Below are 49,726 nucleotides of genomic sequence, written 5' to 3'. Positions count from 1 at the left end.
GGCTTGCTCGCGAAGGCGGTGTATCAGCCAGACATATATCGACTGACCCACCGCCTTCGCGAGCAAGCCCGCTCCCACAGGGTTTTGTGTCAGCTGATTTCCAGCATCGACTGCTGATCACCCTCGAAGGTCAAGTACTCAACCAACTCCGGCAACGGCAACGGCTTGCTGATCAGGAAACCCTGCACCTGGTCACAACCGAAACCGCGTAGCAGGTCCAGTTGCTCCCGGGTTTCCACACCTTCGGCCACCACTTCCAGGTTGAGGTTGTGCGCCAGGTTGATCATGGCGTGTACCAGCTTGCGGTTCTCTTCGCGCTGCTCCATGCCACCGACGAAGCTCTTGTCGATCTTGAGCAAGGCGATCGGCAGGCTGTTGAGGTGCACGAACGAGGAGAAGCCGGTGCCGAAGTCGTCGAGGGAGAAGCGCACCCCCAGGCGGCCCAGGGCATCCATGGTCTGCTTGACCAGCTCGCTACGGCGCATGACGGCGGTTTCGGTGAGTTCGAACTCCAGCCATTGGGCCTCGACACCCCGCTCGGCGATCAACCGGCTCAGGGTCGGCAGCAACTGGCTGTCCTGGAACTGCCGGAACGACAGGTTGACCGCCATGTGCAACGGCGCCAGCCCCCGCTCGCGCAGGGCCTGCATGTCCCGCAGCGCGCGGGAAATCACCCAGTAGCCCAGCGGCACGATCAGGCCGCTCTGTTCGGCCAGCGGCACGAACTCACTGGGTGGCAGCAAGCCACGTTCGCCGTGACGCCAGCGCACCAGAGCTTCGAGACCGACGATGTGGCCGCCATCGAGGTTCAGCCGTGGCTGGTAATGCAGTTCCAACTCGTCACGGCGCAGTGCCCGGCGCAGCTCGCTTTCCAGGTCGGCGAGGCTGCGGGCATTGCGATTGATGCGCTCGTTGAAGATATGAAAGGTGCAGCCCTGGGTGCTCTTGGCCTGCTGCATGGCGATGTGGGCGTGCCACATCAGTGGATCAGCGCCGGCCTGGGCGCGGGCGTGGGCAACGCCCAGGCTGCAGCCGATCAGCAGGCTTTCACCGTCCACCCAGTAGGGCTCGGCCAAAGCTTCGGTAATACGCTCGGCCATCCACTCGGCCCGCTGAGGTGCGCGGCGGGTGTCGATCAACAGGGCGAATTCATCACTGCCCAATCGCGCCAATTGATCGCCGGCCTCGAGCGAGCTCTTGAGCCGCGACACCACTTGCAGGATCAAGCGGTCACCGGCCTGGTGGCCGAGGGCGTCGTTGGCGTGACGAAAGTTGTCCAGGTCCAGGTGACCGAGCGCCAGGCCACGGCCGTCGTTTTCCGCCAGACGCGCCGCCAGCAGCGTCTGGAAACCCTGGCGATTGGCAATGCCCGTCAACGGGTCCTGTTCGGCGAGGCGCTGCAAGGTGTTTTCCAGCACGCCGCGTTCGCGCACATGGCGCAGGCAACGACGCAGGGTCGCGCTGTCGAGCACGTCGCGCACCAGCCAGTCGCTGACGCCGTCGGGGGCAGCCGCCGGCTCGTGCTCGAGCAACAGGATGGTCGGCAGGCTGCAACGACCCGGCGCCGGTTGCAACGTCGCAACGGTCAGCAACACCGCGTTGCGATTGTCTTCGAACAGGCTGCTGACGGACTCCCAGCTCGGCGCGCTGATCAACACGACCGAGGGCCCCAAGGGCACCAGGCACTCGCGCAAAATTGCTGACCACGCAGGCTCTTCGGCCAATAACAGCAAACGCAAGGGTTCGACAGGCGTTGACAAGCTGACTCCCTAGACTCTGCAAGGTGGTAGGCGCCGGGCATTATGACCTGCCCATGGGCAATGACCAATGCCAATGGTTCTCAAACACGCGGTTTAGGTGGTTTTTTTCCACTCCAAATCCTGCGCGGGACGCGATTGGCCCCACATCCTGCGTGAAAGTAACAAAAGCGGCAAATGACAATGCGCTGTGCGTCACAAGTCGGAGAGAGCAGCACAATTCTCAGAGCCTGTTAAAATGCCGGCCCATTTCGCAAACGACTCCCTGACTCTGTCATGTCCCGACTCAATCCCCGGCAGCAAGAAGCCGTGAACTATGTCGGCGGCCCTCTTTTGGTGCTCGCCGGTGCAGGCTCCGGCAAGACCAGCGTAATCACCCGCAAGATCGCGCACCTGGTCCAGAATTGTGGCATCCGCGCCCAGTACATCGTCGCCATGACCTTCACCAACAAAGCCGCCCGGGAAATGAAGGAACGGGTCGGCGGCCTGCTGCGCGCCGGCGAAGGCCGCGGCCTGACGGTCTGCACCTTCCACAACCTGGGCTTGAACATCATCCGCAAGGAACACGCGCGGCTGGGCTACAAACCGGGCTTCTCGATTTTCGACGAGACCGACGTCAAGGCCCTGATGACCGACATCATGCAAAAGGAGTACTCGGGCGACGACGGCGTGGATGAGATCAAGAACATGATCGGCGCCTGGAAAAACGACCTGATCCTGCCGCCCGAGGCCCTGGAAAACGCCCGCAACCCCAAGGAGCAGACCGCCGCCATCGTCTACACCCACTACCAGCGCACGCTCAAGGCGTTCAACGCGGTGGACTTCGACGACCTGATCCTGTTGCCGGTCAAGCTGTTCCAGGACCACGCCGACATTCTCGAGAAATGGCAGAACAAGGTCCGCTACCTGCTCGTGGACGAATACCAGGACACCAACGCCAGCCAGTATTTGCTGGTGAAGCTGCTGATCGGTACGCGCAACCAGTTCACCGTGGTAGGCGACGACGACCAGTCGATCTATGCCTGGCGCGGCGCGCGGCCGGAAAACCTGATGTTGCTCAAGGAAGACTACCCGTCGCTCAAAGTGGTGATGCTGGAGCAGAACTACCGCTCCACCAGCCGCATCCTGCGCTGTGCCAACGTGTTGATTTCCAACAACCCCCACGAGTTCGAAAAGCAACTGTGGAGCGAGATGGGCCACGGCGACGAGATCCGCGTGATCCGTTGCCGCAACGAAGACGCCGAAGCCGAGCGCGTGGCCATGGAAATCCTCAGCCTGCACCTGCGCACCGACCGGCCGTACAGCGATTTTGCGATCCTGTACCGCGGCAACTACCAGGCCAAGCTGATCGAGCTGAAACTGCAGCATCACCAGATCCCTTATCGCCTGTCGGGGGGCAACAGCTTTTTCGGACGCCAGGAAGTGAAGGACCTGATGGCCTACTTCCGTCTGATCGTGAACCCGGACGACGACAACGCCTTCCTGCGGGTGATCAATGTGCCGCGCCGGGAAATCGGTTCCACCACCCTGGAAAAGCTCGGCAACTACGCCACCGAACGCAAGATCTCGATGTACGCCGCCACCGACGAAATCGGCCTGGGCGAACATCTGGACAGCCGCTTCACCGACCGCCTGGCGCGCTTCAAGCGCTTCATGGACAAGGTTCGCGAACAGTGCGCTGGGGAAGATCCGATTTCGGCGCTGCGCAGCATGGTGATGGACATCGACTACGAGAACTGGCTGCGCACCAACAGCTCCAGCGACAAGGCTGCCGACTACCGCATGAGCAACGTCTGGTTCCTGATCGAGGCGTTGAAGAACACCCTGGAAAAAGACGAAGACGGCGACATGACGGTCGAGGACGCCATCGGCAAACTCGTGCTGCGCGACATGCTCGAGCGCCAGCAGGAAGAGGAAGACGGCGCCGAAGGTGTGCAGATGATGACGCTGCACGCCTCCAAGGGCCTGGAATTCCCCTACGTGTTCATCATGGGCATGGAAGAAGAAATCCTGCCGCACCGCTCCAGCATCGAGGCCGACACCATCGAGGAAGAACGGCGCCTGGCCTACGTCGGGATTACCCGGGCCCGTCAGACGCTGGCCTTCACCTTCGCCGCCAAGCGCAAGCAATACGGCGAAGTGATCGACTGTGCCCCCAGCCGCTTTCTCGATGAACTGCCGCCGGACGACCTGGCCTGGGAAGGCAACGACGACACGCCGACGGAAGTCAAAGTCGTTCGCGGCAACAGCGCCCTGGCGGATATACGCGCGATGTTAAAGCGCTAGAATCGACTACTTTTTTACCGACTTCAGGCGCTCACGCGTCATCAGAGGAGGCTTCATGGAAGCCCTGCACCAGAAAATTCGTGAACAAGGCATCGTGCTTTCCGATCAGGTCCTGAAAGTCGACGCGTTCCTGAACCATCAGATCGACCCGCAGTTGATGAAGCTGATCGGCGACGAATTCGCTGCGCTGTTCAAGGATTCGGGCATCACCAAGATCGTCACCATCGAAGCCTCAGGGATTGCCCCGGCGATCATGACCGGGCTGAACCTGGGCGTACCGGTGATCTTCGCCCGCAAGCAACAGTCCCTGACCCTGACGGAAAACCTGTTGTCGGCCACCGTGTATTCGTTCACCAAGAAAACCGAAAGCACCGTCGCCATCAGCCCGCGTCACCTGACCAGCAGCGACCGGGTGCTGATCATCGACGACTTCCTGGCCAACGGCAAAGCCTCCCAGGCGCTGATCTCCATCATCAAGCAGGCCGGCGCCACCGTGGCAGGTTTGGGGATCGTGATCGAGAAGTCGTTCCAGGGCGGCCGCGCGGAACTGGATGCCCAGGGCTATCGGGTTGAATCGTTGGCCCGGGTCAAGTCACTGGCCGGTGGGGTCGTGACCTTCATCGAATAACCCCCTCATACCCCTGTGGGAGCGGGCTTGCTCGCGAAGGCGGTGTGTCAGCCACATCAATGCTAACTGATACACCGCCTTCGCGAGCAAGCCCGCTCCCACAGGGGAAGGTGCACGCCTTTATGGCGCAGTCGCCTTGAGCCCCGCCAGCAACAACCGCTGAAACAACTCCTCCTTCAGCCCTTCAGGGCTGGCCAACTGCATCCGCTCCAGATGCCCGGCAAACTCCCAGGGCTGCGGCGCATCGAGCGCGGCCTTGCCCAGCTCCAGGATCTCGGTGAGCTTGAATTTGCTCTTGAGCCAGTTCAGCGCCCGCAGCAGGTCCCGCTCGACCTCATCGAAATCACACCCCAGCGGGTATTCGGGAAACAGGTTCGGATGGCGTGCCTGGATCGCCTGCAAGCGTTCCGATGTGTTGTCGGCGAAGCGCGGGTCGAGGCGGAAATCCTTCGGCAACTTGCCGGCACTTTGCGCCTGCTCGATCAACCCGGGCTGGAAGCGTGAATCGCTGATATTCAGCAACGCCTCGATCACCGCAGCGTCGGTCTTGCCTCGCAGGTCGGCGATGCCGTACTCGGTCACCACGATGTCGCGCAGGTGCCGGGGAATCGTGCAATGACCGTATTCCCAGACGATGTTCGAGCTGATCTCGCCCCCGGCCTCACGCCAACTGCGCAGCAGCAGGATCGAACGTCCGCCCTCCAGCGCATGACCCTGGGCAACGAAGTTGTACTGCCCGCCCACGCCGCTGAGCACCCGCCCGTCTGCCAACTGATCGGCCACCCCGGCCCCCATCAGGGTCATGGTGAAGACCGTGTTGATGAAACGGGCGTCGAGGCGCTGCAGGCGCTTGAGCTGTTCCTGGCCGTACAGCTCGTTGATGTAGCTGATGCGCGTCATGTTGAATTCGAGAAGACGGCTTGGCGGCAACTCGCGCAGGCGTTCATAAAAACTGCGCGGCCCGAGGAAAAATCCACCGTGGATGCAGATGCCGTCAGGTTGCGCTGCCTCGTCGAGGGTGCCGGCGTTGGCCCGTTCCTGGGTCGGAACGTCGGGGTAGACCTTGCGCCGGACAATTCCGGCCTCGGCCAGCACCAACAAACCGTTGACGAACATTTCACTGCAACCGTACAGCCCTTTGGCAAACGGCTCGACTCCACCCTCGCGCTCGATCAGTTGCGTCCACTGGCTAAGGTTCAGGTCCGCCAGCAGCGTCTGGTAACCGGCATTATCGGCCTGGCGTGCGAGCAGCGCCGCCGTCAGCGCATCGCCCATGGCGCCGATGCCGATCTGCAGCGTCCCGCCGTCGCGCACCAGGGTACTGGCGTGCAGACCGATCAGATGATCCTGGAAACCCACCGGCATGTTCGGCGTGGAAAACAACGTGTGGCTGTCCTTCTCGTCGATCAACAGGTCGAAAGCGTCGATGCCGACTTCCGCGTCGCCCGGCATGTAGGGCAAATCGTTGTGCACCTGGCCGACCAGGAGGATGGTCTCTCCGGCCGCGCGCCGCTTGGCGATCATCGGCAGCAGGTCGAGGGTGATATCCGGGTTGCAGCTCAGGCTCAGGCGATCCGGGTGCTGGGGCTCGCTCGCCACCAACTGCGCCACCAGGTTCAAGCCGGCAGCGTTGATGTCCCGGGCCGCGTGGCTGTAGTTGCTGCTGACGTAGTTCTGCTGGGCCGACGCACTGTGCAGCAGGCTGCCGGGCTGCATGAAGAACTGCTCGACCCGTATGTTGGGCGGCAGGCTGTCCTGATGCAGGTCGGCCAGGTAATCCAGTTCGGGATAGTCGCCGAAGACCCGTTCGATAAAGGGTTCGAGGAAGCGCTTCTGCAGACCGTCGCCCAGGTTTGGCCGGCCCAGGCTCAAGGCCGTGTAGATGGTCAGCTGTCGCTCGGGCAGTTGTGCGATGCGCCGGTACAGCGCGTTGGCGAACAGGTTGGGTTTGCCCAACCCCAGGGGCATGCCGAGATGAATATGCGCGGGCAGACGCTCGAGCACGTCATCCACCGCCTGTTCGATTGAACACAACTGCACCATCGGACCCTCCTGGACATTCCATGAATGTGGGTTGGACCGAGCTTGCCGGGTCTTGGTTGCGATGAACAGCCCTGGAAAAACCCCAGGCACAAAAAAGCCGCTCGTAAGCGGCTTTTTTGCGCGGGATATCGGCGTATTACAGGCCGGACATCTCTTTGATGGCGCCCTTGAGGTCGTCATCCGAGCAATCGGCGCAGGTGCCTTTAGGCGGCATGGCGTTCACGCCAGTAATGGCCTTGGCCAGGATGCCATCGAGACCGCCCTGGTGGTCGGCGCGCTCTTTCCAGGCAGCCTTGTCACCGATTTTCGGTGCGCCCAGCAGGCCGGTGCCGTGGCAAGCGTTGCAGTGTTTTGCAATCACGTCTTTCGGCGTCTTGGCAGCCCCGCCGCCAGCCGAGGCCACGACTTCCATACCCTTGCATTCCTTGCCCTGGACGCAGACCTGGCCGACGGGTTCAAGGCGCTTGGCGATTTCGTCGTTGGGCGCAGCTTGAGCGCTCGCAGCCCATAGGGCCAATACGGTTGCTGGTGCAGCCAGCATTTTCATAATTAGGTTCACGCGTACACCCTCAATGGTGGCTAGTCACGCCTGCGGCCACGGTTTGCAGGCGGGCGCAAGTATAGCGGTAAGCCCGTCACACTGAAACAACCCCAAAGTCGCAAGGGTCTTGTTTGCGATGACGGTGCCTTCCCTGGGCGCCTTTGCCGTACGGGCCGGCGCCGCTTTTTCTAGAAATTGGCCGGTGTGGCTGCGCTGATCAGTCGCGCCGGCACGTCGAACGGATTACGGAAACGGTGGGGCTTGGTGCTTTCGAAATAGTAGCTGTCGCCGGCTTCGAGCACGAAGGTTTCGACACCCACCACCAGTTCCAGCCGCCCTTCCACCAGGATCCCGGTTTCCTCGCCCTCATGGGTGAGCATCTCTTCACCGGTGTCGGCGCCAGGCGGATAGATTTCGTTGAGGAAGGCGATCGCCCGGCTCGGATGTGCCCTGCCCACCAGCTTCATGGTCACGGCGCCGTCGGAGATGTCGATCAGTTCGTTGGCTTTATAGACGATCTGGGTCGGTTTCTCCTGAAGGATTTCTTCGGAGAAAAACTCGACCATGGACATGGGAATCCCGCCAAGGACCTTACGCAGCGAGCTGATCGAGGGGCTGACGCTGTTCTTCTCGATCATCGAAATAGTGCTGTTGGTGACACCCGCGCGCTTGGCGAGTTCACGCTGGGAAAGGCCTTTGAGTTTACGAATGGATTGCAGTCGTTCACCGACGTCCAATGCTGGAGCCTCCAGGGAATCAGGTTGTGAGGAAAGTGAGCGTTATCATGGCGACAGCGTTCAGTATTTACAACACTTTGACCCGAATCCTGTGCGGTGAAGCGACTTTCGGTAGCTGGCGCCGCGCGTCAATGCCCGGAATAGAGCCGTGGCACCCGTCGCAGGTTGCAGAAAATCTGATAGGGGATCATGTCGGCGGCCTTGGCAACATCGCTGGCCAGGATGTTCTTGCCCCACAACTCCACGGTCGAGCCGAGCCCGGCCAGGGGGACATCGGTCAAGTCGACACAGAGCATGTCCATCGACACCCGTCCGACCAGTTGGCTGCGCTGCCCATCCACCAGCACCGGTGTACCGGTGGGTGCCTGGCGTGGGTAGCCGTCGGCATACCCCATGGCGACCACGCCGACCCGGGTCGGTTGCGTGGTCACAAAACGGGCACCGTAGCCCACCGGTTCTCCAGCGGGCAATTCGCGCACGCTGATGATCTTCGACTCCAGGGTCATCACCGGTTGCAGGCGCGAGGCGACGGCGTTGGGTTCGTCAAAGGGCGTCGCCCCGTAGAGCATGATGCCCGGGCGCACCCAGTCGCTGGGTATCTGCGGCCAGCCCAGCACAGCCGGTGAGTTGCGCAGGCTGATCTGCGCCACCAGGCCCTGGCGGGCCTTGTCGAATATCGCCAGCTGCTCAGTGCTGCTGGGATCGTGCAGTTCATCGGCACGGGCGAAGTGGCTCATCAAGACAATCTTCGCCACCTTGCCGCTGGCGAGCAGGCGACGGTAGGCCGCCTGGTAATCCGCCGGATGCAGGCCGACCCGGTGCATGCCGGAATCGAGCTTGAGCCAGACCGTGATCGGCTGGCTCAGCGCGGCTTTTTCAATCGCTTCGAGCTGCCACAACGAATGCACCACGCACCAGAAATCGTGCTCGACGATCAACGGCAGCTCACTGGCCTCGAAAAAACCCTCCAGCAGCAGGATCGGTTCGCGGATCCCACCGGCCCGCAGTTCCAGGGCCTCTTCGATGCAGGCCACCGCGAACCCGTCAGCCGTGTCCTGCAGCGCCTCGGCACAACGCACCGCGCCATGCCCGTAGGCGTCGGCCTTGATCACCGCAAGGGCCTTGGCCCCCGTGACTTCGCGGGCCAATTGGTAGTTGTGACGCAGGGCTTGGAGATCAATCAGGGCACGGGCAGGACGCATGGCGGCAGGCTTCTAGGCGGTCATGAATAAAAAACCGGTGCTGGCTGACAGCATGAACCACCAACAGCACCGGGAGAGGGATCGTTTGGGCCGGTATTTAAGGCAACGCGGCCACGACGGACAGCTCCACCAGGATCTCCGGTTCGCACAGCTTGGCTTCCACCGTGGCGCGGGCCGGGGCGACGCCCTTGGGCAACCATTTGTCCCAGACGGCGTTCATGCCTTCGAAGTGGGCGTCGATGTCTTTCAGGTAAATCGTCACCGACAGCAAACGATTCTTGTCGGTTCCGGCCAGGTCCAGCAAGCGCTCGATATTGGCCAGGCTTTCGCGGGTCTGCTGTTCAATACCGGCGTTCATGTCGTCGCCGACCTGCCCGGCCAGGTAAACGGTGCCGTTGTGCACGACAACCTGGCTCATGCGGTCATTGGTGAGCTGGCGCTGGATTGACATGTTTTGCAGACTCCTGGTGTTTGCTGCCATAACGGGAAATATCGAGGCCTTCGGCGCTGATCTGCGGCTTTTTCTTCGCCATCAGGTCGGCCAACAGGCGACCGGAACCACAAGCCATGGTCCATCCGAGGGTGCCATGGCCGGTGTTCAGGAACAGATTCTTGAAGGGCGTAGCCCCCACGATTGGCGTGCCATCCGGGGTAGTCGGGCGCAAGCCGGTCCAGAAACTGGCCTGGGCCAGGTCGCCGCCCTGAGGATAAAGGTCGTTGACGATCATCTCCAGGGTTTCGCGCCGGCGCGGGTTGAGGGACAGGTCAAAACCGGCGATTTCCGCCATGCCGCCCACCCGAATGCGGTTGTCGAACCGGGTGATCGCGACCTTGTAGGTTTCGTCGAGAATGGTCGAAGTCGGCGCCATCGCCGGGTTGGTGATCGGCACGGTCAGGGAGTAGCCCTTGAGCGGATACACCGGTGCACGGATCCCGAGGGGCTTGAGCAGTTGCGGCGAATAGCTGCCCAGGGCGAGGACGTAGCGGTCGGCGGTTTCCAGCTTGCCGTCGATCCAGACGCCGTTGATGCGATCACCGGCGAAGTCCAGGCGCTGGATATCCTGGCCGAAGCGGAATTGCACACCGAGCTTCTCGGCCATTTCCGCCAGGCGCGCGGTAAACATCTGACAGTCGCCGGTCTGGTCGTTGGGCAGGCGCAGGGCGCCGGCCAGGATGTCGGTGACATTCGCCAGGGCCGGTTCAACCCGGGCAATGCCCTCGCGGTCGAGTACTTCGAACGGCACACCCGACTCTTTCAGCACGGCGATGTCTTTTGCCGCGCCATCGAGCTGGGCCTGGGTGCGGAACAGCTGGGTGGTCCCCAGGCTACGGCCCTCGTAGGCTATGCCGGTTTCGGCGCGCAGCTCGTCGAGGCAGTCACGGCTGTACTCGGACAGGCGCACCATGCGCTCCTTGTTGATGGCATAGCGGCTGGCGGTGCAGTTGCGCAGCATCTGTGCCATCCACAGGTATTGGTCAATGTCGGCAGTGGCCTTGATCGCCAGCGGCGCGTGGCGCTGCAGCAGCCACTTGATGGCCTTGAGCGGTACGCCCGGTGCGGCCCACGGCGAGGCATAACCCGGCGACACCTGGCCGGCGTTGGCGAAACTGGTTTCCATGGCTGGCGCCGGCTGACGGTCGACCACCACCACTTCAAACCCGGCACGGGCCAGATAATAAGCACTGACGGTGCCGATGACGCCGCTACCCAAGACCAGAACGCGCATGTTGATGCCCTCATCGCGGATAACCGCTGACGTTTGTTGTACATAGCTTTGATGGTCGCAGTGTAAAAAAGATCAGCCAGTGCTTTTCACTATATAAACGCCTATATTTGGCGAGAATTCTCGGCAAAAACCCTTTTCACGGAGGCGCATCACCTGTGCGTACCAACACCCAGACCAAACGTGAGCTGGACAAGATCGACCGCAATATCCTGCGCATTCTCCAGGCGGACGGGCGCATCTCCTTCACCGAGCTGGGGGAAAAGGTCGGCCTCTCCACCACGCCCTGCACCGAGCGGGTACGGCGCCTGGAGCGCGAAGGCATCATCATGGGCTACAACGCCCGGCTCAATCCGCAGCACTTGAAGGGTAGCCTGCTGGTGTTTGTCGAGATCAGCCTCGACTACAAATCCGGCGACACGTTCGAAGAGTTCCGACGCGCCGTGCTGAAACTGCCTCACGTGCTGGAATGTCACCTGGTGTCAGGAGACTTCGACTATCTGGTGAAAGCACGGATTTCCGAGATGGCTTCGTACCGCAAGCTGCTGGGGGACATCCTGCTCAAACTGCCCCATGTGCGCGAATCCAAGAGCTACATCGTGATGGAAGAGGTGAAGGAGAGCTTGAACCTGCCGATTCCGGATTGAGCCTGGCTCAAGGCAATGGTTGTCTGGACGGACGCTTTCGCGAGCAAGCTCGCGAAGGCCGCGACTCGGTATCCCTGCCTGCTAGACCAACACCTGGCGAGTGCTGGCCATGTATTCATGAATCTGCTTCTCGACCCGCGGATGAATCAGTTCCACCGGTCGCCGGCCATTGGGACAAGGCAAGGTCGCGGTGGTGCCGAACAGCCGGCAGATCAGCGGGCGCTCGTCGTAGACGGTGCAACCGTTGGGCCCCAGGTGCACGCAGTCGAGTGCGTCCATGGCCGCGTCCTGTTCAGCGCGGGTCTTGCGGGGCAAGCGGGCCATTTCCTCCGGCGAGGTGGTCACCGGACCACAGCAGTCATGGCAGCCCGGTACGCACTCGAACGAGGGAATCTGCTGGCGTAGCGTGCGGATTTTTTGACTGTTGCAGCTCATCGAGGCGGTTACCGAAGGAGACGGTCCAGGATTCTGCCTTAAAAGCCTCGCACCAGACAGCGCCAGCCGACCGGTGTTGCCCAGTAAGGAATCGCCAGCTTATGCTCCGTAAAATTTCTCAAACACAAAAATCAGGATTACGCACATGAACGCCCGTGTTCAGCAACCTGTCCCGAGCCACGCGCACGCCGCCTCTTATTACGCCGCCAGCAGCCTGCCGCAACCGGACCATCCGCTGCTGCAGGGTGAATTGCTGGCGGATGTCTGCGTGGTCGGCGGCGGGTTCTCCGGGTTGAACACGGCGATCGAACTGGCCGAGCGCGGCATGAGCGTGGTGCTGCTGGAAGCGCACCGGATCGGCTGGGGCGCCAGCGGGCGCAACGGCGGCCAATTGATTCGTGGCGTCGGCCATGGCCTCGATCAGTTTGCGCCGATCATCGGTGCCGACGGCGTACGCCAGATGAAGCTCATGGGCCTTGAGGCCGTGGAAATCGTTCGACAGCGCGTCGAGCGTTTCCAGATCCCGTGCGACCTCACCTGGGGTTACTGCGACCTCGCCAACAAGCCCAGCGACCTGGAAGGCTTCGCCGAAGACGCCGAAGAACTGCGCAGCCTGGGTTATCGCCACCCGACCCGACTGCTGCAAGCCAACGAAATGCACAGCGTCGTGGGTTCGGATCGTTACGTCGGTGGGTTGATCGACATGGGTTCGGGGCATCTGCATCCGCTGAACCTGGCCCTGGGCGAAGCCGCCGCCACACAGCAACTGGGTGTCAGGCTGTTCGAGCAATCGGCGGTCACACGTATCGACTACGGTCCTGAAGTGAGGGTGCACACCCGGCAGGGCTCAGTCCGCGCCAAGACGCTGGTGCTCGGTTGCAACGCTTACCTCAATGGACTCAATCCGCAACTGGGCGGCAAAGTGCTGCCCGCTGGCAGCTACATCATCGCCACCGAACCCTTGAGCCAGGCCCAGGCACAGGCGCTGTTGCCGCAGAACATGGCGGTCTGCGATCAACGCGTGGCGCTGGATTACTACCGGCTTTCAGCGGATCGACGCTTGCTGTTTGGTGGGGCCTGTCACTATTCCGGCCGCGACCCACAGGACATCGGCGCGTACATGCGACCGAAGATGCTCAAGGTCTTCCCGCAATTGGCGGATGTGAAAATCGATTATCAATGGGGTGGGATGATTGGTATCGGCGCCAACCGTTTGCCGCAGATCGGCCGGCTCAAGGACCAACCTAATGTGTATTACGCCCAGGCCTATTCCGGCCATGGAGTGAATGCCACGCACCTGGCCGGCAAATTGTTGGCCGAAGCGATCAGCGGGCAGCACAGCAGCGGCTTCGATCTGTTCGCCCAGGTCCCGCACATGACCTTCCCTGGCGGCAAGCACCTGCGCTCACCGCTGTTGGCGCTGGGGATGTTGTGGCATCGGTTGAAAGAGTTGGTCTAAAGAACTTCAGCACTACGGATGACGCTATCGCGGGCAAGCCTTGCTCCCACAGATCAATTTCAAATCTGTGGGAGCAAGCAAATCTGTGGGAGCAAGGCTTGCCCGCGATAGCAATCTCAGGACCCACACCGCGTCAAAGCCGCCAGAACGGCTTCAAGCCCTCCTCCCGCGCCTGCTCCCGACTCAGCCCGATGTCACGCAACTGTTCGGGTGTAAGTTCCAGCAAGGCTTGGCGTGTATGCAGACGATGCCAGAACAGGGCCCAACGGCTCAGGCCGGATGGCGGCTTGCGCAACATCGCACTACGCAGCCCCCTCTCCTGCCCTGCCGCCAGTTCCTGACTGTGTAACGTCAGCCGCACATCGCTCAAGCCGTTCATTTTGATCGCTCCTGTTTACTTGGGTAGCCAGAGGTTTCATGATGCGCGGACGGTCAAAAGCAATACAGATTCAACTCATTTTTTTTATAAGCATACAGATTCGGTATTTCCAGCACTGAATTGTCATTTTCCACCCCAACTGTATCGGTTGCAGTGGGCCATCTCATCGGGAGCGCACCATGACCCTCTACGTGAACCTCGCCGAATTGCTCGGTACCCGCATCGAACAGGGCTTCTACCGCCCCGGCGACCGGCTGCCGTCAGTGCGGGCATTGAGCACGGAACATGGGGTCAGCTTGAGTACGGTGCAGCAGGCCTATCGCGTGCTGGAAGACAGTGGGCTGGCGATGCCGAGACCCAAGTCCGGCTATTTCGTCCCCGTGGGCCGCGAACTGCCGGACCTGCCGGTGGTAGGCCGTCCGGCCCAGCGCCCAGTGGATATTTCCCAGTGGGACCAGGTGCTGGAGCTGATCCGCGCCGTGCCGCGCCCGGACGTGGTGCAACTGGGACGCGGCATGCCGGATATCAATTCGCCGACCATGAAACCGCTGGTGCGCAGCCTGGCGCAGATCAGCCGTCGACAAGACATGCCCGGCCTGTATTACGACAACATCTACGGCAACCTCGCGCTACGTGAACAGATCGCCCGGCTGTCGCTGGACTCCGGCTGCCAGCTGGGGCCCAACGATTTGATCGTCACCACTGGTTGCCATGAGGCCCTGTCGGTCAGCATCCGCGCCACCTGCGAACAAGGCGATATCGTCGCGGTGGACTCACCCAGTTTTCACGGGGCCATGCAAACCCTCAAGGGCCTGGGCATGAAGGCTTTGGAGATCCCCACCGACCCGCTCACCGGCATCAGCCTGGATGCCCTGGAACTGGCGCTGGAGCAATGGCCGATCAAGGCCATACAGTTGACCCCCAGCTGCAATAACCCGCTGGGCTACATCATGCCCGACGCTAATAAACGCGCGCTGCTGACCCTGGCACAACGCTTCGACGTGGCGATCATCGAAGATGATGTGTATGGCGAGTTGGCCTACACCTACCCTCGCCCGCGCACCATCAAGTCCTTCGATGAAGACGGCCGCGTCCTGCTCTGCAGTTCTTTTTCCAAGACCCTGGCGCCAGGCCTGCGCATTGGCTGGGTCGCGCCGGGCCGGTATCTGGAGCGAGCGCTGCACATGAAATACATCAGCACCGGCTCCACCGCGCCACAACCGCAGATCGCCATTGCCGAATTTCTCAAGGGTGGGCATTTCGAACCCCATTTGCGCCGGATGCGTACGCAATACCAGCGCAATCGCGACATGATGATCGATTGGGTCAGCCGTTATTTTCCACCGGGTACCCGGGCCAGTCGCCCGCGGGGCAGCTTCATGCTGTGGGTCGAATTGCCCGACGGTTTCGACACGCTGAAGCTCAATCGGGTCCTGCTCGACCAAGGCGTGCAGGTCGCCGTCGGCAGCATTTTTTCGGCATCGGGCAAGTACCGCAACTGCCTGCGGATGAACTACGCTGCCAAGCCAACGGCCCAGATCGAAGAGGCTGTACGCAAGGTAGGAACCGCCGCTATCGCGTTGTTGAACGAAACCCAGCGCGACGTCGTCTGAACTTTACCCAGGGAAGCAGCACCCAACAGCCGATCAACGTGAACAAGCGGAACGATCCTACGTGAGATCCAGACCGATCCTGACTGCTTTGCTGCTAGTCGCCTCGCTGCTGAGCGGCTGCGCCAGTCTTGATGTCACCCGCGAGCCCTCCCAGGCCTTACCGGCCGCCGAATCTTCGTTCGGCCGCTCGGTCCAGGCCCAGGCTGCCACCCATGAAGGGCGCTCGGGCTTTCGGCTGCTGTCGGACAGCACCGACGCGTTCATCGCCCGGGCCGAGTTGATTCGTCACGCCCAAGGCAGCCTGGATTTGCAGTACTACATCGTCCACGACGGCATCAGCACGCGGATGCTGGTGGATGAATTGCTCAAGGCCGCCGACCGGGGCGTGCGCGTGCGCATCCTGCTGGACGACACCACCAGCGATGGCCTCGATCAGATCATCGCGACCCTCGCCGCTCATCCGCAGATCCAGATTCGCCTGTTCAACCCGCTGCACCTGGGACGCGCCACCGGCGTGACCCGCAGCCTCGGGCGCCTGCTCAACCTGTCACAGCAACACCGCCGCATGCACAACAAGTTGTGGCTGGCGGACAACAGCATGGCCATCGTCGGCGGCCGCAACCTGGGCGACGAGTATTTCGACGCCGAACCCAACCTGAACTTCACCGACATCGACCTGCTCGGTGTCGGCCCGGTGGCCGAACAATTGGGGCACAGCTTCGACCAATACTGGAACAGCGCCCTGAGCAAACCCATCGAACAGTTCCTGTCCCATCGCCCCACGTCCGAGGACCTGGCCAATAGTCGCCTGCGCCTGCAAGAGTCCCTGGAGCAGACCCAACAGGAGAATCAAGCGCTCTACCAGCAGTTGACCGCCTACAAGACCCAACCGCGCCTGGACACTTGGCGCGACCAGTTGATCTGGGCGTGGAACAAGGCGCTGTGGGACGCGCCCAGCAAAGTGCTGGCCAAGGACGAGCCGGATCCGCAGCTATTGCTGACGACCCAACTGGCGCCGGAACTGACGGGGGTCAGCAAAGAACTGATCATGATTTCCGCCTACTTCGTCCCCGGTCAGCCAGGTTTGGTGTACCTGACCAGTCGCGCCGATGCCGGCGTGTCGGTGAGCCTGCTGACCAACTCCCTGGAAGCCACCGACGTGCCCGCCGTGCATGGCGGCTATGCGCCGTACCGCAAGGCTCTGCTGCAACACGGCGTACGTCTGTTCGAGCTGCGACGCCAACCGGGCGACACCGGCAGCAGCCCTCACCTGTTCTACAGTAAATCCTACGGCGAATCGGACTCCAGCCTGCACAGCAAGGCGATCATCTTCGACCAGCAGAAATCGTTCATCGGCTCGTTCAATTTCGACCCGCGCTCGGTGCTGTGGAACACCGAAGTCGGCGTGCTGGTGGACAGCCCTGAACTCGCCGGCCAAGTGCGCGATCTGGCCTTGCAGGGCATGGCGCCAGCCCTGAGCTATCAGGCCAGGCTGGAGGATGGAACGCTAGTATGGACCACCGAAGACAACGGCCAGACGCACGACCTGGACCGCGAACCGGGCAGCTGGTGGCGCCGGTTCAATGCTTGGTTCAGCACGACGATCGGGCTGGAGCGGATGCTTTAGGGGGCGACCGCGTTCATGACAACCCGCTTGTGGAGGCAGACCGCTTTTGTGGCGAGGGAGCTTGCTCCCGCTGGACTGCGAAGCGGTCCCGGCTTTTGCGGTTGCTGCGCAACCGAGCGGGAGCAAGCTCCCTCGCCACAGGGGTTTCGGGGTTTTCAAGCGGGTTCTGTTGCCCCGAACGCCCCTTGGCGCAACAGCAGGATCACCAGGCCAAACGCCCCTGCCGCCATGAACAAAGGCAGCGCATGCCCGCTGATCCACTGGCTGCCCGCTCCCGCCGCCAGCGGGCCGACCAGGCAACCAAGGCCCCACAGTTGCGCGACATGGGCGTTGGCCCGCACCAGCGCATCGTCGCGGTAACGCTCGCCGATCAGGATCAGCGACAAGGTGAACAAACCGCCGGCACTGGCGCCGAACAGCACCCACAGCGGCCAGATCAACAGGGTATCGATCAACAGCGGAACCGCCAGGCTCGATAACGTCAGCGCCACCGCACAGCCCGTCAACAGGGCCCGGCGAGACACGCGATCGGCCAGGGCACCGATGGGCAACTGCAACAGGGCATCACCGACCACCACGGTGCTGACCATCGCCAGCGCGATGTCGGCGGTGAAGCCCTGGCGCAGGCAATACACCGGCAGCAACGTGAGGATCATGGCCTCGAACGCGGCGAACAACGAGACCGCCCAGGCAATCGCCGGCAAGCCTCGGCAAAACGTCCACAAATCGCCAAACGTAACGCTGCCGGCCTCGCTGCTCGGCGCACCGCTACGGCCCAGCAACAGCAAGGGTGCGACCAACAGCAGGCCGACGCCCACCCAGAACCCGTAGTCATGATCGGTCCCCAGTGCGCCCAGCAGCAGCGGACCGGACAACTGGCTCAGGGCATAGCTGCTGCCGTACAGCGCCACCAGTCGCCCACGCCATTTCTCAATGACCAGTTGATTGATCCAGCTTTCACCCAGAATGAACACCAGGGTCAGGACCACGCCAATCACCAGGCGCAGCAGCAACCAGACCGAATAGCTCGGCAGCAGCGCCAGCAAGCCGATGGACAGCGCGCCGCCCCACAGGCACAGGCGCATCAACGCCGCCGTGCCAAACCGCGCCGCCAACCGGCTCGACACCTTGGCCCCGAGCAACACCCCCACGGCCGGCATGGCGGCCATCACACCAATGGCGAACGAGCCATAGCCCCAGCCCTCCAGGCGCAGCGACACCAACGGCATGCTCACGCCCAAGGCCAGGCCGACGCTCAGGACAGACGCCAACACGGCGAAATAGGTCGCCCAACGCATTTCCACGCTCCTGTGGAGGGTTATCAATCTCAGCCATCCCCCAAAACACTGTGGGAGCGAGCTTGCTCGCGATAGCGGCGCAACATTCAACAAAGTCGTCGACTGTCATACCGCTATCGCGAGCAAGCTCGCTCCCACAGGGGGGATCAGCGCTGTTTGAAGCCCCGGACAGGATCCGGGGCCATCATCCTCAGAGCTTGATCCAGGTCGACTTCAGCTCGGTGTATTTGTCGAACGCATGCAGCGACTTGTCGCGACCGTTGCCCGACTGCTTGAAGCCACCGAACGGCGCGGTCATGTCGCCGCCGTCGTACTGGTTGACCCAGACGCTGCCGGCACGCAAGGCCTTGGCGGTCAGGTGGGCCTTGGAGATGTCCTTGGTCCATACCGCAGCGGCCAGGCCGTACGGTGTGTCGTTGGCAATCTCGATGGCCTGCTCGGCAGTGTCGAAGGCAATGACCGACAACACCGGGCCGAAAATCTCTTCCTGAGCGATTTTCATCGCGTTGCTCACGCCATCGAAAATCGTCGGCTCGACGTATGTACCGCCCGTTTCCTCAAGGATGCGCTTGCCGCCGGCCACCAGTTTGGCGCCGTCGCTGTGCCCGGCCTCGATGTAGGACAGCACGGTGTTCATCTGCTGGGTATCGACCAGGGCGCCGACATTGGTGGCCGGGTCCAGGGGGTTGCCAGGCTTCCAACCCTTGAGGGCTTCGATCACCAGTGGCAGGAAGGTGTCCTTGATGGAACGCTCCACCAACAGCCGCGAGCCGGCGGTGCAGACTTCGCCCTGGTTGAAGGCGATGGCGCTGGCGGCGGATTCGGCGGCAGCTTGCAGGTCCGGGGCATCGGCGAACACGATGTTCGGGCTCTTGCCGCCGGCCTCCAGCCAGATGCGCTTCATGTTCGATTCGCCGGAGTAAATCATCAGTTGCTTGGCGATCTTGGTAGAGCCGGTGAACACCAGCGTATCGACGTCCATATGCAGGGCCAAAGCCTTGCCGACGGTGTGGCCGTAGCCTGGCAGCACGTTCAGCACGCCTTTCGGAATGCCGGCCTCGATCGCCAGTGCGGCGATGCGGATAGCGGTCAACGGGGATTTTTCCGACGGTTTTAGCACCACCGAGTTACCGGTGGACAGCGCCGGGCCTAGCTTCCAGCAGGCCATCATCAACGGGAAGTTCCAAGGCACGATAGCGCCCACGACCCCCACCGGCTCACGGGTTACCAGACCCAACTGGTCGTGCGGCGTGGCCGCCACTTCGTCGTAGAGCTTGTCGATGGCTTCGCCGCTCCAGCTCAAGGCTTGGGCCGCGCCGGGAACGTCGATGTTCAGGGAATCACTGATTGGCTTGCCCATGTCCAGGGTTTCGAGCAGGGCCAGCTCTTCGGCATGCTGCTTGAGCAGGCCGGCGAAACGAATCATGGTGGCTTTGCGCTTGCTCGGTGCCAGGCGCGACCAGACGCCGGAATGGAACGTGGCACGGGCGTTTTCGACCGCACGCTGGGCGTCGGCGACGTCACAGCTGGCGATCTTGCCCAACAGACGGCCATCAACCGGGCTGAGGCAATCGAAGGTTTCGCCGGACACCGCATCGGTGTACTCGCCATTGATGAAGGCGCGGCCTTCGATCTTCAGGTCGCGGGCGCGTTGTTCCCAATCGGCACGAGTCAGGGTGGTCATGCGTGTGTCCTCCTCTTATTGAGTACGAACGCCGCGCGGTGCGCAGCGCTTCAAAAGAATTCTGCCCGGCCAGCCTGCTTTCGGCGCTCTTTTCGGCATAGGGCACCCGCCACCCTAAACCAGCGGCTGGTCATGTTTCAATATATTTGACACAACGCTGGCAAACGGCCTTGCGATGTTCGTTTTAATAAACATAGACTCGAGGCCTTCCAAGCGATCACTGGGGATCACCCGCATGAGCATTCAGGACATCGTCGATTTCAGCCAGGCCAATACCACCGCCGAACGTTATCGCCCGGACCCGGCCAAGGTGTTCAAGGGCGATCCCGAGCAAACCGTGTTCAACCACTACAGCAGCCCCTGTGGGCAAATGAACGCGGGCGTATGGGAAGGCGCCGTCGGCCAGTGGACGGTCAATTACACCGAGCATGAGTATTGCGAGATCGTCCAGGGCGTTTCCGTGCTGCGGGACGACGATGGCAATGCCAAGACGTTGCGAGCCGGCGACCGTTTCGTGATTCCAGCGGGGTTCAAGGGTACTTGGGAAGTGCTGGAGCCGTGCCGCAAGATTTATGTGGTGTTCGAGCAGAAGGCTTGAGGATTTGTGCGGCCTGGGCCGGCCTCATCGCGAGCAAGCTCGCTCCCACAGGGATCTGAGGCGTCATAAGGTCCAGTGTGGGAGCGAGCTTGCTCGCGATGAGGTCCTGACAGGCAACAAAAAAGGCCCGTATCTCGCGATACGGGCCTTTTTCGTAAGAAGGGAAAAATCAATTACTTGATTTTGCCTTCCTTGTAGATCACGTGCTTGCGAACAACCGGATCATATTTCTTGATCTCGATTTTGTCCGGGGTAGTACGCTTGTTCTTGTCGGTAGTGTAGAAGTGACCAGTACCGGCGCTCGAGATCAAACGAATCAATTCACGCATGATTAGCTCCCTTAAACCTTGCCATCGCGACGAAGTTCGGCCAGCACGACACTGATGCCACGCTTGTCGATGATGCGCATGCCCTTGGCAGATACGCGCAGACGCACAAAACGTTTCTCTTCTTCAACCCAGAAGCGGTGATGCTGCAGGTTCGGCAGGAAACGACGACGGGTTTTGTTGTTTGCGTGGGAAATGTTATTCCCAGTCACCGGACCCTTACCGGTAACTTGACAGACTCTCGACATGCCTCAGCCCTCTAAAACCACATGCCCAACCCGGCATGGGTTGGCCGCTTAATCTCTCAGTCATTTGGCGCCAGGCGCCGCGTTTCTTTAAGGGTCTTACCGGCTACACCTACAGTGAAGGAACCGGGCCCCTAGAAAAGAGCGCTGCTTTATACCAGAAAGACCACAGTGCAACAACAGCCGATGTGATTTGTCTTCGTAGGATATCCTCGACCAACCGCCCCGAGCGGCGGGGGCAGAGGCTGGCGCAGCCCCTTACCGCTCGTCGCTGCACACAGGTTTTTTTCACTTGCGCCGGGTTTTGCGCCATCGATACGTCGCCGCAGAGTGCCGGAAAATGCAAAAAGGGGATAGTCATTTAGCAGCGAGCCCACTAGGGTAGGCCTTTTCCAGACTGCACTCGCAGATGGGCCTTCGACTTGCACAGGAAACCGACCATGCGCCTCGCTGCCCTACCATTGTTGCTCGCCCCTCTGCTGATCACCCCGCAGGCCTTGGCCGCCGCCCTGAGCGTCTGCACCGAAGCCAGCCCGGAAGGGTTCGATGTCGTCCAGTACAACTCCCTGACGACCACCAACGCCTCCGCCGACGTGCTGATGAACCGCCTGGTGGACTTCGACACCGCCAGCGGCAAAGTGGTCCCCAGCCTGGCCGAGCGCTGGGAAGTCTCCACCGATGGCCTGGCCTACGTGTTCAAGCTGCGGCCACAGGTCAAGTTCCACCGCACCGACTACTTCACACCGCGCCGCGACCTGACCGCCGAGGACGTGAAGTTCAGCTTCGAGCGCATGCTCGACCCGGCGAACCCCTGGCACAAGGTGGCGCAAAGCGGCTTCCCCCACGCCCAATCCATGCAATTGCCGGCGCTGATCAAGAAAGTCGACGCACTGGACCCGCTGACCGTGCGCTTCACCCTCGATCACGCCGACTCGACCTTCCTGGCGACGTTGAGCATGGGCTTTGCCTCCATTTATTCGGCCGAATACGCCGATCAGCTGATGCAGGCCGGCACGCCGGAAAAACTCAACAGCCAACCGGTCGGCACCGGCCCGTTCATTTTCAGCCGGTTCCAGAAGGACGCCTCGATTCGCTACAAGGCCAACGACGCCTACTTCGGCGGCAAGCCCCAAGTGGATCCGCTGGTCTTCGCCATCACGCCGGACGCCAACGTACGATTGCAGAAACTGCGCCGCAACGAATGCCAGATCGCCCTGTCGCCCAAGCCGCTGGACGTACAAGCCGCCAAGCAAGAACCCACGCTGAAGGTCGAGCAGACCGACGCCTTCATGACCGCGTTCGTGGCGATCAACAGCCAGCATCCGCCGCTGGACAAGCCTGAGGTGCGCCAAGCCATCAACCTGGCCTTCGACAAGCCCAGCTACCTAAAGACCGTCTTCGAAGGCACCGCCGAAGCCGCCAACGGCCCTTATCCACCGAACACCTGGAGCTATGCCAAGCACTTGCCGGGCTACGCCCATGACCCGGCCAAGGCCCGTGACCTGCTGGCCAAGGCCGGCTTGAAGGAAGGCTTCAAGACCACCATCTGGACTCGCCCCTCCGGCAGCCTGCTCAATCCCAACCCGAGCCTTGGCGCGCAGTTGCTGCAATCGGACCTGGCGGAAATCGGCATCCAGGCGGAAATCCGCGTGATCGAATGGGGCGAACTGATCCGGCGCGCCAAGGCCGGCGAACATGACCTGCTGTTCATGGGGTGGGCCGGCGACAACGGCGACCCGGACAACTTCCTCACGCCACAATTTTCCTGCGCGGCGGTCAAGTCCGGCACCAACTTCGCCCGCTACTGCAACCCCGACCTGGACAAACTGATCAGCGCCGGCAAAACCACCGGCGAACAAGGCGTGCGTGCCAAGCTCTACGAGCAGGCCCAGGCCCAGATCCAGCAACAAGCCTTGTGGCTGCCCCTGGCGCACCCGACCGCCTTCGCGCTCACCCGCAAGGATGTGCAGGGTTATGCGGTGAGCCCGTTTGGGCGCCAGGATTACTCCAAGGTCAACCTCAAGTAACCCCGGCCCCACAGCGCCCCTCCTGTGGGAGCCTGTGGAGCTGTGGAGCTGTGGAGCTGTGGAGCTGTGGAGTCTGTGGGAGCAAAGCTTGCTCGCGATAGCGGTTTTACAGCCAACAGAAGTGTTGTATGTGACGACGGCATCGCGAGCAAGCTTTGCTCCCACAAGGGATTACTCAAGCCTGATCGTGCCTACATCCACCCACTCTCCGCCATCGACAACGGCTCCCCATCGCCAACGATGAAATGGTCGAGCACCCGCACATCGATCAACTCCAGCGCCTCCTGAAGCCGCTCAGTGAGCACCCGGTCGGCCTGGCTGGGCTCGGTGTTGCCGGAGGGGTGGTTGTGGCACAGGATCAGCGCAGCGGCGTTGTGGGCCAGGGCCCTCTTGACCACCTGCCGGGGATGGACACTGGCGCTGTCGATAGAGCCCCGAAACAGCGCCTCGAAGGTCAGCACCTGGTGTTTGGAATTGAGAAACAGGCAACCGAACACCTCGTGGGGTTCGTGGCGCAGCATCGATTTCAGGTACTCACGCACCGCGAACGGGCTTTCCAGCGACGTTTTTTCCCGTGCCCGCTCAGCCAAATGCCGACGGCTCATTTCCTGAACCGCTTGCAGCTGGGCAAACTTCGCCGGCCCGAGCCCCATATGATTACTGAATGTGATCTGATCGGCTTCAAGCAGCGCGCGCAGGCTGCCAAATTGAATCAATAGTTGTCGCGCCAGATCCACCGCGCTTTTGCCCGACACGCCGGTTCGTAAAAAAATCGCCAGCAGCTCGGCGTCCGAAAGACTCCCAGCCCCCAGCGCCAATAACCTCTCCCGCGGCCGCTCGGCGGCGGGCCAATCGCGAATACTCATGGCATCTCCCTGATTGTGGGCGCCGCTGTTCCGTAGCGGTCGCTGTGATATCGTAGCCCATCTTTTTTGCAGGCGATTTGCACCCTGGCAGGCTGCTGCCAAGGGGTTCGCCCTGCACTGACCACTGAAATCGAAAGGCAGGCCTATGCAGCGGCTGTATCGGAAACGCATCGTTCTGGGCGTCGGCGGCGGTATTGCCGCCTACAAGAGCGCCGAGCTGGTTCGCAGGCTTATCGACCAGGGCGCGGAAGTTCGGGTCGTCATGACCCGCGGTGGCAGCGAGTTCATTACTCCGCTGACCATGCAAGCCCTGTCCGGGCACCCGGTCCACCTGGACTTGCTCGACCCGGCGGCCGAAGCCGCCATGGGTCATATCGAACTGGCCAAGTGGGCCGACCTGGTGCTGATCGCCCCGGCCACGGCCGACCTGATCGCCCGCTTGGCCCAAGGCATCGCCGACGACCTGCTGACCACCCTGGTGCTCGCCACCGACGCAGTGGTCGCCGTGGCGCCGGCCATGAACCAGGCCATGTGGCGCGACCCGGCCACCCAGGCCAACCTGCAACTGCTGGAAAGCCGCGCCCTGAAAGTCTTCGGCCCGGCCTCTGGCAGCCAGGCCTGCGGCGATGTCGGCATGGGCCGCATGCTCGAAGCCACCGACCTGGCCCAGTGCGCCGCCGACTGCTTCCAGCGCCAGGTCCTGACCGGCAAGCACGTGCTGATCACCGCCGGACCGACCCAGGAAAACATCGACCCGGTGCGCTACATCACCAACCACAGCTCCGGGAAAATGGGCTTCGCCCTGGCCGAAGCTGCCGTGGAAGCCGGCGCCCGGGTGACGCTGATCACCGGTCCCGTGCACTTGCCGACCCCGGACCGGGTCACGCGCATCGACGTGGTCAGCGCCCGGGACATGCTCGCGGCCTGCGAAGCGGCCATCCCGTGTGACCTGTTCATCGCCTCGGCGGCAGTGGCGGACTACCGCCCCGAAGTCGTTGCCCCGCAAAAATTGAAGAAAGACCCTACAAGCGGCGACGGCCTGCTACTGCAAATGGTGCGCAACCCGGACATCCTGGCCAGCATCGCCACCCGCCCCGACCGCCCGTTCAGTGTCGGCTTTGCCGCCGAGACCGAACACCTGCTCGATTACGCCGCCCGCAAGCTCAAGGACAAGAACCTCGACTTGATCGTCGCCAACGACGTGGCCAACCCGAGCATCGGCTTCAACAGCGAAGAAAACGCCTGCAGCGTGATCGACCGCCAGTTGCACGCCACACTTTTCGCCCAGACCAGCAAGAGCAAGATTGCCCGCCAGCTGATCACTTTTATCGCCGAACGTCTGAACCAGGTTTAATGTCATGCACGCCCTACAAGCCAAGATCCTCGACCCACGCATCGGCAACGAATTCCCGCTGCCGCAATACGCCACACCGGGCTCCGCCGGCCTCGACCTGCGGGCGATGCTCAAGCAGGACACGATCCTGGAACCGGGCCAGACCCTGCTGATTCCTACCGGCCTGTCGGTGTACATCGGCGATCCGGGCCTGGCCGCGCTGATCCTGCCGCGCTCGGGCCTGGGCCACAAGCACGGCATCGTGCTGGGCAACCTGGTGGGCCTGATCGACTCCGACTACCAGGGCGAACTGATGGTGTCGTGCTGGAACCGCGGCCAAACAGCCTTCAACATTGCCGTGGGCGAACGCATCGCGCAGTTGGTGCTGGTGCCGGTGGTCCAGGCCCACTTCGAACTGGTCGAAGAATTCGACGAAAGCCAGCGCGGCGCGGGTGGTTTCGGGCACTCCGGCAGCCATTGACCGGTGGTTTACAGGCCGGGCGTCCTGCCCGGCTCGTTTGTGAAGCTTGTGTTTCAGGACAAAAAATGCGCAATGGCTTTCTGCTAGGTTTCCCACCCGGAATCAATGTATTAGGCGAGCGAGGCCGGGGTAACGCTGTCTCATGGCACTTTCCCACCACGAACTCTCTGTCAAAAACGCCGTCATACCCTTCAGCTTGAGCCTGCCGACGCTAACCGTCGGCCTGTCCAGTCACTTTCCTGATAGAGCGCCCCGCCCATGAACACCCCAGCCGCAATCGCCCCGATCTTCCCTGACAGCATCTTCCGCGCCTACGACATCCGTGGCGTGGTACCGGAAACCCTCACCGCCGAAACCGCCTACTGGATCGGCCGCGCCATTGGCTCCCAGAGCCTGGCCCAGGGCGAACCGAATGTGAGCGTCGGCCGTGATGGCCGCTTGTCGGGCCCCGAGCTGGTCGAACAACTGATCAAAGGCGTTGCCGACAGTGGCTGCCACGTCAGCGACGTGGGCCTGGTGCCGACCCCGGCGCTGTACTACGCCGCCAACGTGTTGGCCGGCAAGTCCGGGGTGATGCTCACCGGCAGCCACAACCCATCGAACTACAACGGCTTCAAGATCGTCATCGCCGGCGACACCCTCGCCAACGAGCAGATCCAGGCCCTGCATACCCGCCTCAAGACCAACGACCTGAGCAGCGGCCAGGGCAGCGTGACCAAGGTCGATATCCTTCCTCGCTACAACGACGAGATCGTCAAGGACGTGAAACTCGCCCGTCGCCTGAAAGTGGTGGTCGATTGCGGCAACGGCGCGGCTGGCGTGATCGCCCCGCAACTGATCGAAGCCCTGAACTGCGAAGTCATCCCACTGTTTTGCGACGTGGACGGCAACTTCCCTAACCACCACCCGGACCCGGGCAAGCTGGAAAACCTCGAAGACCTGATCGCCAAGGTCAAGGAAACCAACGCCGACCTGGGCCTGGCCTTCGACGGCGACGGCGACCGCGTGGGCGTGGTGACCAATACCGGTAGCGTGGTGTTCCCGGACCGCCTGCTGATGCTGTTTGCCAAGGACGTGGTGGCGCGCAACCCGGATGCCGAGATCATTTTCGACGTCAAATGCACCCGTCGCCTGGTGCCGCTGATCAAGGAATATGGCGGTCGTCCATTGATGTGGAAAACTGGTCATTCGTTGATCAAGAAGAAAATGAAACAGAGCGGCGCCCTGCTGGCCGGCGAAATGAGCGGCCACATCTTCTTCAAGGAACGCTGGTTCGGTTTTGACGACGGCATCTACAGCGCCGCGCGCCTGCTGGAAATCCTCAGCAAGGAGAAATCCACGGCCGAAGAGCTGTTCGCAACCTTCCCGAACGATATTTCTACGCCAGAAATCAATATCCATGTGACCGAAGAGAGCAAATTCAGCATCATTGATGCACTGCACGACGCTCAATGGGGCGAAGGCGCCGAACTGACCACCATCGATGGTGTGCGGGTCGACTATCCCCACGGCTGGGGCCTGGTTCGCGCATCCAACACCACACCGGTGCTGGTACTGCGTTTCGAGGCCGACAACGAGGCTGAACTGCAGCGCATCAAGGATGTGTTCCACACCCAACTCAAACGTGTTGCACCTGATCTCCAACTACCGTTTTGATTTTTTGAAGCACTACCGGAGCCCTGAATGACCCTCGAACGCGAAGCCGCCGCCAACACCGCCAAGGTCCTGTCCGAAGCGTTGCCTTATATCCGACGCTACGTCGGCAAGACCCTGGTGATCAAATACGGCGGCAACGCGATGGAAAGCGAGGAGCTCAAGACCGGCTTCGCCCGCGACATCGTGCTGATGAAGGCCGTGGGCATCAACCCAGTGGTCGTACACGGTGGTGGCCCGCAAATCGGTGACCTGCTCAAGCGCCTGTCGATCGAAAGCCACTTCATCGATGGCATGCGCGTGACCGACGCGCAGACCATGGATGTGGTGGAGATGGTCCTGGGCGGCCAGGTCAACAAGGACATCGTCAACCTGATCAACCGTCATGGCGGCAGCGCCATCGGCCTGACAGGCAAGGACGCCGAGCTGATCCGGGCGAAGAAACTCACCGTCACCCGCCAGACACCGGAGATGACCCAGCCGGAAATCATCGACATCGGTCATGTGGGCGAAGTGGTCGGCATCAACACCGACCTGCTGAACCTGCTGGTCAAGGGCGACTTCATCCCGGTCATCGCGCCCATCGGCGTGGGTGCCAACGGTGAGTCGTACAACATCAACGCCGACCTGGTGGCGGGCAAGGTTGCCGAGGCACTGAAAGCCGAAAAGCTGATGCTGCTGACCAACATCGCCGGCCTGATGGACAAATCGGGCAAAGTCCTGACCGGACTGTCGACCCAGCAGGTCGATGACCTGATCGCCGACGGCACCATCTACGGCGGCATGCTGCCGAAGATTCGTTGCGCACTGGAAGCGGTACAGGGCGGCGTCGGCAGCTCGCTGATCATCGACGGCCGGGTACCGAATGCGATCCTGCTGGAGATCTTCACCGACACCGGCGTGGGTACGTTGATCAGCAATCGCAAGCGTCCTTAAGCGATACCGGTAAAAAAAGACCCCGCTCAACCTGGTTGAGCGGGGTCTTTTTTTACATCTCTTTTCCAGATGATGCTTTTGTGGCGAGGGAGCTTGCTCCCGCTCGGTCGCGCAGCGACCGCAAAAATGTTGGGGCCGCTGCGCAGCCCAGCGGGAGCAAGCTCCCTCGCCACAAGATCAAAATCAGCGGGCTTCTTAGACGCCGAACTGCGCCCGATAAGCCTCAACCGCCGGCAAATGCTGCTTGAGCTGCGGATCGTCGGCCAAAAACTCCAGCACCTGGTTCAGCGACACAATGCTGATCACCGGAATGCCGAAGTCGCGCTCCACTTCCTGGATCGCCGACAGCTCACCGTTGCCGCGCTCCTGACGGTTCAGGGCAATCAGCACGCCAGCGGCCTTCGCGCCTTCCTGGGAACCGATGATCTGCATCACTTCACGAATGGCAGTGCCGGCAGTGATGACGTCGTCGATGATCAACACGTCGCCGGTCAGCGCTGCACCCACCAGGCTGCCGCCTTCGCCGTGGGCCTTGGCTTCCTTGCGGTTGAAGCACCAAGGCAGGTCGCGGCCGTGGTGTTCGGCCAGGGCGACGGCAGTGGTGGCGGCCAGCGGGATGCCTTTGTAGGCCGGGCCGAACAGCACATCGAACGGGATACCGCTCTCAACGATGGCCGCCGCATAGAAACGACCCAGTTGCGCCAGGGCGGAACCGGTGTTGAACAGGCCGGCATTGAAGAAGTACGGGCTGGTACGCCCGGACTTGAGGGTGAACTCACCGAAGCGCAAAACGCCGCGATCGATGGCAAAGCGAATGAAATCGCGCTGATACGCCTGCATGAAAAAAAGCCTCAAATACCGCGGATTTAGCTAAATAGGTACACGCCGTGTATCATACACGCACGTGATTTTTGGGGCCATTTATGCGGATCATCAGTGTGAACGTCAATGGTATTCAGGCTGCAGTGGAGCGAGGTTTGCTCAGTTGGCTGCAAGCACAGAATGCCGACGTCATCTGCCTGCAGGACACCCGCGCCTCCGCCTTTGAACTGGACGATGCAGCCTTCCAACTGGACGGTTACTTCCTTTATGCCTGCGATGCCGAAGTCCCCGCCCAGGGTGGCGTGGCTTTGTACTCGCGGCTGCAACCGAAGGCTGTCATCAACGGTCTCGGTTTCGAGACGGCGGACCGCTACGGGCGCTACCTGCAAGCCGATTTCGACAAGGTCAGCATCGCGACCTTACTGCTTCCTTCGGGGCAGAACGGCGATGAAGATTTGAATCAGAAATTCAAGTTGATGGACGACTTCGCCCGCTATCTGGATAAACAGCGGCGCAAACGTCGCGAGTACATCTATTGTGGCTCGCTGTACGTGGCGCAACAGAAGCTGGATATCAAGAACTGGCGCGACAGCCAACAATCTCCTGGTTTCCTGGCGCCGGAGCGGGCCTGGATGGACGAGATCATTGGCAACATGGGTTATGTCGACGCCCTGCGCGAAGTCAGCCGTGAAGGCGACCAGTACAGCTGGTGGCCGGACAACGAACAGGCCGAGATGCTCAACCTTGGCTGGCGCTTCGACTACCAGTTGCTGACACCTGGGCTGCGCCGCTTCGTACGCAGCGCCCGCCTGCCGCGCCAGCCACGGTTCTCGCAGCATGCGCCGCTGATCGTGGATTACGACTGGACGCTGACCATCTAAGCGTATCGACGACCGCCTCAAGCCGGCCGAACAAAAAATGCCCGTATCGCAAGATACGGGCATTTTTTATGGCGAACGCTACTGCGCGGAACCTCAAGCCGTGGCAAAAAACGGCAGGGCAAGGTACAACTTGATGACGATGACGTTAATGATATCGATGAAGAACGCCCCCACCATCGGCACCACCAGAAACGCTATCTGCGAAGGTCCGTAGCGCTGCGTCACTGCCTGCATGTTGGCGATGGCCGTCGGCGTGGCACCCAATCCAAAACCGCAATGCCCTGCCGCCAAGACGGCTGCATCGTAATGACTGCCCATGAGCCTGAACGTCACGAAAATCGCAAACAACGCCATGACCAATGTCTGGGCCACCAGAATGATGAAGATCGGTAGGGCCAGTGACGCCAGGTCCCACAATTTGAGTGACATCAAGGCGATCGCCAGGAACAGTGACAGGCTCACATTACCGAGCACGGACACTTCTCGCTCGAAGACCTGATACAAGCCAAGCACCGAAAGCCCGTTGCGCAGGACCACCCCCACGAACAAGACGCAAACGAACGTCGGCAACTCGAAGGCGGTGTCGTGGAGCTGCCCATTCAAGAGCGTGCCGACCAACAGGCTGACCGCAATCAGCGCCAGCGTCTCGATAAACGAAAACGGCGTAATCGAGCGCTCTTTGTTCGGCTGTTCGAAACCCTTGGGTATCCGGGGCTTTTCTGCCTCAAGGCAGCCGGGTGCCTGGACACGCTTGATGAGCAGGCGCGCAACCGGCCCACCGATCAAGCCACCCAACACCAAGCCAAACGTCGCGGAAGCCATCGCAAGCTCGGAGGCGGAAGCCAGACCGTACTTCTCACTGAATACCGTCCCCCACGCCGCGCCTGTGCCGTGACCGCCTGCCAAGGTGATCGAGCCGGTCAGCAACCCCATCAACGGATCGAGCCCCAGCGCTTTTGCGAGCCCGATGCCCATGGCATTCTGGACCACCAGCAGGCCGACAACCGCCAGCAGGAAAACCCCAACTACGCGCCCGCCTTTCTTCAGGCTGGCGAAGTCTGCGCTCAGGCCAATCGTGGCAAAAAATGCCAGCATCAACGGGGTCTGCAATGAAGTATCAAATCGAACTTCAACTTCAAGCCCCCGCAAAGCCAGGAGAATCAAGGCAACTACCAACCCACCCGCCACGGGCTCGGGAATATTGTAGGCGCGTAGAAAACCGACACGTTTAACAAGTCCGCGCCCCAGCAAAAGCACTAAAGAGGCGGCGACAAGTGTTCCATAGAAATCGAGCTGCAACATAGGTGCTTAATCTTTGTATATCTTAGCCAGAGACGAACTTTTTACCTGGACACGCCTCTAGGACAGGTTGATTGCCTTAACACTTGATTGGCTTTGAATTCAAGAACCTTCAATGGTCTGAATATATCGAAATATTTCTGTGCGAATATTACGCAGGGCAACTCTATCAACCGACGCGCATTGTTGCCAAGCGTCTAACTCAGGGTAGAACTGCGCAGTTGTGACTAAACATTTAAGACCAATACCTGTACGCGCTCATTTACACCGCGCAATTGGATGCTGTACACGAAATGAAATGCGTACAACTTCAGAATAAAATGACCGATAAGCGAGACCACTGCCCTTCAAGGCGTCACGGAAGCGATGGAAGGAGGGCTTGCTCCCACTGGATTGCCGAGCGCCCACAAAAAGCGCGTTACGCAACCCAGAGGGGCAAGCCTGGCTCGAGGAGGTTTCAGCCGCCATGGGGATTAACGTGTTGATCCATCGCTCGAGGTCATTGCTACGCTAGAATCAAGACGCTGCTGGGACTGCCGGAGTCTTTTCGCCTGGCGCGCCACCTGGGGACTCCAGACCGGCATCCCCAGCCAGCGCTGGCTTGTATTTATCAATTGCATAATTTGCGCATTGAGCATCAATTCGACCGTCCGGGGCGCCGCCTACGCCAATGGCACCGATCACCTCGCTGCCAACCCTGATGGGAACGCCGCCGGCCAACGCCAAGATCCCAGGAAGGTTAGCTAGCTGGGGCGCCTGCACGGTGCGCGCCATGATATTGCTTGTTTCAGTTTTGAAGGACACCGCCGTATATGCCTTACGCTCGCTGCCAGCGAGGGCGATAGGCCCAGTGTTGTCAGATCGTAGCATCGCCAGCACCGCGCCTGAACGGTCCACCACCGTGGCGGCGACCGACTGGTTGTTGGCGGCACAAACGGCCACGGCTGTTTTGGCCAGTTGCAAGGCATGAATGTAGGACAGGTTTTTCTGTGGGATAACTGCTTGTGTGGCCGGAGCCTGGGACGCGAGTTCTTTCAAAGGCGCCAGTTGAGCATGGGCTAATGCAACGCCAAACGAGCAAACAACTGCGCAAATAACTTGTGGAATATACATGCTTAAATCCTTTTAATCCGAGTAATGAGAAGATCTTCCATCCGATGGAAAACTCATAATGGTGCCAAATCACAGCCCTGACACTAAATGTTTTCAGACAGGATGTAAGGAACCCACTCTCGATAAAGCTCGCCCCCCCTCTTATTAGTCGATTGCCCCACGATAATGTTTTGCCGTTATGCGAAAACGATAATGCCCCAATAAATCGGGGCATTTCTCTAGAGTCGCAGCATTGATCGTTATTTGACCAACCGCCACGTGAAAGGATACCGATACGGTTGCCCTTCATTAGCCTTTACGCCACCGATGATGGTCAATACCAGCGCACCGATGGCCACCAGGCCAAACAGGAAGAAGCCGATCACCACGACCATCAGCAGCAAGCTGATCGCCGAGGCAATCGCCACGGTGATCTGGAAGTTCAGCGCTTCCTTGCCCTGGGCATCAATGAACGGGTCGGACTCACGCTTGAGCTGCCAGAGCACCAACGGCCCGATCAGCGTACCGAACGGAATCCAGATCCCCAACAAGGCGGACAGGTGACAAAACATTGCCCATTGACGCGCCTCTTTGCTCGGCTGGGGCAGCAGGATTTGCTCATCACTCATGACGCTCTCCTTGTCTTGAAGCGGAAATCGATCAGTCAGCCAAGGCGGCCTTTTGCAGTTCGAAGATCTCGTTCATGCCTTTCTTCGCCAACTCCAGCATAGCGTTCAATTCTTCCGGCTGGAACGGTGCGCCCTCGGCAGTGCCCTGGACTTCGATGAAACCGCCGGCACTGGTCATGACCACGTTCAGGTCAGTCTCGGCAGCGGAGTCTTCCAGGTAATCCAGGTCCAGCACCGGCTCGCCCTGGTACATGCCCACGGACACAGCGGCGATCATTTGCTTGAGCGGGTCGCCGCCCTTGAGGCCGCCGCGCTTCTTGATCACTTTCAAGGCATCGACCAGGGCGACCATGGCCCCAGTGATGGAGGCAGTACGGGTACCGCCGTCGGCCTGGATCACGTCGCAATCGACATACAGCGTCACATCGCCCAACTTGGACATGTCCAGAGCAGCACGCAGCGAACGGCCGATCAGGCGTTGGATTTCCAGGGTACGGCCGCCCTGCTTGCCACGGCTGGCCTCACGCTGGTTCCGCTCACCGGTGGCACGCGGCAGCATGCCGTATTCGGCTGTCAGCCAGCCTTGGCCCTGGCCCTTGAGGAACCGTGGCACGCCGTTTTCGACACTGACAGTGCAGATGACTTTGGTATCACCGAATTCGACCAGTACAGATCCCTCGGCGTGTTTGGTGTAGTTGCGGGTAATGCGGATCGAGCGAAGCTGATCGGCAGCGCGACCACTTGGACGTTTCATAGGGAATACCTGTACGGAGGACGGAAAACTGCCGAGCATTATAGAGCCGTGAATCGTCATAGGGCAGTTAAACGTCGCTCGGTTCTAAAAGCCGGCGCGAGCGAAGCCGCGCAAAGGCCCGCCCGACGGGCTGCCACGCTTTGTCGCAAGCGCGGTTGGGGCATACGCGTCACTGCGCTACAATCCTGCGCCTTTGCTGCCCTTGGGCTTTTAATTTACAGATCCCAGGCCCACGACCACCGTCGTGCCGGCCTGCATTGCGAGGAACCTCCATGGTGCACAGCATGACCGCCTTCGCCCGCGTCGAAAAAGCCGGGGCCCAAGGCACGCTGAGCTGGGAACTGCGCTCGGTCAACAGCCGCTACCTGGAGCCGCACCTGCGCCTGCCCGAGTCTTTCCGCGACCTCGAAGGCGGCGTGCGCGAGGCTCTGCGCCAGGGCCTGTCCCGGGGCAAGCTGGAATGCACCCTGCGCTTCACCGAAGAAAGCACTGGCAAAGCCTTGCAGGTGGACCGCGAGCGCGCCGCGCAACTGGTCGCCGCGGCCGAAACCGTCGCCAGCCTGATCAAGCACCCTGCCGCCCTGAATCCACTGGAAGTCCTGGCCTGGCCCGGCGTACTGGTGGGTGACGCGAGCGACCCGCAGGCGCTGAACGCCGAGGCGATGGCACTGTTCAATGAAGGCCTCAAGGAACTCAAGGCCGGCCGCGAGCGCGAAGGCGCGGAGCTGGCCCGGCTGATCAACGAGCGCCTGACCTCCATTGAAGAAGACGTCAGCACCCTGCGCGAACTGGTCCCGCAGATGCTCGCCACCCAGCGCCAGAAAGTCCTCGACCGCTTCACCGACATGAAGGCCGAGCTGGATCCACAACGGCTGGAACAGGAAATGGTCATGCTCGCGCAAAAGAGCGACGTGGCCGAAGAACTGGATCGCCTGAGCACCCACATCATCGAAGTTCGCCGGGTGCTCAAGTCCGGCGGTGCGGCCGGTCGCCGCCTCGACTTCCTGATGCAGGAGCTCAACCGCGAAGCCAATACACTGGGCTCCAAGGCCTTCGACCCGCGCAGCACCCAGGCGGCGGTCAACCTCAAGGTGTTGATCGAACAAATGCGCGAACAAGTGCAGAACATTGAGTAAGGCAAACGACATGACCCACAGCACCGGCACCCTCTACATCATTTCCGCGCCCTCGGGCGCCGGCAAGACCAGCCTGGTCAAGGCCCTGATCGATGCCGAACCGCAGATCCGCGTCTCGGTCTCGCACACCACCCGCGCCATGCGTCCGGGCGAAGTGAATGGCGTGAACTATCACTTCGTCGACCGCGAAGAGTTCGTGAAGATGGCCGAACACGGCGACTTCCTGGAGCGCGCCGAAGTTTTCGGCAACCTTTATGGCACTTCGCAAAGCTACTTGCAGCAGACCCTGGACGAAGGTCACGACCTGATCCTGGAAATCGACTGGCAAGGCGCCGAGCAGGTGCGCAAGCTGATGCCCCAGGCGCGTTCGATCTTCATTCTGCCGCCAAGCCAGCAAGCCTTGCGCCAGCGCCTGACCAACCGCGGCCAGGACAGCGACGACATCATCGAAGGCCGGATGCGCGAAGCGGTCAGCGAAATGAGTCACTACGTCGACTATGATTACCTGATCATCAACGACGATTTCGCCCACGCGCTGGACGACCTGAAGGCGATTTTCCGCGCCAGCCAGCTGCAGCAGAAACGCCAGCAGCAACGTTTCGGCAAATTATTGGCCGAATTGTTGGGCTGAACAGCCCTTCCCAAAACCGCTGCGACGGCTTTACATTGGTAGTCGCAGCGCGCCGAGGGGTTTGGTTAAAAAATCAGCGCTTCCCTAAACGCTGGTGTTTTTTTAAACTGTCGAGTCCGCTCGCCCAACCGGGCAGCGCGCATATTGCATTCGCTCCGAGGAATACCATGGCCCGCGTAACCGTTGAAGACTGCCTAGAACACGTGGAAAACCGCTTTGAGCTGGTCATGCTCTCTACCAAGCGTGCCCGTCAACTGGCCACCGGTGGCAAAGAGCCGTTGGTCCAGTGGGAAAACGACAAGCCTACCGTAGTAGCGCTGCGTGAAATCGCCGAAGGCCTGATGAGCTACGAGTTCATCGCCAACGCTGAAATCGTCGAAGACGAACCGCTGTTCGCAGCGTTCGAGGACGAGTCCAACGAGGCGGTCTAAGCCTATGCCTGGTCGACGTAGCACGGCGCGGGGTCACAGCAAACGGCAGGAGTCATCATCATGCCGAGCATAGACGCCCTCGCCGATCGCTTATCGGCCTACCTCGGCACGGACCAGGTCAATCTGGTCCGCCGAGCCTATTTCTACGCCGAACAAGCCCACGACGGCCAGCGCCGCCGCAGCGGCGAGGCGTACGTCACGCATCCCCTTGCGGTGGCGAATATTCTTGCCGACATGCACATGGACCATCAGAGCCTGATGGCGGCGATGCTGCATGACGTGATCGAAGACACCGGCATTGCCAAGGAAGCGCTGCAAGCGCAGTTCGGCGAAACCGTGGCCGAACTGGTCGACGGGGTCAGCAAGCTGACCCAGATGAACTTCGAGACCAAGGCCGAGGCCCAGGCCGAAAACTTCCAGAAAATGGCCATGGCCATGGCCCGCGACATTCGCGTGATCCTGGTCAAGCTCGCCGACCGCCTGCACAACATGCGCACCCTGGAAGTGCTGTCCGGCGAAAAACGCCGGCGCATCGCCAAGGAAACCCTGGAAATCTACGCACCCATCGCCAATCGCCTGGGCATGCACGCGATCCGCATCGAGTTCGAAGACCTCGGCTTCAAGGCCATGCACCCGATGCGTTCGGCGCGGATCAACCAGGCCGTCAAGCGCGCCCGGGGCAACCGCAAGGAAATCGTCAACAAGATCGAAGAGTCCCTGAGCCACTGCCTGGCCATCGACGGCATCGAAGGCGAAGTCAGCGGGCGGCAGAAACACCTCTACGGCATCTACAAGAAAATGCGCGGCAAGCGTCGGGCCTTCAACGAGATCATGGACGTCTACGCGTTCCGGATCATCGTCGACAAGGTCGATACCTGCTACCGCGTTCTAGGCGCTGTACATAATTTGTACAAACCGTTGCCGGGGCGCTTCAAGGATTACATCGCGATCCCCAAGGCCAACGGCTATCAATCGCTGCACACCACGCTGTTCGGCATGCACGGCGTACCGATCGAGATCCAGATCCGCACCCGTGAAATGGAAGAAATGGCCAACAACGGCATCGCCGCCCATTGGCTGTACAAATCCAGCGGTGACGAACAGCCCAAGAGCACCCACGCCCGCGCCCGACAATGGGTCAAGGGTGTGCTGGAAATGCAGCAGCGTGCCGGCAACTCCCTGGAATTCATCGAGAGCGTGAAGATCGACCTGTTCCCGGACGAGGTCTACGTCTTCACGCCCAAGGGCCGGATCATGGAGCTGCCCAAAGGCTCCACGGCCGTGGACTTTGCCTATGCGGTGCACACCGACGTCGGCAACAGTTGCATCGCGTGCCGGATCAACCGCCGCCTGGCGCCATTGTCCGAGCCGCTGCAAAGCGGCTCCACGGTGGAAATCGTCAGCGCCCCCGGCGCCCGGCCCAACCCGGCGTGGCTCAATTTCGTGGTCACCGGCAAGGCCCGCACCCATATCCGTCACGCCCTGAAACTGCAACGCCGCTCCGAATCCATCAGCCTCGGCGAACGCCTGCTGAACAAGGTGCTGAACGGTTTCGACAGCTCGCTGGACAAGATCCCGGTCGAGCGCGTGCAACTGATGCTCCACGAATACCGTCTCGAATTGATCGAAGACCTGCTCGAAGACATCGGCCTGGGCAATCGCATGGCCTACGTCGTTGCCCGTCGCCTGCTCGGCGAAGGCGAACAGTTGCCAAGCCCCGAAGGCCCGCTGGCGATTCGCGGCACCGAAGGCCTGGTACTCAGTTATGCCAAGTGTTGCACGCCGATCCCGGGCGACCCGATTGTCGGCCATTTGTCCGCCGGCAAAGGGATGGTGGTGCACCTGGACAACTGCCGCAACATCAGCGAAATCCGGCACAACCCGGAAAAATGCATCCAGCTCTCCTGGGCCAAGGATGTCACCGGCGAATTCAACGTCGAGCTGCGGGTCGAGCTGGAGCACCAGCGCGGCCTGATCGCCCTGCTGGCCAGCAGCGTCAATGCCGCCGACGGCAATATCGAAAAAATCAGCATGGATGAACGCGATGGCCGCATCAGCGTCGTTCAATTGGTGGTCAGCGTGCACGACCGTGTGCACCTGGCCCGTGTGATCAAGAAACTGCGCGCCCTGACCGGCGTTATCCGCATCACCCGCATGCGCGCGTAGCCCATTCGTTATCAGGAGTCATTCATGACCAAGACCGTTATCACCAGCGACAAGGCCCCGGCCGCCATCGGTACTTATTCCCAGGCGATCAAGGCCGGCAACACCGTGTACATGTCGGGCCAGATCCCACTGGACCCCAAGACCATGGAGCTGGTGGAAGGCTTCGAAGCCCAGACCGTGCAGGTGTTCGAAAACCTCAAGGCTGTGGCCGAGGCCGCCGGTGGTTCGTTCAAGGACATCGTCAAGCTGAACATCTTCCTCACCGACCTGAGCCACTTCGCCAAGGTCAACGAGGTGATGGGCAAGTACTTCGACCAGCCTTACCCTGCCCGCGCCGCCATCGGCGTGGCGGCCCTGCCCAAGGGCGCTCAGGTTGAGATGGATGCCATCCTGGTCATCGAGTAATAAGGCCGGCGCAGCCTCCCCCGCTGCGCCGTTTTCGTCTTGAAAGGATTCCACCATGCGCAAAGCGCTTGCTCTCTCGTTGGCAGCCCTGCTTCTGGGCGGCTGTGCCAGCGACCCTGCCGACCGTGACATCAGCGGCACCTGGATCAACCAGGCAGCCATCGACGCTGCCGCCAAGGGCGGCCCGCTTCGCGAAGCGCTGCAGGGCTATGGCCCGAACCTGGAATGGGACGTCAACACCCGTGCCGGCCAGGCGCGCTACACCAACGGTTTTGAAAACGTCGAAGGCAAATTGCTGGGTGAAGAAGACGGCGCCTGGAAAGTCGATTTCTACGGCAGCTCCGCCAGCGAACTCAAGCGCGATGGCGACCAGTTGAGCCAGGCCGCCACCGAGAACGAACCGCAGCAGGTGTTCGATCGCGCACAAGTCCAGGTCCCGGAAGGCGCGCCCATCGGCGCCAGTTTCGAGCGTGCGCTGTATGCCGCCTACCTGGGCGGCACCTGGAACATCGCCAGCGGCCCCGGCCAGGGCGCCACCGTGCAATTCCAGCCCGACGGCCAGGTCAGCGGCCTGCCGGGTGCCGATCGCTATGCCTTGTGCCTGGCCGGCGATTGCGCCTCCATGAGCGGTGGAAACGACAACATCTGGCTGCAACAGAACGGCCAGGGCAACACCTGGATCTTTGCCCGCGACGGCAAGAAGCTGGAAATTTTCCAGACCGTCAACGCCGCGCTGGCCGATGAAATGCCTTCGTTCACGCCGGGCACTCGGCAGTGGGTGCTGGAAAAGCAGTAAGAGATAGGGCGCTTTGAACTAACTGTACGAGCGCCCCCTCCCGGCAAAGGTTCACGCGCGAGACGGAACTGGCTTTTTTCTACCCAGGCGGATCAGCTCATTGGAGAAACACAGCCCAATGATGATCAGCAGTGCGCCCGGGTACAGGCTTTCGCGCGGCACCTCATTGAGCACAACAAATGCCAGCAGTGCGGCGAACAGCGGCTCGGTCAGCTCCAAGGCTTGCACCTGGGATGGCTTGAGGTACTCGATTGCCTTGGTGGTACAGAAAAAGCCGAGGATGGTCGGCAGCGCGGCCAGCGCCAGCAGTGCGGCAATCGCCCAGGGCGACAGCTCACCGATCACGAAGCCGTCGGCCGAAGCCGGCATCAGCAAGTACAGGCTGCCGAAGAACAGCAACTGACGAGTGAAGTGCAGCCCACCGGACACGCCCATCCGTTTCATGGCTACCGAAAACGCCCCATAGCCGCAGCCCGCCATGGACGCGAGCGCAACGCCTTGGAGCGTGAAGCCCTGCTGCAGATCGGCGCCAAAGATCACCGCGATTCCGGCGATCGCCAAGGCGGCACCCACAGTGGCGTTCGCAGTGATCGGATCCTTGAGGATTATGCGTCCGAGCACGATCGAGGAAATGGAAGCGCTGGCCATCAGCATCACGACTACCCCCGCCGCAGCGTAATGCCGATAGGCAGCCGTTTCGAAGTGGAACAGCACAAAGATACCGAGAAACGCGCAGATCGCCGCCTGGGTCCATTTGGCCGTCGTCGCCGGACGCTTGATAAACAGCAGCAAGGCCGAGAGCAGCAGACAACCCAGGACGGTCTTTATGACGGCGACACTGCTGGCGGTGAAACCATTGCTCATGAGCACTTTGCTGAGCACGCCTATCGTGGCGTTAAGTGCGGCGGCGGAGAGTGCAAAGATAACGCCTTTGCTGAAACTGGCTTGCATTGATGACGGTCCTTGTCGCTGTCAGGTCGTTCGATAGGATGTTGGCCCACCGACGACGCAAAAGATGACTGAAACGGTTGCGGGTGGCCTGCAGATCACTCTTGGCTTCGGCAAGCAGCGGATAATGCTCGGCGAGCTCGATGAACCAAGTCAAGACCCGGAAGGTACTCAGGACGGTAAGCGCCCATAGAGAACTAGCCCTTGGCGCCGAACCCCATCATCGAGCACACGCCGAGCAGGCCCGTGTCAGCAGCGCCCTTCCAGGATCGCCGCATACCCCTCGCGAAAACTCGGATACCGCGGCGTCCATCCCAAGGCCTTGGCCCGGGCATTGCTGCAGCGCTTGCTGCCGGCGCGACGCACGCTGGCGTCTTCGGCCCACTCGGTCACGCCCATGAATTCGCGCAACCAGCCCACCACCTCGGCCAGTGGCGCAGGAGCGTCGTCGACGCCGATGTAGCAATCGTCCAGCACCTGGCCCTGGCGATCGGCCTCCAGCAGAAACGCCAACAAGCCGGCCGCATCGTCGGCGTGGATGCGATTGGCGTACAGCGGCGGGTCGATCACGACGCGATAGCCTTGGCGGACCTGGCTCAGCAGCCACTCCCGACCCGGCCCATAGATGCCGGTCAGGCGCACGCGACTGGCCGGGATGCCACTGTCCAAGGCCACTTGCTCGGCTTCGAGCATCAGGCGACCGGAATACCCGCCGGCCACGGTTGGCGAGGTTTCATCCACCCATTCGCCCTGCTGTTGCCCATAAACGCTGCTGCTGGACACAAAAAGCAGGCGCTTGGGCCGCTGGCCATGCTGCTTCAGCCAACTCAACACATGCTGCAACCCTTCGACATAAGCCGTGCGATAGCCCGCTTCGTCATGGTCGGTGGCTGCGGCGCTGTACACCAGGTAATCCAGTGACCCGGTGGGCCAGTCGGCGGGGCATTGCTCGCTGAACAAATCCCCCGCCACCCCGATAACGCCGGCCGGCAGGTTCGAAACCGTGCGCCGCAGGCCATGGACTTGCCAATGTTCGGCCACTAACTGGCTGGCCAGGCGGCCGCCGATATCACCGCAGCCGGCGATCAAAACAGAAGGCGCGGACATCAAGAACTCCTCTGGCAAAGCCGCAGACTAGCCTTCGCAGGGGACGAGCGGCTAGCCATGTGAGAAAAAAAGTAACTGTATTACTTTTGTTAACAAGAATTAATTGCAATAATGCCCACCACTTTTGTTCTCGGCCCCACGAGGCCTGGAAGAACATCAACCTTCTTTTTCCTCTCAGGTCCGGCCAGCATGAAACGCTCTCTATCCCCCGCTTCGCCAACCAATCGACCTCGTGCCTGGAGCACGGTAGCCGCCCTGCTGTTCAGCCTGCTGCTGGCACCTGTCGCCGCGTTCGCCGATGCACAGACGCCGACCACGACGCCGGCCACCGCACCGGCTGCTGCCCAGGCACCGGCCGACCCGGCCGCTCCCGTTGCAACGCCTGTCGCCACCGACCCGGCCCAAGCCGTCGAAGCCGACGCACCTGAAGTGCTCGAAGCCGACAATACCCTGGGCATGGCTCACGACCTGTCGCCATGGGGCATGTACAAGAACGCCGACATCATCGTGAAAATCGTGATGATCGGCCTGGCCATCGCCTCGATCATCACCTGGACCATCTGGATTGCCAAAGGCTTCGAGCTGCTGGGTGCCAAGCGTCGCTTGCGTGGTGAAATCGCCGCCCTGAAAAAAGCCACCACCCTCAAGGAAGCCAGCGCCACCGCCGCGAAGGCCGGCACTCTTGCCAACCTGCTGGTGCATGACGCACTCGAAGAGATGCGCCTGTCGGCCAACAGCCGCGAAAAAGAAGGCATCAAGGAACGTGTGAGCTTCCGCCTCGAGCGCCTGGTCGCCGCCTGTGGTCGCAGCATGAGCAGCGGCACCGGCGTGCTCGCCACCATCGGCTCTACCGCGCCATTCGTCGGCCTGTTCGGCACCGTGTGGGGCATCATGAACAGCTTCATCGGCATCGCCAAGACCCAGACCACCAACCTCGCCGTCGTTGCGCCCGGCATCGCCGAAGCCCTTCTGGCAACAGCCTTGGGCCTGGTCGCAGCGATCCCGGCCGTGGTGATCTACAACGTCTTCGCCCGCTCCATTGCCGGCTACAAGGCCCAGGTCTCCGACGCTTCGGCCGAAGTCCTGCTGCTGGTCAGCCGCGACCTCGACCACTTGCCGCCCGAGCGTGGCTCGCAACCGCACATGGTGAAAGTGGGGTAATCGGCCATGGGCCTGCATTTGAAAGAAGGCGCAGACGACGATCTGGCCGAGAACCACGAAATCAACGTCACACCGTTCATCGACGTGATGCTGGTGCTGTTGATCATCTTCATGGTGGCGGCCCCGCTCGCCACCGTGGACATCAAGGTTGACCTGCCGGCATCGACGGCCAAGCCTTCGCCACGGCCGGAGAAACCGGTGTTCCTCAGCGTCAAGGCCGACCAGCGCCTGTTCCTGGGTGAAGACGAGGTCAAGGCCGAAACCCTCGGCGCGACCCTCGACGCCAAGACCCAAGGCAAGAAAGACACGACAATCTTCTTCCAGGCCGACAAAGGCGTGGACTACGGCGACCTGATGAGCGTGATGGACGCGCTGCGGGGCGCCGGTTACCTGAAGGTCGGTTTGGTCGGACTCGAGACGGCGCCCAAGAAATGATCACGACGCGCCAAAAGCTGACGCGTTACAGCGGTAGCCTGGCAGTGGTGCTGGGCGTGCATGCGCTCGCCATCGCCGTGGCGCTGAACTGGACATCACGCGCGCCCATCGAATTGCCTCCCCAGGCAATGATGGTCGAGCTGGCGCCGGTACCAGCCCCGCCGCCACCGGCACCGCCCAAAGTCGTCACACCGCCGCAACCTCCCGAGCCGGTCGAAGAATTGCCGCTGCCCAAGCTTGCCGAAGCGCCGAAGCCGGAGATTTCCGTGCCCAAGCCGGTCAAGCCCAAGCCAAAGCCGCAACCGCCCAAGCCCAAACCGGTGGAGAAAAAGCCCGAGCCGCCGAAGGAACAGCCGTCGGAGCAGAAGCCCAGCGACACCCCGCCAACCCAGTCAGTCGCCGAGAAGTCCGCACAACCGGCTCCTGGCCCGTCGCCCGCGCAATCGGCGGCCAAGGCCAATTGGCAGGGCACGCTGCTGGCGCACCTGGGCAAGTACAAGAAGTACCCGCCCAGGGCCCAGCAGATGAACAAGGAAGGCACCAACCGCCTGCGCTTCGTGGTGGATGCCGAAGGCAACGTGTTGTCATTCGAACTGGTGGGCAGCTCCGGCACGGAGTTGCTGGACAAGGCCACCCTGGAAATGATCCGCAAAGCCCAACCGCTGCCCAAGCCGCCGGCCGAGCTGCTGACCAACGGCACCATCGAACTGACGGCACCGTTTGTGTACTCCATCGACAAGCGCCGGCGTTGATCTCAATTACCAGCCCCTTAACAGGGGCTTCCTGTTCCAGGTAAGCGTTTTGGAGCACAGGGGATTGGGAGCAAAGCCATCTGTGGAGCCAGGGCATCTGTGGGAGCAAAGCTTGCTCGCGATACAGGCACCTCGGTTCCAGCGAACACCGCGTTAACTTCATCGCGGGCAAGCCTTGCTCCCACAGACAATTCCACATTCTTAAATAAATCCCTGACCACACAGACATTGGACAGTGTCACACCGCACCCCCAGTCTGATAACGTGCGTCTATCGATTGCAGCCGGTATGCTTGGCTCGCAACTTCACGGACGCTCGCCATGACCCTCACAGAATTACGCTACATCGTGACCCTCGCCCAAGAGCAGCATTTCGGCCATGCGGCCGAGCGTTGCCACGTCAGCCAGCCGACGCTGTCGGTGGGCGTGAAAAAGCTTGAAGACGAACTCGGTGTGCTGATTTTCGAGCGCAGCAAAAGCGCCGTGCGCCTGACCCCCGTGGGCGAAGGCATCGTGGCCCAGGCACAAAAGGTCCTGGAGCAGGCCCAGGGCATTCGCGAACTGGCCCAGGCCGGCAAGAACCAACTGACCGCCCCGCTGAAAGTCGGCGCGATCTACACCGTCGGCCCGTACCTGTTCCCGCACCTGATTCCGCAACTGCACCGGGTCGCCCCGCAGATGCCGTTGTACATCGAAGAAAACTTCACCCATGTGCTGCGCGACAAGCTGCGCAACGGCGAGCTGGACGCGATCATCATCGCCCTGCCGTTCAACGAAGCCGACGTCCTGACCCTGCCGCTCTACGACGAACCGTTCTACGTCCTGATGCCGGCCCAGCACCCCTGGACCCAGAAAAAAACCATCGACGCCGCCCTGCTCAACGACAAGAGCCTGCTGTTGCTCGGCGAAGGCCACTGCTTCCGCGACCAGGTGCTCGAAGCCTGCCCGACCCTGACCAAAGGCAGCGAAGGCGCCAAGCACACCACAGTGGAGTCCAGCTCCCTGGAAACCATCCGCCACATGGTCGCCTCGGGCCTGGGCATTTCGATCCTGCCGCTGTCGGCAGTGGACAGCCATCATTACGCCCCGGGCGTGATCGAAGTCCGCCCGCTGACGCCGCCCGTGCCGTTCCGCACCGTCGCCATCGCCTGGCGCGCCAGTTTCCCGCGGCCCAAGGCCATCGAGATCCTCGCTGACTCGATCCGTCTGTGCTCCGTGGCCAAGCCGCCCGCTGGCAAGTAAGCCACGGCCATGACGGAGCTGTCGAAAGTGCCGGTCACGACACTCAAGGGTGTCGGTGAAGCCATGGCCGAGAAACTGGCCAAGGTCGGCCTGGAAAACCTCCAGGACGTGCTGTTTCACCTGCCGCTGCGTTACCAGGACCGCACCCGCGTGGTGCCCATCGGCCATTTGCGCCCGGGGCAGGATGCGGTGATCGAAGGCACCGTCAGCGGCGCCGACGTGGTCATGGGCCGCCGTCGCAGCCTGGTGGTGCGCCTGCAGGACGGCACCGGCGGGCTCAGCCTGCGCTTCTACCATTTCAGCAATGCACAAAAGGAAGGCCTCAAGCGCGGCACCCGCGTACGCTGCTACGGCGAGGCGCGGCCCGGGGCTTCGGGGCTGGAGATCTATCACCCGGAATACCGCGCCATCACCGGCGACGAACCGCCGCCGGTGGACGAAACCCTGACCCCGGTCTATCCGCTCACCGAAGGCCTGACCCAACAACGCTTGCGCCAGCTCTGCCAACAAACCCTGACCCTGCTCGGCCCCAGCAGCCTGCCCGACTGGCTGCCCACGGAACTGGCCCGGGATTACCACCTGGCACCCCTGGCCGATGCGATCCGCTACCTGCACCATCCGCCCGCCGATGCCGACGTCGACGAACTCGCCCTCGGCCATCACTGGGCCCAGCATCGCCTGGCGTTCGAAGAACTGCTGACCCATCAACTGTCGCAGCAACGCCTGCGCGAAAGCCTGCGTTCCCTGCGCGCCCCGGCCATGCCCAAGGCCAGGGATCTGCCGGCCCGCTACCTGGCCAACCTCGGTTTCGCCCCCACCGGTGCCCAGCAACGGGTCGGCAACGAAATCGCCTACGACCTGAGCCAGCCGGAGCCGATGCTGCGGCTGATCCAGGGCGATGTCGGCGCCGGCAAGACCGTGGTCGCCGCCCTGGCGGCGCTGCAGGCCTTGGAGGCCGGTTATCAGGTGGCGCTGATGGCGCCCACCGAGATCCTGGCCGAACAACATTTCATCACCTTCCAGCGCTGGCTCGAACCGTTGGGCATCGAAGTCGCCTGGCTGGCCGGTAAGCTCAAGGGCAAGAACCGCGTCGCCGCCCTGGCACAGATCGCCGAAGGCGCACCGATGGTGGTCGGCACCCATGCGCTGTTCCAGGACGAAGTGCAGTTCAAGAACCTGGCCCTGGTGATCATCGACGAACAGCACCGCTTCGGCGTGCAACAGCGCCTGGCCTTGCGGCAGAAAGGCGTGGGTGGGCGGATGTGCCCTCATCAACTGATCATGACCGCGACGCCGATCCCGCGGACCCTGGCGATGAGCGCCTACGCCGACCTCGACACCTCGATCCTCGACGAACTGCCCCCCGGCCGCACACCGGTCAATACCGTGCTGGTCACCGACACCCGACGAGTGGAGGTGATCGAGCGCGTGCGCGGCGCCTGTGCCGAAGGGCGGCAGGCCTATTGGGTGTGCACGTTGATTGAAGAGTCGGAAGAGCTGACCTGCCAGGCGGCCGAAACCACCTTTGAAGACCTCACTGCCGCCCTCGGCGAGTTGAAGGTCGGGCTGATCCACGGCCGCATGAAGCCCGCCGAGAAAGCCGCCGTCATGGCTGAGTTCAAGGCCGGCGCCCTGCAACTTTTGGTTGCCACCACGGTAATCGAGGTGGGCGTCGACGTGCCCAATGCCAGCCTGATGATCATCGAGAACCCCGAGCGCCTGGGCCTGGCGCAGCTGCACCAACTGCGCGGCCGGGTGGGCCGGGGCAGCGCCGCCAGCCATTGCGTTCTGCTCTATCACCCGCCGTTGTCGCAGATCGGGCGCCAGCGGCTGGGGATCATGCGCGAAACCAACGACGGTTTCGTCATCGCTGAAAAAGACCTCGAGTTGCGCGGCCCCGGTGAAATGCTCGGCACACGCCAGACGGGTCTGCTTCAATTCAAGGTAGCCGACCTGATGCGCGACGCCGATCTGCTCCCCGCCGTACGCGACGCCGCCCAGGCCCTGCTGGAACGCTGGCCCGACCACGTCAGCCCGCTGCTGGATCGCTGGCTGCGTCATGGGCAGCAATACGGCCAAGTGTGAGCACGCGCTCAGTTTTCAAGACGCGCGTACCGGACAAGCTGGTTATACTGACCAACTTGTAGGAAAACGGATACAGACCATGACAGAAGCTGCCCTCGTCCCCGAAGCCCCGCACGCTCCGTCTGTTATTCGGCTGTTGCTCGAAAAGTTGGGCATCGGCTATGACGAAGTACTCGAACGACCCGGCCTGAACCCAGCCCGCAAAGTGCAGGCGGTGTTGTTGCACGATGCCGTTGGCGCGCTCATGGTGCTGTTTCCGCAAAGCCAGTTGCTGGACCTCAATCGCCTGGCCGAACTCACCGGTCGCAAGCTCACGGCGGTGCCGACCGAACGCCTGGAGCGCATGCTCGGCAAACACAGCCTGAGCCTGCTGCCCGGCCTGCCGGCGCTGACCAGCTCGCCGTGCCTGTACGAAGAAAGCCTGCTGCGCGAACCGAAGTTGCTGATCAACTCCGGTGAGCCGGGGCTGTTGCTGGAAGTCACCAGCGAAGCGTTCAAGACCATGCTCACCAAGGCCAGCGCCGCGACGTTCGGTGAACCCGTGAGCAACATCACCCCCAACCTGGACCGCCCGCACGACGACCGCAAGGAAATCACCCAGGCCGTACAGGCGTTCACCGCCCGGCGTATCCAGCAACGGCTGGAAGAAACCATCGAGATCCCGCCGCTGGCTGAAACCGCGCAGAAAATCATCAAGCTGCGGGTCGACCCCGACGCGACCATCGATGACATCACCGGCGTGGTGGAAACCGACCCGGCCCTGGCCGCGCAAGTGGTGAGCTGGGCGGCATCGCCCTACTACGCATCACCCGGCAAGATTCGTTCGGTGGAAGATGCCATCGTCCGGGTACTGGGCTTCGACCTGGTGATCAACCTGGCGCTGGGCCTGGCCCTGGGCAAGACCCTGAGCCTGCCCAAGGACCACCCGCAACACACCACGCCGTACTGGCACCAGTCGATCTACACCGCCGCCGTCATCGAAGGCCTGACCCGCGCCATGCCGCGCGCCCAGCGACCCGAAGGCGGCCTGACCTACCTGTCGGGCCTGCTGCACAACTTCGGTTACCTGCTGCTGGCCCACGTGTTCCCGCCGCACTTCTCGCTGATCTGCCGGCACCTGGAGGTCAACCCGCACCTGTGCCACAGCTACGTGGAACAGCACCTGTTGGGCATCAGTCGCGAGCAGATCGGCGCCTGGCTGATGCGCTACTGGGACATGCCCGACGAACTGGCCACCGCCCTGCGCTTCCAGCACGACCCGCACTACGACGGCGAATATGCCGAATATCCGAACCTGGTGTGCCTGGCGGTGCGCCTGCTGCGCGCGCGCAGCATCGGCTCCGGCCCGGATGAAGAAATCCCGGACGCGCTGCTTGAACGCGTGGGCTTGACCCGGGAAAAGGCCAACGATGTAGTCAGCAAAGTGCTGGACGCGGAAGTGTTGCTGCGGGAGCTGGCTTCGCAGTTTGGCCATTGATGGCCAACACTGGCAACTGAGCTTTTGTGGCGAGGGGATTTAGCTGTGGGAGCAAAGCTTGCTCGCGACACAGGCGACTCGATTTCAGAGAGACCGCATCGCCTTCATCGCGGGCAAGCCTTGCTCCCATATGGCCTTGGTCCTGGATAGAATCTGCGCGGCTCAAACTTTCTTGGCCTTCCTCGGCTTCAAATACTTCATCAGCCCCTGGAACCAGATCACCAGCGCCGGGTTGCCCTTGATCTGGATCGACTTGTCCTGAATCCCCGTCATGAACGCCAGCTGCTTGTTCTTGGCCTGCATCGTGGCGAAGCCATAGGCGGCGTCCTTGAAGGCAATGGCGAACGCAGGCTCCGGGTAAGTGCCGGACTGGCTAGTGATGCGCTGGTTTTTCACCGTGAAATGCCGGGCGACCTTGCCGTCCAGGGTTTGCAGCTGAAACACCAATTCCTTGTCGCCCAACTGCTGCTGGAACGCCGGATTGGTCCGACTGGCCTTGCCCATCAACAACCCCAGCATCCACAGCAGAAAACGAAATTTCATGGGCACAGCCTCGTGATGAAAGATGATTGGCTGGCAGTTTAGCGATTCTTCGGCGTAACGCCATCATCGGATCGCTTTAGCGGAAGATCAGCTGATTTTCGCGAAAGATGACTGCCAAGTCACAAAACTAAAAAGCAAAAGATCGCAGCCTTCGGCAGCTCCTACATCGATTTCCGTAGGAGCTGCCGAAGGCTGCGATCTTTTGATCTTTTTGCTCTCCTGTTCCTCGGACATTTCCTTCAAAACGCCGGGCTGTTCATGAACTAGGCAGCGCTTACGAGCGCCGCTAACCTCTGTTCGTCATCGCAAAAAACGGTGACACGGACGTGCAAGTCCGGTACATATCGGCGCGCAACTGCCACGCCAAACGGCTCATGCTCGTATTGGTGCGTTTATGGCGGCTGCGCGCG

Annotated in this window: 46 protein-coding genes and 1 pseudogene; 25 read left to right on the top strand and 22 right to left on the bottom strand. The window is 61.5% G+C overall.

Annotated elements, in window-relative coordinates; translation table 11 throughout:
• Positions 1-89: 89 nt before the first annotated feature.
• Entirely contained in the window at positions 90-1,760 is a 1,671-nt protein-coding gene (locus tag CFII68_RS21740; protein WP_018602594.1) for a bifunctional diguanylate cyclase/phosphodiesterase, read from the bottom strand.
• A gap of 273 nt (positions 1,761-2,033) precedes the next feature.
• On the opposite strand from CFII68_RS21740, the gene rep reads away from it, so the two are divergent.
• Together rep and CFII68_RS21750 are read left to right on the top strand one after the other, a co-directional pair.
• Positions 2,034-4,043: a DNA helicase Rep gene (gene rep / locus CFII68_RS21745; protein ID WP_014340843.1), complete on the top strand. Its 2,010-nt coding sequence runs from the start codon at positions 2,034-2,036 to the stop codon at positions 4,041-4,043.
• A gap of 55 nt (positions 4,044-4,098) precedes the next feature.
• A complete protein-coding gene (locus CFII68_RS21750; RefSeq protein ID WP_018602593.1) occupies positions 4,099-4,671 on the top strand; it encodes a xanthine phosphoribosyltransferase in 573 nt (190 codons plus the stop codon).
• 120 nt (positions 4,672-4,791) lie between these two features.
• Here the strand turns inward: CFII68_RS21750 and CFII68_RS21755 are convergent, their stop codons facing one another.
• The 6 genes from CFII68_RS21755 to dadA all read right to left on the bottom strand — a co-directional run bounded on the left by CFII68_RS21755 (position 4,792) and on the right by dadA (position 10,921).
• On the bottom strand, positions 4,792-6,714 hold the full coding sequence (locus CFII68_RS21755) for an acetyl-CoA hydrolase/transferase C-terminal domain-containing protein (protein WP_018602592.1): 1,923 nt from the start codon (positions 6,712-6,714) through the stop codon (positions 4,792-4,794).
• Between the two features lie 136 nt (positions 6,715-6,850).
• On the bottom strand, positions 6,851-7,261 hold the full coding sequence (locus CFII68_RS21760; RefSeq protein ID WP_018602590.1) for a cytochrome c5 family protein: 411 nt from the start codon (positions 7,259-7,261) through the stop codon (positions 6,851-6,853).
• Positions 7,262-7,443: 182 nt separating this feature from the next.
• Complete coding sequence (locus tag CFII68_RS21765; protein WP_003206841.1) at positions 7,444-7,992, bottom strand: cupin domain-containing protein; 549 nt, start codon at positions 7,990-7,992, stop codon at positions 7,444-7,446.
• Positions 7,993-8,120: 128 nt separating this feature from the next.
• A complete protein-coding gene (alr, locus tag CFII68_RS21770) occupies positions 8,121-9,194 on the bottom strand; it encodes an alanine racemase (RefSeq protein ID WP_018602588.1) in 1,074 nt (357 codons plus the stop codon).
• Positions 9,195-9,291: 97 nt separating this feature from the next.
• Complete coding sequence (locus CFII68_RS21775) at positions 9,292-9,645, bottom strand: RidA family protein (RefSeq protein WP_018602587.1); 354 nt, start codon at positions 9,643-9,645, stop codon at positions 9,292-9,294.
• A complete protein-coding gene (gene dadA / locus CFII68_RS21780; RefSeq protein WP_018602584.1) occupies positions 9,617-10,921 on the bottom strand; it encodes a D-amino acid dehydrogenase in 1,305 nt (434 codons plus the stop codon). The genes CFII68_RS21775 and dadA overlap by 29 nt, the downstream gene beginning before the upstream one ends.
• 155 nt (positions 10,922-11,076) lie before the next feature.
• On the opposite strand from dadA, the gene CFII68_RS21785 reads away from it, so the two are divergent.
• On the top strand, positions 11,077-11,565 hold the full coding sequence (locus tag CFII68_RS21785) for an Lrp/AsnC ligand binding domain-containing protein (RefSeq protein ID WP_003206849.1): 489 nt from the start codon (positions 11,077-11,079) through the stop codon (positions 11,563-11,565).
• A gap of 81 nt (positions 11,566-11,646) precedes the next feature.
• Here the strand turns inward: CFII68_RS21785 and CFII68_RS21790 are convergent, their stop codons facing one another.
• The gene (locus CFII68_RS21790) at positions 11,647-12,000 is read right to left on the bottom strand and encodes a YkgJ family cysteine cluster protein (RefSeq protein ID WP_018602566.1); all 354 of its coding nucleotides are present in this window, start codon (positions 11,998-12,000) and stop codon (positions 11,647-11,649) included.
• 145 nt (positions 12,001-12,145) lie between these two features.
• On the opposite strand from CFII68_RS21790, the gene CFII68_RS21795 reads away from it, so the two are divergent.
• Positions 12,146-13,459, top strand: a complete 1,314-nt coding sequence (locus CFII68_RS21795; protein ID WP_018602564.1) for an FAD-binding oxidoreductase — start codon at positions 12,146-12,148, stop codon at positions 13,457-13,459.
• A 133-nt stretch (positions 13,460-13,592) separates the two neighbouring features.
• On the opposite strand, the gene CFII68_RS21800 is transcribed toward CFII68_RS21795, so the two are convergent.
• Positions 13,593-13,838 carry a DUF1127 domain-containing protein gene (locus CFII68_RS21800; protein WP_018602562.1) on the bottom strand — a complete coding sequence of 82 codons (246 nt, stop codon included), beginning with the start codon at positions 13,836-13,838 and terminating at the stop codon, positions 13,593-13,595.
• Positions 13,839-14,017: 179 nt separating this feature from the next.
• On the opposite strand from CFII68_RS21800, the gene CFII68_RS21805 reads away from it, so the two are divergent.
• Both CFII68_RS21805 and CFII68_RS21810 read left to right on the top strand, forming a co-directional pair.
• Entirely contained in the window at positions 14,018-15,451 is a 1,434-nt protein-coding gene (locus tag CFII68_RS21805; RefSeq protein WP_018602560.1) for a PLP-dependent aminotransferase family protein, read from the top strand.
• Positions 15,452-15,512: 61 nt separating this feature from the next.
• Positions 15,513-17,078 carry a phospholipase D family protein gene (locus CFII68_RS21810; protein WP_033062445.1) on the top strand — a complete coding sequence of 522 codons (1,566 nt, stop codon included), beginning with the start codon at positions 15,513-15,515 and terminating at the stop codon, positions 17,076-17,078.
• 155 nt (positions 17,079-17,233) lie between these two features.
• Here the strand turns inward: CFII68_RS21810 and CFII68_RS21815 are convergent, their stop codons facing one another.
• Entirely contained in the window at positions 17,234-18,376 is a 1,143-nt protein-coding gene (locus CFII68_RS21815; RefSeq protein ID WP_018602556.1) for an MFS transporter, read from the bottom strand.
• Positions 18,377-18,566: 190 nt separating this feature from the next.
• The gene (locus tag CFII68_RS21820) at positions 18,567-20,060 is read right to left on the bottom strand and encodes an aldehyde dehydrogenase (protein ID WP_018602554.1); all 1,494 of its coding nucleotides are present in this window, start codon (positions 20,058-20,060) and stop codon (positions 18,567-18,569) included.
• Between the two features lie 235 nt (positions 20,061-20,295).
• Between CFII68_RS21820 and CFII68_RS21825 the strand changes: the two genes are divergently transcribed.
• Positions 20,296-20,658 carry a cupin domain-containing protein gene (locus CFII68_RS21825; protein WP_003206861.1) on the top strand — a complete coding sequence of 121 codons (363 nt, stop codon included), beginning with the start codon at positions 20,296-20,298 and terminating at the stop codon, positions 20,656-20,658.
• A 173-nt stretch (positions 20,659-20,831) separates the two neighbouring features.
• Here the strand turns inward: CFII68_RS21825 and rpmG are convergent, their stop codons facing one another.
• Complete coding sequence (gene rpmG, locus CFII68_RS21830; RefSeq protein ID WP_003177274.1) at positions 20,832-20,987, bottom strand: 50S ribosomal protein L33; 156 nt, start codon at positions 20,985-20,987, stop codon at positions 20,832-20,834.
• An 11-nt stretch (positions 20,988-20,998) separates the two neighbouring features.
• Positions 20,999-21,232 (bottom strand): 50S ribosomal protein L28, encoded by a 234-nt coding sequence (gene rpmB, locus CFII68_RS21835; RefSeq protein WP_003177273.1) that lies wholly within the window; start codon positions 21,230-21,232, stop codon positions 20,999-21,001.
• Between the two features lie 437 nt (positions 21,233-21,669).
• On the opposite strand from rpmB, the gene CFII68_RS21840 reads away from it, so the two are divergent.
• Positions 21,670-23,256, top strand: coding sequence for an ABC transporter substrate-binding protein (locus CFII68_RS21840; RefSeq protein WP_018602514.1), 1,587 nt, complete (start codon positions 21,670-21,672; stop codon positions 23,254-23,256).
• A 191-nt stretch (positions 23,257-23,447) separates the two neighbouring features.
• Here the strand turns inward: CFII68_RS21840 and radC are convergent, their stop codons facing one another.
• Positions 23,448-24,122: a DNA repair protein RadC gene (gene radC / locus CFII68_RS21845; protein WP_018602512.1), complete on the bottom strand. Its 675-nt coding sequence runs from the start codon at positions 24,120-24,122 to the stop codon at positions 23,448-23,450.
• Positions 24,123-24,267: 145 nt separating this feature from the next.
• Here radC and coaBC point away from each other — a divergent pair, with 145 nt between their 5' ends.
• The 4 genes and pseudogenes from coaBC to argB all read left to right on the top strand — a co-directional run bounded on the left by coaBC (position 24,268) and on the right by argB (position 28,525).
• On the top strand, positions 24,268-25,476 hold the full coding sequence (gene coaBC / locus CFII68_RS21850) for a bifunctional phosphopantothenoylcysteine decarboxylase/phosphopantothenate--cysteine ligase CoaBC (protein ID WP_018602509.1): 1,209 nt from the start codon (positions 24,268-24,270) through the stop codon (positions 25,474-25,476).
• A gap of 4 nt (positions 25,477-25,480) precedes the next feature.
• Positions 25,481-25,936, top strand: coding sequence for a dUTP diphosphatase (gene dut, locus CFII68_RS21855; protein ID WP_003206867.1), 456 nt, complete (start codon positions 25,481-25,483; stop codon positions 25,934-25,936).
• Positions 25,937-26,188: 252 nt separating this feature from the next.
• Positions 26,189-27,592, top strand: a pseudogene (locus tag CFII68_RS21860) (phosphomannomutase/phosphoglucomutase); the annotation flags it as partial.
• A gap of 27 nt (positions 27,593-27,619) precedes the next feature.
• Entirely contained in the window at positions 27,620-28,525 is a 906-nt protein-coding gene (argB, locus tag CFII68_RS21865) for an acetylglutamate kinase (protein WP_003206871.1), read from the top strand.
• A 195-nt stretch (positions 28,526-28,720) separates the two neighbouring features.
• Here argB and pyrE read toward each other — a convergent pair whose 3' ends face one another.
• Positions 28,721-29,365 carry an orotate phosphoribosyltransferase gene (gene pyrE / locus CFII68_RS21870; RefSeq protein ID WP_018602506.1) on the bottom strand — a complete coding sequence of 215 codons (645 nt, stop codon included), beginning with the start codon at positions 29,363-29,365 and terminating at the stop codon, positions 28,721-28,723.
• An 83-nt stretch (positions 29,366-29,448) separates the two neighbouring features.
• Between pyrE and CFII68_RS21875 the strand changes: the two genes are divergently transcribed.
• Complete coding sequence (locus tag CFII68_RS21875) at positions 29,449-30,228, top strand: exodeoxyribonuclease III (RefSeq protein WP_013694557.1); 780 nt, start codon at positions 29,449-29,451, stop codon at positions 30,226-30,228.
• 93 nt (positions 30,229-30,321) lie between these two features.
• Here CFII68_RS21875 and gltS read toward each other — a convergent pair whose 3' ends face one another.
• The 4 genes from gltS to rph all read right to left on the bottom strand — a co-directional run bounded on the left by gltS (position 30,322) and on the right by rph (position 34,002).
• Positions 30,322-31,530 carry a sodium/glutamate symporter gene (gene gltS / locus CFII68_RS21880; RefSeq protein ID WP_033062444.1) on the bottom strand — a complete coding sequence of 403 codons (1,209 nt, stop codon included), beginning with the start codon at positions 31,528-31,530 and terminating at the stop codon, positions 30,322-30,324.
• Positions 31,531-32,043: 513 nt separating this feature from the next.
• The gene (locus tag CFII68_RS0125790) at positions 32,044-32,640 is read right to left on the bottom strand and encodes a heme-binding protein (RefSeq protein WP_018602498.1); all 597 of its coding nucleotides are present in this window, start codon (positions 32,638-32,640) and stop codon (positions 32,044-32,046) included.
• Between the two features lie 239 nt (positions 32,641-32,879).
• Positions 32,880-33,248, bottom strand: coding sequence for a DUF4870 domain-containing protein (locus CFII68_RS21885; RefSeq protein WP_013694558.1), 369 nt, complete (start codon positions 33,246-33,248; stop codon positions 32,880-32,882).
• A gap of 31 nt (positions 33,249-33,279) precedes the next feature.
• Positions 33,280-34,002, bottom strand: coding sequence for a ribonuclease PH (rph, locus tag CFII68_RS21890; RefSeq protein ID WP_003177262.1), 723 nt, complete (start codon positions 34,000-34,002; stop codon positions 33,280-33,282).
• Between the two features lie 272 nt (positions 34,003-34,274).
• On the opposite strand from rph, the gene CFII68_RS21895 reads away from it, so the two are divergent.
• The 6 genes from CFII68_RS21895 to CFII68_RS21920 all read left to right on the top strand — a co-directional run bounded on the left by CFII68_RS21895 (position 34,275) and on the right by CFII68_RS21920 (position 39,567).
• Complete coding sequence (locus CFII68_RS21895; protein ID WP_018602491.1) at positions 34,275-35,138, top strand: YicC/YloC family endoribonuclease; 864 nt, start codon at positions 34,275-34,277, stop codon at positions 35,136-35,138.
• Positions 35,139-35,148: 10 nt separating this feature from the next.
• Positions 35,149-35,769, top strand: a complete 621-nt coding sequence (gene gmk / locus CFII68_RS21900; protein ID WP_003206877.1) for a guanylate kinase — start codon at positions 35,149-35,151, stop codon at positions 35,767-35,769.
• Between the two features lie 167 nt (positions 35,770-35,936).
• Positions 35,937-36,200 (top strand): DNA-directed RNA polymerase subunit omega, encoded by a 264-nt coding sequence (rpoZ, locus tag CFII68_RS21905; protein WP_003177259.1) that lies wholly within the window; start codon positions 35,937-35,939, stop codon positions 36,198-36,200.
• Between the two features lie 60 nt (positions 36,201-36,260).
• The gene (spoT, locus tag CFII68_RS21910; RefSeq protein ID WP_003206879.1) at positions 36,261-38,366 is read left to right on the top strand and encodes a bifunctional GTP diphosphokinase/guanosine-3',5'-bis pyrophosphate 3'-pyrophosphohydrolase; all 2,106 of its coding nucleotides are present in this window, start codon (positions 36,261-36,263) and stop codon (positions 38,364-38,366) included.
• A 24-nt stretch (positions 38,367-38,390) separates the two neighbouring features.
• Complete coding sequence (locus CFII68_RS21915) at positions 38,391-38,771, top strand: RidA family protein (protein WP_003206880.1); 381 nt, start codon at positions 38,391-38,393, stop codon at positions 38,769-38,771.
• A gap of 55 nt (positions 38,772-38,826) precedes the next feature.
• The gene (locus CFII68_RS21920; protein WP_018602475.1) at positions 38,827-39,567 is read left to right on the top strand and encodes a hypothetical protein; all 741 of its coding nucleotides are present in this window, start codon (positions 38,827-38,829) and stop codon (positions 39,565-39,567) included.
• 51 nt (positions 39,568-39,618) lie between these two features.
• On the opposite strand, the gene CFII68_RS21925 is transcribed toward CFII68_RS21920, so the two are convergent.
• Positions 39,619-40,518 (bottom strand): DMT family transporter, encoded by a 900-nt coding sequence (locus tag CFII68_RS21925; RefSeq protein ID WP_018602474.1) that lies wholly within the window; start codon positions 40,516-40,518, stop codon positions 39,619-39,621.
• Between the two features lie 246 nt (positions 40,519-40,764).
• A complete protein-coding gene (locus CFII68_RS21930) occupies positions 40,765-41,622 on the bottom strand; it encodes an SDR family oxidoreductase (protein ID WP_018602470.1) in 858 nt (285 codons plus the stop codon).
• A gap of 189 nt (positions 41,623-41,811) precedes the next feature.
• Here CFII68_RS21930 and exbB point away from each other — a divergent pair, with 189 nt between their 5' ends.
• The 6 genes from exbB (at position 41,812) to CFII68_RS21960 (ending at position 48,773) form a co-directional block, all read left to right on the top strand.
• Positions 41,812-42,783, top strand: coding sequence for a tonB-system energizer ExbB (exbB, locus tag CFII68_RS21935; protein WP_018602468.1), 972 nt, complete (start codon positions 41,812-41,814; stop codon positions 42,781-42,783).
• A 6-nt stretch (positions 42,784-42,789) separates the two neighbouring features.
• Positions 42,790-43,218: a TonB system transport protein ExbD gene (gene exbD / locus CFII68_RS21940; RefSeq protein WP_003206888.1), complete on the top strand. Its 429-nt coding sequence runs from the start codon at positions 42,790-42,792 to the stop codon at positions 43,216-43,218.
• Positions 43,215-43,970, top strand: a complete 756-nt coding sequence (locus tag CFII68_RS21945) for an energy transducer TonB (RefSeq protein ID WP_018602465.1) — start codon at positions 43,215-43,217, stop codon at positions 43,968-43,970. Before exbD ends, CFII68_RS21945 begins: the two co-directional genes overlap by 4 nt.
• A 320-nt stretch (positions 43,971-44,290) precedes the next feature.
• A complete protein-coding gene (locus CFII68_RS21950; protein ID WP_003206891.1) occupies positions 44,291-45,211 on the top strand; it encodes a hydrogen peroxide-inducible genes activator in 921 nt (306 codons plus the stop codon).
• A gap of 9 nt (positions 45,212-45,220) precedes the next feature.
• Positions 45,221-47,296, top strand: a complete 2,076-nt coding sequence (recG, locus tag CFII68_RS21955) for an ATP-dependent DNA helicase RecG (RefSeq protein WP_018602457.1) — start codon at positions 45,221-45,223, stop codon at positions 47,294-47,296.
• A gap of 79 nt (positions 47,297-47,375) precedes the next feature.
• Complete coding sequence (locus CFII68_RS21960) at positions 47,376-48,773, top strand: aminoacyl-tRNA deacylase and HDOD domain-containing protein (RefSeq protein WP_018602455.1); 1,398 nt, start codon at positions 47,376-47,378, stop codon at positions 48,771-48,773.
• 162 nt (positions 48,774-48,935) lie between these two features.
• Here CFII68_RS21960 and CFII68_RS21965 read toward each other — a convergent pair whose 3' ends face one another.
• Positions 48,936-49,316 carry a hypothetical protein gene (locus CFII68_RS21965; protein WP_018602453.1) on the bottom strand — a complete coding sequence of 127 codons (381 nt, stop codon included), beginning with the start codon at positions 49,314-49,316 and terminating at the stop codon, positions 48,936-48,938.
• Between the last annotated feature and the right edge of the window lie 410 nt (positions 49,317-49,726).

The sequence above is a fragment of the Pseudomonas sp. CFII68 genome (genome assembly GCF_000416195.1).
Classification (GTDB): Bacteria; Pseudomonadota; Gammaproteobacteria; order Pseudomonadales; family Pseudomonadaceae; genus Aquipseudomonas; species Aquipseudomonas kilonensis.
The sequence above is the reverse complement of the archived record's forward strand: the minus strand, read 5'-3'. Positions and strand labels throughout refer to the sequence as shown.

Coding starts and splice junctions, on each gene's coding strand:
- CFII68_RS21925 (WP_018602474.1), bottom strand. CDS start 40,518: ATGCAAGCCAGTTTCAGCAAAGGCGTTATCTTTGCACTCTCCGCCGCC.
- rep (WP_014340843.1), top strand. CDS start 2,034: ATGTCCCGACTCAATCCCCGGCAGCAAGAAGCCGTGAACTATGTCGGC.
- CFII68_RS21750 (WP_018602593.1), top strand. CDS start 4,099: ATGGAAGCCCTGCACCAGAAAATTCGTGAACAAGGCATCGTGCTTTCC.
- CFII68_RS21800 (WP_018602562.1), bottom strand. CDS start 13,838: ATGAACGGCTTGAGCGATGTGCGGCTGACGTTACACAGTCAGGAACTG.
- exbB (WP_018602468.1), top strand. CDS start 41,812: ATGAAACGCTCTCTATCCCCCGCTTCGCCAACCAATCGACCTCGTGCC.
- CFII68_RS21965 (WP_018602453.1), bottom strand. CDS start 49,316: ATGAAATTTCGTTTTCTGCTGTGGATGCTGGGGTTGTTGATGGGCAAG.
- radC (WP_018602512.1), bottom strand. CDS start 24,122: ATGAGTATTCGCGATTGGCCCGCCGCCGAGCGGCCGCGGGAGAGGTTA.
- rpmG (WP_003177274.1), bottom strand. CDS start 20,987: ATGCGTGAATTGATTCGTTTGATCTCGAGCGCCGGTACTGGTCACTTC.
- CFII68_RS21760 (WP_018602590.1), bottom strand. CDS start 7,261: ATGAAAATGCTGGCTGCACCAGCAACCGTATTGGCCCTATGGGCTGCG.
- CFII68_RS21920 (WP_018602475.1), top strand. CDS start 38,827: ATGCGCAAAGCGCTTGCTCTCTCGTTGGCAGCCCTGCTTCTGGGCGGC.
- CFII68_RS0125790 (WP_018602498.1), bottom strand. CDS start 32,640: ATGTATATTCCACAAGTTATTTGCGCAGTTGTTTGCTCGTTTGGCGTT.
- dut (WP_003206867.1), top strand. CDS start 25,481: ATGCACGCCCTACAAGCCAAGATCCTCGACCCACGCATCGGCAACGAA.
- CFII68_RS21790 (WP_018602566.1), bottom strand. CDS start 12,000: ATGAGCTGCAACAGTCAAAAAATCCGCACGCTACGCCAGCAGATTCCC.
- coaBC (WP_018602509.1), top strand. CDS start 24,268: ATGCAGCGGCTGTATCGGAAACGCATCGTTCTGGGCGTCGGCGGCGGT.
- CFII68_RS21755 (WP_018602592.1), bottom strand. CDS start 6,714: ATGGTGCAGTTGTGTTCAATCGAACAGGCGGTGGATGACGTGCTCGAG.
- rph (WP_003177262.1), bottom strand. CDS start 34,002: ATGAAACGTCCAAGTGGTCGCGCTGCCGATCAGCTTCGCTCGATCCGC.
- gmk (WP_003206877.1), top strand. CDS start 35,149: ATGACCCACAGCACCGGCACCCTCTACATCATTTCCGCGCCCTCGGGC.
- rpmB (WP_003177273.1), bottom strand. CDS start 21,232: ATGTCGAGAGTCTGTCAAGTTACCGGTAAGGGTCCGGTGACTGGGAAT.
- CFII68_RS21960 (WP_018602455.1), top strand. CDS start 47,376: ATGACAGAAGCTGCCCTCGTCCCCGAAGCCCCGCACGCTCCGTCTGTT.
- spoT (WP_003206879.1), top strand. CDS start 36,261: ATGCCGAGCATAGACGCCCTCGCCGATCGCTTATCGGCCTACCTCGGC.
- CFII68_RS21805 (WP_018602560.1), top strand. CDS start 14,018: ATGACCCTCTACGTGAACCTCGCCGAATTGCTCGGTACCCGCATCGAA.
- alr (WP_018602588.1), bottom strand. CDS start 9,194: ATGCGTCCTGCCCGTGCCCTGATTGATCTCCAAGCCCTGCGTCACAAC.
- CFII68_RS21950 (WP_003206891.1), top strand. CDS start 44,291: ATGACCCTCACAGAATTACGCTACATCGTGACCCTCGCCCAAGAGCAG.
- CFII68_RS21895 (WP_018602491.1), top strand. CDS start 34,275: ATGGTGCACAGCATGACCGCCTTCGCCCGCGTCGAAAAAGCCGGGGCC.
- argB (WP_003206871.1), top strand. CDS start 27,620: ATGACCCTCGAACGCGAAGCCGCCGCCAACACCGCCAAGGTCCTGTCC.
- CFII68_RS21815 (WP_018602556.1), bottom strand. CDS start 18,376: ATGCGTTGGGCGACCTATTTCGCCGTGTTGGCGTCTGTCCTGAGCGTC.
- CFII68_RS21930 (WP_018602470.1), bottom strand. CDS start 41,622: ATGTCCGCGCCTTCTGTTTTGATCGCCGGCTGCGGTGATATCGGCGGC.
- gltS (WP_033062444.1), bottom strand. CDS start 31,530: ATGTTGCAGCTCGATTTCTATGGAACACTTGTCGCCGCCTCTTTAGTG.
- CFII68_RS21820 (WP_018602554.1), bottom strand. CDS start 20,060: ATGACCACCCTGACTCGTGCCGATTGGGAACAACGCGCCCGCGACCTG.
- CFII68_RS21795 (WP_018602564.1), top strand. CDS start 12,146: ATGAACGCCCGTGTTCAGCAACCTGTCCCGAGCCACGCGCACGCCGCC.
- CFII68_RS21885 (WP_013694558.1), bottom strand. CDS start 33,248: ATGAGTGATGAGCAAATCCTGCTGCCCCAGCCGAGCAAAGAGGCGCGT.
- recG (WP_018602457.1), top strand. CDS start 45,221: ATGACGGAGCTGTCGAAAGTGCCGGTCACGACACTCAAGGGTGTCGGT.
- rpoZ (WP_003177259.1), top strand. CDS start 35,937: ATGGCCCGCGTAACCGTTGAAGACTGCCTAGAACACGTGGAAAACCGC.
- CFII68_RS21840 (WP_018602514.1), top strand. CDS start 21,670: ATGCGCCTCGCTGCCCTACCATTGTTGCTCGCCCCTCTGCTGATCACC.
- pyrE (WP_018602506.1), bottom strand. CDS start 29,365: ATGCAGGCGTATCAGCGCGATTTCATTCGCTTTGCCATCGATCGCGGC.
- CFII68_RS21945 (WP_018602465.1), top strand. CDS start 43,215: ATGATCACGACGCGCCAAAAGCTGACGCGTTACAGCGGTAGCCTGGCA.
- exbD (WP_003206888.1), top strand. CDS start 42,790: ATGGGCCTGCATTTGAAAGAAGGCGCAGACGACGATCTGGCCGAGAAC.
- dadA (WP_018602584.1), bottom strand. CDS start 10,921: ATGCGCGTTCTGGTCTTGGGTAGCGGCGTCATCGGCACCGTCAGTGCT.
- CFII68_RS21915 (WP_003206880.1), top strand. CDS start 38,391: ATGACCAAGACCGTTATCACCAGCGACAAGGCCCCGGCCGCCATCGGT.
- CFII68_RS21825 (WP_003206861.1), top strand. CDS start 20,296: ATGAGCATTCAGGACATCGTCGATTTCAGCCAGGCCAATACCACCGCC.
- CFII68_RS21775 (WP_018602587.1), bottom strand. CDS start 9,645: ATGTCAATCCAGCGCCAGCTCACCAATGACCGCATGAGCCAGGTTGTC.
- CFII68_RS21875 (WP_013694557.1), top strand. CDS start 29,449: ATGCGGATCATCAGTGTGAACGTCAATGGTATTCAGGCTGCAGTGGAG.